At 67.2% G+C, this 57,671-nt stretch carries 46 protein-coding genes and 3 tRNA genes (1 of these 49 running past the window's edge); 23 read left to right on the forward strand and 26 right to left on the reverse strand.

Annotated elements, in window-relative coordinates; all coding sequences use genetic code 11:
* Positions 1-123: 123 nt before the first annotated feature.
* From HWX36_RS25280 to mfd, 4 genes are all read right to left on the reverse strand, one after another.
* Entirely contained in the window at positions 124-555 is a 432-nt protein-coding gene (locus HWX36_RS25280) for a DUF3574 domain-containing protein (protein WP_175955811.1), read from the reverse strand.
* A gap of 145 nt (positions 556-700) precedes the next feature.
* A complete protein-coding gene (locus HWX36_RS25285) occupies positions 701-1,720 on the reverse strand; it encodes a threonine/serine dehydratase (RefSeq protein WP_175955813.1) in 1,020 nt (339 codons plus the stop codon).
* Positions 1,721-1,779: 59 nt separating this feature from the next.
* The gene (argE, locus tag HWX36_RS25290; RefSeq protein WP_175955815.1) at positions 1,780-3,000 is read right to left on the reverse strand and encodes an acetylornithine deacetylase; all 1,221 of its coding nucleotides are present in this window, start codon (positions 2,998-3,000) and stop codon (positions 1,780-1,782) included.
* A 105-nt stretch (positions 3,001-3,105) separates the two neighbouring features.
* Positions 3,106-6,576, reverse strand: coding sequence for a transcription-repair coupling factor (gene mfd, locus HWX36_RS25295; RefSeq protein ID WP_175955817.1), 3,471 nt, complete (start codon positions 6,574-6,576; stop codon positions 3,106-3,108).
* Positions 6,577-6,683: 107 nt separating this feature from the next.
* Between mfd and ispD the strand changes: the two genes are divergently transcribed.
* Together ispD and ispF are read left to right on the forward strand one after the other, a co-directional pair.
* Positions 6,684-7,394 (forward strand): 2-C-methyl-D-erythritol 4-phosphate cytidylyltransferase, encoded by a 711-nt coding sequence (gene ispD / locus HWX36_RS25300; RefSeq protein ID WP_175955819.1) that lies wholly within the window; start codon positions 6,684-6,686, stop codon positions 7,392-7,394.
* A gap of 28 nt (positions 7,395-7,422) precedes the next feature.
* The gene (gene ispF, locus HWX36_RS25305; RefSeq protein WP_175955821.1) at positions 7,423-7,908 is read left to right on the forward strand and encodes a 2-C-methyl-D-erythritol 2,4-cyclodiphosphate synthase; all 486 of its coding nucleotides are present in this window, start codon (positions 7,423-7,425) and stop codon (positions 7,906-7,908) included.
* 146 nt (positions 7,909-8,054) lie between these two features.
* On the opposite strand, the gene HWX36_RS25310 is transcribed toward ispF, so the two are convergent.
* From HWX36_RS25310 to ompR, 4 genes are all read right to left on the reverse strand, one after another.
* Positions 8,055-8,582 carry a carboxymuconolactone decarboxylase family protein gene (locus HWX36_RS25310; RefSeq protein ID WP_011352388.1) on the reverse strand — a complete coding sequence of 176 codons (528 nt, stop codon included), beginning with the start codon at positions 8,580-8,582 and terminating at the stop codon, positions 8,055-8,057.
* A 76-nt stretch (positions 8,583-8,658) separates the two neighbouring features.
* The gene (locus HWX36_RS25315) at positions 8,659-9,207 is read right to left on the reverse strand and encodes a peroxiredoxin (RefSeq protein WP_175955823.1); all 549 of its coding nucleotides are present in this window, start codon (positions 9,205-9,207) and stop codon (positions 8,659-8,661) included.
* A 189-nt stretch (positions 9,208-9,396) separates the two neighbouring features.
* On the reverse strand, positions 9,397-10,758 hold the full coding sequence (locus HWX36_RS25320; RefSeq protein ID WP_175955824.1) for an ATP-binding protein: 1,362 nt from the start codon (positions 10,756-10,758) through the stop codon (positions 9,397-9,399).
* 40 nt (positions 10,759-10,798) lie between these two features.
* The gene (gene ompR / locus HWX36_RS25325) at positions 10,799-11,524 is read right to left on the reverse strand and encodes a two-component system response regulator OmpR (protein ID WP_004199523.1); all 726 of its coding nucleotides are present in this window, start codon (positions 11,522-11,524) and stop codon (positions 10,799-10,801) included.
* Between the two features lie 267 nt (positions 11,525-11,791).
* On the opposite strand from ompR, the gene HWX36_RS25330 reads away from it, so the two are divergent.
* The 3 genes from HWX36_RS25330 (at position 11,792) to HWX36_RS25340 (ending at position 14,993) form a co-directional block, all read left to right on the forward strand.
* Positions 11,792-12,070, forward strand: coding sequence for a hypothetical protein (locus HWX36_RS25330; RefSeq protein WP_059532470.1), 279 nt, complete (start codon positions 11,792-11,794; stop codon positions 12,068-12,070).
* 132 nt (positions 12,071-12,202) lie between these two features.
* Positions 12,203-13,705, forward strand: a complete 1,503-nt coding sequence (locus tag HWX36_RS25335) for a DUF1800 domain-containing protein (protein WP_175955826.1) — start codon at positions 12,203-12,205, stop codon at positions 13,703-13,705.
* A gap of 67 nt (positions 13,706-13,772) precedes the next feature.
* Positions 13,773-14,993, forward strand: coding sequence for a DUF1501 domain-containing protein (locus HWX36_RS25340; protein ID WP_175955828.1), 1,221 nt, complete (start codon positions 13,773-13,775; stop codon positions 14,991-14,993).
* A 10-nt stretch (positions 14,994-15,003) separates the two neighbouring features.
* Here HWX36_RS25340 and hpnD read toward each other — a convergent pair whose 3' ends face one another.
* A complete protein-coding gene (gene hpnD / locus HWX36_RS25345) occupies positions 15,004-15,837 on the reverse strand; it encodes a presqualene diphosphate synthase HpnD (RefSeq protein ID WP_175955829.1) in 834 nt (277 codons plus the stop codon).
* 236 nt (positions 15,838-16,073) lie between these two features.
* On the opposite strand from hpnD, the gene HWX36_RS25350 reads away from it, so the two are divergent.
* Positions 16,074-16,160: transfer RNA gene (locus HWX36_RS25350), tRNA-Leu, on the forward strand.
* Here the strand turns inward: HWX36_RS25350 and HWX36_RS25355 are convergent.
* From HWX36_RS25355 to HWX36_RS25375, 5 genes are all read right to left on the reverse strand, one after another.
* On the reverse strand, positions 16,151-16,594 hold the full coding sequence (locus tag HWX36_RS25355) for a hypothetical protein (RefSeq protein WP_175955830.1): 444 nt from the start codon (positions 16,592-16,594) through the stop codon (positions 16,151-16,153). The genes HWX36_RS25350 and HWX36_RS25355 overlap by 10 nt on opposite strands.
* Before the next feature lie 157 nt (positions 16,595-16,751).
* On the reverse strand, positions 16,752-16,982 hold the full coding sequence (locus tag HWX36_RS25360) for a hypothetical protein (protein WP_175955831.1): 231 nt from the start codon (positions 16,980-16,982) through the stop codon (positions 16,752-16,754).
* Positions 16,983-17,096: 114 nt separating this feature from the next.
* Positions 17,097-18,206 (reverse strand): class II histone deacetylase, encoded by a 1,110-nt coding sequence (locus tag HWX36_RS25365; RefSeq protein WP_175955832.1) that lies wholly within the window; start codon positions 18,204-18,206, stop codon positions 17,097-17,099.
* Between the two features lie 15 nt (positions 18,207-18,221).
* Positions 18,222-19,430, reverse strand: a complete 1,209-nt coding sequence (locus HWX36_RS25370; RefSeq protein ID WP_175955833.1) for an MFS transporter — start codon at positions 19,428-19,430, stop codon at positions 18,222-18,224.
* 21 nt (positions 19,431-19,451) lie between these two features.
* On the reverse strand, positions 19,452-20,498 hold the full coding sequence (locus HWX36_RS25375; protein ID WP_175955834.1) for a porin: 1,047 nt from the start codon (positions 20,496-20,498) through the stop codon (positions 19,452-19,454).
* 302 nt (positions 20,499-20,800) lie between these two features.
* On the opposite strand from HWX36_RS25375, the gene HWX36_RS25380 reads away from it, so the two are divergent.
* Positions 20,801-21,946 carry a helix-turn-helix transcriptional regulator gene (locus HWX36_RS25380; RefSeq protein WP_175955835.1) on the forward strand — a complete coding sequence of 382 codons (1,146 nt, stop codon included), beginning with the start codon at positions 20,801-20,803 and terminating at the stop codon, positions 21,944-21,946.
* Between the two features lie 109 nt (positions 21,947-22,055).
* The gene (locus HWX36_RS25385) at positions 22,056-23,054 is read left to right on the forward strand and encodes a 2-dehydropantoate 2-reductase (RefSeq protein ID WP_175955836.1); all 999 of its coding nucleotides are present in this window, start codon (positions 22,056-22,058) and stop codon (positions 23,052-23,054) included.
* A 170-nt stretch (positions 23,055-23,224) separates the two neighbouring features.
* Here HWX36_RS25385 and HWX36_RS25390 read toward each other — a convergent pair whose 3' ends face one another.
* On the reverse strand, positions 23,225-23,674 hold the full coding sequence (locus HWX36_RS25390) for a MarR family transcriptional regulator (protein ID WP_039367176.1): 450 nt from the start codon (positions 23,672-23,674) through the stop codon (positions 23,225-23,227).
* A 62-nt stretch (positions 23,675-23,736) separates the two neighbouring features.
* Positions 23,737-24,882 (reverse strand): glycerate kinase, encoded by a 1,146-nt coding sequence (locus HWX36_RS25395; RefSeq protein ID WP_175955838.1) that lies wholly within the window; start codon positions 24,880-24,882, stop codon positions 23,737-23,739.
* Between the two features lie 389 nt (positions 24,883-25,271).
* Here HWX36_RS25395 and tig point away from each other — a divergent pair, with 389 nt between their 5' ends.
* The 7 genes from tig (at position 25,272) to HWX36_RS25430 (ending at position 34,116) form a co-directional block, all read left to right on the forward strand.
* Positions 25,272-26,618: a trigger factor gene (gene tig / locus HWX36_RS25400; protein WP_175955840.1), complete on the forward strand. Its 1,347-nt coding sequence runs from the start codon at positions 25,272-25,274 to the stop codon at positions 26,616-26,618.
* Between the two features lie 140 nt (positions 26,619-26,758).
* On the forward strand, positions 26,759-27,412 hold the full coding sequence (gene clpP, locus HWX36_RS25405; protein WP_010092137.1) for an ATP-dependent Clp endopeptidase proteolytic subunit ClpP: 654 nt from the start codon (positions 26,759-26,761) through the stop codon (positions 27,410-27,412).
* Positions 27,413-27,578: 166 nt separating this feature from the next.
* Positions 27,579-28,850 (forward strand): ATP-dependent Clp protease ATP-binding subunit ClpX, encoded by a 1,272-nt coding sequence (clpX, locus tag HWX36_RS25410; protein WP_175955842.1) that lies wholly within the window; start codon positions 27,579-27,581, stop codon positions 28,848-28,850.
* A gap of 198 nt (positions 28,851-29,048) precedes the next feature.
* Positions 29,049-31,472 carry an endopeptidase La gene (lon, locus tag HWX36_RS25415; protein WP_011352361.1) on the forward strand — a complete coding sequence of 808 codons (2,424 nt, stop codon included), beginning with the start codon at positions 29,049-29,051 and terminating at the stop codon, positions 31,470-31,472.
* A 204-nt stretch (positions 31,473-31,676) separates the two neighbouring features.
* Positions 31,677-31,752 (forward strand) — tRNA-Val (locus HWX36_RS25420).
* 23 nt (positions 31,753-31,775) lie between these two features.
* A tRNA-Asp gene (locus HWX36_RS25425) sits at positions 31,776-31,852 on the forward strand.
* A 329-nt stretch (positions 31,853-32,181) separates the two neighbouring features.
* Positions 32,182-34,116: a SurA N-terminal domain-containing protein gene (locus tag HWX36_RS25430; protein ID WP_175955845.1), complete on the forward strand. Its 1,935-nt coding sequence runs from the start codon at positions 32,182-32,184 to the stop codon at positions 34,114-34,116.
* A 70-nt stretch (positions 34,117-34,186) separates the two neighbouring features.
* Here HWX36_RS25430 and HWX36_RS25435 read toward each other — a convergent pair whose 3' ends face one another.
* Positions 34,187-34,861, reverse strand: coding sequence for an arylesterase (locus tag HWX36_RS25435; RefSeq protein WP_175955847.1), 675 nt, complete (start codon positions 34,859-34,861; stop codon positions 34,187-34,189).
* On the opposite strand from HWX36_RS25435, the gene HWX36_RS25440 reads away from it, so the two are divergent.
* Positions 34,860-35,573 carry an ABC transporter ATP-binding protein gene (locus HWX36_RS25440; protein ID WP_175955849.1) on the forward strand — a complete coding sequence of 238 codons (714 nt, stop codon included), beginning with the start codon at positions 34,860-34,862 and terminating at the stop codon, positions 35,571-35,573. The two genes, HWX36_RS25435 and HWX36_RS25440, sit on opposite strands and share 2 nt — an antisense overlap.
* 60 nt (positions 35,574-35,633) lie before the next feature.
* On the opposite strand, the gene pgi is transcribed toward HWX36_RS25440, so the two are convergent.
* From pgi to HWX36_RS25455, 3 genes are all read right to left on the reverse strand, one after another.
* Positions 35,634-37,256, reverse strand: coding sequence for a glucose-6-phosphate isomerase (gene pgi / locus HWX36_RS25445; protein ID WP_175955851.1), 1,623 nt, complete (start codon positions 37,254-37,256; stop codon positions 35,634-35,636).
* A 111-nt stretch (positions 37,257-37,367) separates the two neighbouring features.
* On the reverse strand, positions 37,368-38,912 hold the full coding sequence (locus tag HWX36_RS25450; protein WP_175955852.1) for an NAD(P)H-hydrate dehydratase: 1,545 nt from the start codon (positions 38,910-38,912) through the stop codon (positions 37,368-37,370).
* 51 nt (positions 38,913-38,963) lie between these two features.
* On the reverse strand, positions 38,964-40,265 hold the full coding sequence (locus HWX36_RS25455; RefSeq protein ID WP_175955854.1) for an FAD-dependent oxidoreductase: 1,302 nt from the start codon (positions 40,263-40,265) through the stop codon (positions 38,964-38,966).
* 288 nt (positions 40,266-40,553) lie between these two features.
* Between HWX36_RS25455 and purL the strand changes: the two genes are divergently transcribed.
* Entirely contained in the window at positions 40,554-44,618 is a 4,065-nt protein-coding gene (purL, locus tag HWX36_RS25460) for a phosphoribosylformylglycinamidine synthase (RefSeq protein WP_175955856.1), read from the forward strand.
* Between the two features lie 5 nt (positions 44,619-44,623).
* Positions 44,624-45,169: an N-acetyltransferase gene (locus HWX36_RS25465; protein WP_175955858.1), complete on the forward strand. Its 546-nt coding sequence runs from the start codon at positions 44,624-44,626 to the stop codon at positions 45,167-45,169.
* Between the two features lie 172 nt (positions 45,170-45,341).
* On the opposite strand, the gene HWX36_RS25470 is transcribed toward HWX36_RS25465, so the two are convergent.
* From HWX36_RS25470 to HWX36_RS25490, 5 genes are all read right to left on the reverse strand, one after another.
* Entirely contained in the window at positions 45,342-46,124 is a 783-nt protein-coding gene (locus tag HWX36_RS25470) for a peptidylprolyl isomerase (protein WP_175955860.1), read from the reverse strand.
* A gap of 18 nt (positions 46,125-46,142) precedes the next feature.
* The gene (locus HWX36_RS25475) at positions 46,143-46,451 is read right to left on the reverse strand and encodes a BolA family protein (protein ID WP_175955862.1); all 309 of its coding nucleotides are present in this window, start codon (positions 46,449-46,451) and stop codon (positions 46,143-46,145) included.
* A gap of 1 nt (position 46,452) precedes the next feature.
* A complete protein-coding gene (locus HWX36_RS25480) occupies positions 46,453-46,983 on the reverse strand; it encodes a septation protein A (RefSeq protein ID WP_175955865.1) in 531 nt (176 codons plus the stop codon).
* 145 nt (positions 46,984-47,128) lie between these two features.
* Positions 47,129-47,560 carry a peptide-methionine (R)-S-oxide reductase MsrB gene (msrB, locus tag HWX36_RS25485; RefSeq protein WP_175955867.1) on the reverse strand — a complete coding sequence of 144 codons (432 nt, stop codon included), beginning with the start codon at positions 47,558-47,560 and terminating at the stop codon, positions 47,129-47,131.
* Between the two features lie 44 nt (positions 47,561-47,604).
* The gene (locus HWX36_RS25490) at positions 47,605-49,173 is read right to left on the reverse strand and encodes a protein adenylyltransferase SelO (RefSeq protein ID WP_175955869.1); all 1,569 of its coding nucleotides are present in this window, start codon (positions 49,171-49,173) and stop codon (positions 47,605-47,607) included.
* Between the two features lie 146 nt (positions 49,174-49,319).
* On the opposite strand from HWX36_RS25490, the gene HWX36_RS25495 reads away from it, so the two are divergent.
* The 5 genes from HWX36_RS25495 to HWX36_RS25515 all read left to right on the forward strand — a co-directional run bounded on the left by HWX36_RS25495 (position 49,320) and on the right by HWX36_RS25515 (position 56,800).
* Positions 49,320-50,963: a 3-(methylthio)propionyl-CoA ligase gene (locus tag HWX36_RS25495; RefSeq protein WP_175955871.1), complete on the forward strand. Its 1,644-nt coding sequence runs from the start codon at positions 49,320-49,322 to the stop codon at positions 50,961-50,963.
* Positions 50,964-51,151: 188 nt separating this feature from the next.
* Positions 51,152-53,236 carry a 3-hydroxyacyl-CoA dehydrogenase NAD-binding domain-containing protein gene (locus HWX36_RS25500; RefSeq protein WP_175955873.1) on the forward strand — a complete coding sequence of 695 codons (2,085 nt, stop codon included), beginning with the start codon at positions 51,152-51,154 and terminating at the stop codon, positions 53,234-53,236.
* A 40-nt stretch (positions 53,237-53,276) separates the two neighbouring features.
* On the forward strand, positions 53,277-53,909 hold the full coding sequence (pncA, locus tag HWX36_RS25505; protein WP_175955875.1) for a bifunctional nicotinamidase/pyrazinamidase: 633 nt from the start codon (positions 53,277-53,279) through the stop codon (positions 53,907-53,909).
* Between the two features lie 51 nt (positions 53,910-53,960).
* Positions 53,961-55,139, forward strand: coding sequence for an acetyl-CoA C-acyltransferase (locus tag HWX36_RS25510; RefSeq protein ID WP_175955878.1), 1,179 nt, complete (start codon positions 53,961-53,963; stop codon positions 55,137-55,139).
* A 260-nt stretch (positions 55,140-55,399) separates the two neighbouring features.
* Positions 55,400-56,800 carry a sensor domain-containing diguanylate cyclase gene (locus tag HWX36_RS25515; protein ID WP_175955880.1) on the forward strand — a complete coding sequence of 467 codons (1,401 nt, stop codon included), beginning with the start codon at positions 55,400-55,402 and terminating at the stop codon, positions 56,798-56,800.
* Positions 56,801-56,963: 163 nt separating this feature from the next.
* On the opposite strand, the gene HWX36_RS25520 is transcribed toward HWX36_RS25515, so the two are convergent.
* On the reverse strand, positions 56,964-57,671 hold the 3' end of the coding sequence (locus tag HWX36_RS25520; protein WP_175955882.1) for a hypothetical protein. 1,437 nt of this gene lie beyond the right edge of the window; only the last 708 of its 2,145 coding nucleotides appear in the window; its start codon lies off the right edge, out of view — the gene reads right to left on this strand; its stop codon occupies positions 56,964-56,966.

A 57,671-nucleotide genomic window follows, 5' to 3' on the forward strand; every position in this document is an offset into this window, starting at 1 on the left:
ATAACCTCAACTGCTCGAACCGCCCGGTGCGGACCCGCATGCCGGGTGGTGTGGGAGGGGAACGGTCAGGCTTCTGACCGCCCCTATCCCGATTGTGCGAATTGTCGGTAGGGAGAAGGGGAATCAGAACGACGCGCAGGCCGGTACGAGCGTGATGCCGACCGATTGCTGATGGAATCGCTGTATGTACGCTTGCCGGATCGCGGTGAGCCGTGCACGCGTGTCGGGTGTATCGTCGGCGATGATACGGATCACGAAGCTGTCTTCGCGGGTGATTCCGCCGCCGGCGCGGTCGCGCCACTGGCCGTGCGTGTCCCAGTAGGTGAGGCCGCCGGGGAACCTCGGTGTGACCGTGTCGGCGAGGAATGCCGCGCGTTCGGCATCGGTGACGGGGCCGCGTCCCGCGATGTCTCGCCCGAACAGCAGGTCGGCCAACAGCATAGGGTTCTCGGCCGGCTGCGTGCAGGCGTACGGCGCGCCGACGACGGGCGAGGGCGGTGCCGCGCAACCGGCGAGCAGCGCGATCGCCATTGCGCATACGGCCAGCGACCGCATTTGCCCATTTCGTGACGATCGACCTTCGCGCGTGCAAAACGCTGCGCGCTCAACCACTTGCGTGCTTGTCCGGCGGGTTATCAACAGGGCTGTCAACATAATCTGGGGATAACCCTGGTTTTGTCCACGCGTGCCCGATGTGGGGTCAGTGCTGCAGTTTCGCGTGCGCGAGGTGCATGCCGAGCGTGCCGGGGTCGGTATTGGTGCCTGACAGCAGCACGCCGACGCGCTTTCCTTGAAGCGTTTCGCGCAGCGGGCCGAGCAGTGCGGCCAGTGCGGCCGCGCACGCCGGTTCGACCGACAGTTTCAGTTGCGAGAACAGGAACAGCATCGCGGCACGCAGCGCGTCGTCGGAGACGGTGACGATGCGGTCGACGTGGCGCCGGCACAGCTGGTAGCTGTATTCCTCGGTATGCGGCGCCATCAGCGAATCGGCGATCGTCTGCATCGCGCTCATCTTGATCGTGTGATTCGCCGCGAAGCTGCGGCTCATCGCGTCGGCGCGTTCCGGCTCGACGCCGTACACGTGCACGCGCGGATTCGCGAGCCGCAGCGCGGTCGCCATGCCGGCCGCGAGCCCGCCGCCGCCGATCGGCACGATCACCGCGTCGAGGTCGGGCGTCTGGGTCGCCCATTCGTAACCGAGCGTCGCGGTGCCGAGGATCGTGTGATAGCCGTTGAACGGATGGATGAAGAAGCGGCCTTCCTCGGCCTCGATCCGCCGGACGAGATCGAACGCCTGCGACGCGCTGCCGGCCAGCACGACTTCCGCGCGGTACTGCTTGCACTGCGCGATGCGCGACGGGCTCGCGGTATGGAACATCACGACCTTGGCGCTGCTGCCGAGCCGCATCGCCGCATACGCGACGGCCGCCGCGTGATTGCCGGCCGATACGCAGGTGACGCCGGCGTTCTTGCGCGCCTCGTCGAGTGCGAGCAAGTGCGTGAATGCGCCGCGCGCCTTGAAGCTGCCGCTGACCTGCAGTAACTCGAACTTGAAGTTGACGTGCGTGCCCTCGAGGGACGGCAGGTCGGCGCGTTCGAACACGGGCGTGCGCGCGACCCACGGCGACAGCGCGAAATGCTGCGCGGCGATGTCGTCGAGCGTCGGGATCGGCTCGCCGTCGATCGTCGTATGGGCGTTGCCCTGTTGTTCAGTCGACATGACGTGGCGGGTGGCGGAGTGGGCCGGCCCGCACACGCGGGCCGGCGTGGCGGGGGCAGTCAGTGCGCGTCGACCGACATGCTGCGGATGAATTTGCGCAGGAACTGCTCGCAGCCGGCGAGCTGCGCGAGCTCGACATATTCGTTCGGCTTGTGCGCCTGCTCGATGTTGCCGGGCCCGCACACGACGCTCGGGATGCCCGCGCGCTCGAACAGGCCGGCCTCGGTGCCGTACGCGACCTTGCGCTTGTCCTGGTCGGCCGTCAGCGCGCGTACGAGCTGCGTGATCGCGGCCTGTTCGGTGGCGTCGAGGCCGGGCGCCGCGGCGATCTTCGAGAACTCGATCGCGGCATTCGGATGCTCGCGAAGCATCTGCGGCAGCAGCGTTTCCCGCGCATACGCTTCGATGCGCGTGAAGATCTGCTCGGGATCGAGCGTCGGCAGGTTGCGGAACTCGAAGTCGAACCGGCATTCGGCCGGCACCGTGTTGATCGCGTTGCCGCCCTGGATCGTGCTTGTCTGCGCGGTCGTGAACGGCACGTCGTACAGCGCGTCGAACGGGCCTTCGGCGCGGAAGCGCTCGGCGAGGTCGCGGATATGGCAGATGAGGCGCGCCGCGTACTCGATCGCGTTCAGCCCCTTCGGCGTCAGCGACGAATGCGCCGCGTGGCCGCGCACGCAGCAGCGGTACGCGTTGATGCCCTTGTGCGCGATGATCGGCCGCATGCTGGTCGGCTCGCCGACGATGCAGCCGGACGGTTGCACGCCGCGCTTGACGAGGTCGGCGATCATCAGCGGCGCGCCTGCGCAACCGATTTCCTCGTCGTAGGACAGCGCGAAATGGATCGGCTTCGCGAGCCTGGTCGCCTGCATCTCGGGCAGCAGCGCGAGCGCGGCGCCGATGAAGCCCTTCATGTCGCAGGTGCCGCGGCCATACAGGCGGCCGTCGCGGATTTCCGGCGCGAACGGGTTGCTGTCCCATTGCTGGCCGTCGACCGGTACGACGTCGGTATGCCCCGACAGCACGATGCCGCCGTTCGTCGAGCCGTCGTGCGCGGGCACGGTTGCGAACAGGTTCGCCCAGCCTTCGCGCGGATCGTGCGTGATCGTCGATGCAATGCCTTTTGCCGCGAGCGCGTCGCGCACCGTTTCGATCAGGCCGAGGTTCGGCACGCGGCTCGTCGTGTCCATCGACACCAGTTGCTTGATCCAGGGCAGGCTGACGAGGGACGTGTCGCCTGGGGCGGCGGCGGACGGCGCCGTCGCGTCGAGAGTGGACATGGCAAAACTCCGGCTGATGAATGGGAAAATCATACTCAAAAACGCGTCGGCCCGCCCGCGCCGGGCGCGGTGCGGTGCAGCAATGCCGCACCCGTCAGTATCGCGTCAGCGCACCGCGGCAGCCGCTCCCTGCTTCGGCGCGAGCGCGCGCAGCGTTTCCTTGATCGTCGACACGCGGATCGCGAGGTCGGGCGAGCGCGTCTCGATGCGCAGCTTGTCCTGGCCCGCGAGCTTGATGTGCCGATGCTTCTGCACCATCTCGATGATCCGCATCGGATCGATCGGCGGATTCGGCTCGAACTGCAGCCCGATCGCAACCTCGCTTGCGTCGATCTTCACGATGCCGAGCGGCTTCGCCGCGATCCGCAGCCGGTGGGTCTCGACGAGCGCGTGCGCCTGCGGCGGCAGCTTGCCGAAGCGGTCGATCAGCTCTTCCTGGATGCCGTCGATCGCGTCGCCGTGCTCGCAGTTCGCGAGACGCTTGTACAGCGACAGCCGCTCCTGCACGTCCGCGCAGTAGTCGGCCGGCAGGATCGCCGGCGCGTGCAGGTTGATTTCCGTCGTCGCGGCGAGCGGGGCGGTGAGGTCGGGCTCCTTGCCGTTCTTCAGCGCCTTCACCGCGTCGTTCAGCATGTCCGTATAGAGCTGGAAGCCGATCTCGTGAATTTCCCCCGACTGCTTGTCGCCGAGCACTTCGCCGGTACCGCGGATCTCGAGGTCGTGCATCGCGAGATAGAAGCCCGAGCCGAGTTCCTCCATCTGCTGGATCGCTTCGAGCCGGCGCTGTGCCTGCTTGGTCAGCGCCTGCGGATCGTGGACCAGCAGGTACGCATATGCCTGGTGATGCGAGCGGCCGACGCGGCCGCGCAGCTGGTGGAGCTGTGCGAGGCCGAACTTGTCCGCGCGGTGCATGATGATCGTGTTCGCGCTCGGCACGTCGATGCCGGTCTCGATGATGGTCGTGCACAGCAGCACGTTCGCGCGCTGCGCGACGAAATCGCGCATCACCCGTTCGAGCTCGCGCTCATGCATCTGGCCGTGCGCGATCACGATGCGTGCTTCGGGCACGAGCGCCTCGAGCATCGCCTTGCGGTTCTCGATCGTCTCGACTTCGTTGTGCAGGAAGTACACCTGGCCGCCGCGCTTCAGTTCGCGCAGCATCGCCTCGCGGATCACGCTTTCTTCCTCGCGACGCACGAAGGTCTTGATCGCGAGCCGTTTCTGCGGCGCGGTTGCAATGACCGAGAAATCGCGCAGCCCTTCGAGCGCCATCCCGAGCGTGCGCGGGATCGGCGTCGCGGTGAGCGTCAGCACGTCGACTTCCGCGCGCAGCGCCTTCAGCGCTTCCTTCTGGCGCACGCCGAAGCGGTGTTCCTCGTCGATGATCACGAGGCCGAGGCGCTTGAACTGCACGTCCGACGACAGCAGCTTATGCGTGCCGATCACGATGTCGACGCTGCCTTCGTTGATTTGCGCGATCGCCGCGTTGACCTCCTTCGCGGTCTTGAAGCGCGACAGCTCGGCGATCCGCACCGGCCAGTCCGCGAAGCGGTCGACGAAGGTCTGCGTGTGCTGCTCGGCGAGCAGCGTGGTCGGCGACAGCAGCGCGACCTGCTTGCCGCCCAGCACCGCGATGAACGCCGCGCGCAGCGCGACCTCGGTCTTGCCGAAGCCGACGTCGCCGCACACGAGGCGATCCATCGGCTTGCCGCTCGTCATGTCGCCGATCACGGCCGCGATGGCGGCAGCCTGGTCGGGGGTTTCCTCGAAACCGAAGCTTTCGGCGAACTTCACGTAGTCGCGCGGATCGAGCGAGAACGCGTGGCCTTCGCGGGCCGCGCGGCGCGCGTACAGGTTCAGCAGCTCGGCGGCCGTGTCGCGGATCTGCTGCGCGGCCTTGCGCTTCGCGCGCTCCCACTGGCCGGAGCCGAGCGCGTGCAGCGGCGCGCTGTCGGGATCGGCGCCGCTGTAGCGCGAGATCACGTGCAATTGCGCGACGGGCACGTAGAGCTTGCTGTCGCCCGAGTATTCGAGATGCAGGAATTCGGTCTCGCCTTCGCCGAGATCCATCGACACGAGGCCCATGTAGCGGCCGATGCCGTGCTGCGCGTGGACGACCGGGTCGCCGACCTTCAGTTCCGACAGGTCGCGCACCATTGCGTCGACGTTGCTGGCCTGTTCCTGCCGGCGGCGGCCCGCGCGGCGGCCGAGCGTGCCGTACAGCTCGGTTTCGGTGACGATCGCATAACCTTCGCCCGGCACCGCGAAGCCGCTCGACAGCGGCGCGACGCCGAGCGCGAAGCGTTCGTCGCTCGCGAGCCAGCCCGCGAAGTGGTCGTTCGACGCGGGGCGCAGGCGATGCTCGGCGAGCAGTTGCAGGATCGTCTCGCGGCGGCCGGCCGATTCGACGGTCAGCAGCACGCGCTTGCCTGACGATTCGACGAACGTGCGCAGCGACGCGAGCGGATCGTCGGAATGCCGGTCGACGGTGAGCTCGGGCAGCGCCGTTGCCCACCCGCCGGCCGGTTGCGCGGGCAGCACGACGCGTGCGAACGGTTTCGCGAACGCGAAGAAATCCTCATCGGACAGGAACAGGCGCTGCGGCTCGAGGATCGGCCGCTCGCGATCGTGCGACAGGAACGCGTGGCGCTGCTTCGTATCGGCCGTGAAGCGGCGGATCGAAGCCTCGAGATCGCCCGTGAACACGAGGTGCGCGTCCTGCGGCAGGTAATGGAACAGCGTGGCCGTCTCGTCGAAGAACAGCGGCAGGTAATACTCGATGCCGGCCGACGGCACGCCGTTGCCGATGTCCTTGTAGATCGGCGCACGGCTCGGGTCGCCTTCGAAGGTCTCGCGCCAGCGGCTGCGGAAGGCCGTGCGCGCGGCTTCGTCGAATGGAAACTCGCGGCCGGGCAACAGGCGCACGTCGCGTACCGGGTAGAGGCTGCGCTGCGTGTCGGGGTCGAACGCGCGGATCGAGTCGACCTGGTCGTCGAACAGGTCGATCCGGTACGGCAGCGGCGAACCCATCGGGTACAGGTCGATCAGCGAGCCTCGCACGCAGTATTCGCCGGGCCGCACGACCTGGCTCACGTGCTCGTAGCCGGCCAGCGTGAGCTGCGCCTTCAGCTTCGCCTCGTCGAGCCGTTCGCCCTGCGCGAACGCGAACGTGTACGCGGCCATGAACGACGCGGGCGGCATCCGGTACAACGCGGTGGTCGCGGGCACGAGCAGGATGTCGCAGCGGCCTTCGCCGAGGTCGTGCAGCGTCGCGAGCCGCTCGGACACGAGGTCCTGGTGCGGCGAGAACGTGTCGTACGGCAGCGTTTCCCAGTCCGGCAGCAGGCGCACGCGCGCGTCGGGCGAGAAGTAGCGGATTTCCTGCGAGAGCCGCTGCGCGTCGACCGCGTTTGCGCAGATTACCGCCAGAAGCGGCACGTCCTGGCGGTTGTCGGCAAGATAACGGGCGATGGCGAGCGCGTCGGCGGAACCGTGCGCGCCGTCGAAGGCAAAGCGCTGGCCGGGCTTGACGCGGGCAACGGGCGAGGCGGACGGGGTGGAAGCGTTATCTGGCATAGGGACGGCAGGGGTGGCGTGCACGGGCGCATCGCGGTGCGCCGGTCGAGACGAAAGACCTATTATAAAATCCGCTTCTCGATTTCATCTTTCCGGCGTTTCCTTTCGTGACTCCCCGACTTTTCGCCCTGATTCCCTGTGCCGGCACGGGCAGCCGTTCCGGTTCGGCCGTGCCGAAGCAATATCGCACGCTGGCCGGCCGCGCGCTGCTGCATTACACGCTCGCCGCGTTCGACGCGTGCAGCGAATTCGCGCAGACGCTCGTCGTCCTCGCGCCCGACGATTCCCATTTCGACGCGCGCCGCTTCGCCGGCCTGCGCTTCGCGGTGCGCCGCTGCGGCGGCGGCTCGCGCCAGGCGTCGGTGTTGAACGGGCTGCTCGAGCTGACCGAATTCGGCGCGACCGACCGCGACTGGGTGCTCGTGCACGATGCCGCGCGCCCGGGCATCACGCCGGAGCTGATCCGCACGCTCGTCGCGACGCTGAAGGACGATCCGGTCGGCGGCATCGTCGCGCTGCCGGTGGCCGATACGCTCAAGCGCGTGCCGGCCGGCGGCGACGCGATCGCGCGCACCGAGTCGCGCGACGCACTGTGGCAGGCGCAGACGCCGCAGATGTTCCGCATCGGCATGCTGCGCGAGGCGATCCTGCGCGCGCAGCGCGAAGGGCACGACCTGACCGACGAAGCGAGCGCGATCGAATGGGCCGGCCATACGCCGCGCGTCGTGCAGGGCAGCCTGCGCAACTTCAAGGTTACGTACCCGGAAGATTTCGCGCTTGCGGAAGCGATCCTCGCGCGCCCCGCGAACGCTTCCTGACTTTCACCCCATCTCAATCGGAACACGCATGGATTTCAGAATCGGACAAGGCTACGACGTGCACCAGCTCGTCCCGGGGCGCCCCCTCATCATCGGCGGCGTGACGATTCCGTACGAACGCGGCCTGCTCGGCCACTCGGACGCGGACGTGCTGCTGCACGCGATCACCGACGCGCTGTTCGGCGCGGCGGCGCTCGGCGACATCGGCCGCCATTTCTCCGACACGGACGCGGCGTTCAAGGGCGCCGACAGCCGCGTGCTGCTGCGTGAGTGCGTGGCCCGCGTCAAAGCGGCCGGCTTCGCGATCCAGAACGTCGACAGCACCGTGATCGCGCAGGCGCCGAAGCTCGCGCCGCATATCGACGGCATGCGCGCGAACATCGCGGCCGATCTCGGGCTGCCGCTCGACCGCGTGAACGTGAAGGCGAAGACCAACGAGAAGCTCGGCTATCTCGGCCGCGGCGAGGGCATCGAGGCGCAGGCCGCCGCACTGCTGGTCAGGCAGGGCGGCTGACGCCCGGCGGTTGCGGCGTGCGGTTCGCTCCGCGCGCCGTGCTGCGGAAATGAAAAATGCCACGCTGGTGCGTGGCATTTTCGTTTGGAGCGACGGCCGCTCCGGCATGGCCGCCGGTCGCGCGGCGAGACCGCTCGAGCAGCCGTTTACTCGCCTTCGGCGGCGATCACCTGCGCGGCGGCGTTGATCACCGACGCGATGCGGCCGACGTCGCGCAGCTGCGTGACGGTCATCCCTTGCTCGTTCTTCAGCAGCGCATAGTGCGACTTCACGCAGAAGTGGCACTTGCCGACGATCGATGCGGCGAGCGCGTACATCTCGAACTTGCGCTTGTCGACGCCACCGTGCGTGGCATACGCGCCCATCCGCAGCTCGGCGCGTTGCGTCTTCAGGTCGGCATCGTCGGCCATCTCGACATACGGATACCAGGTGTTGTTCATCCCCATCAGCGCGGCCGCCGTCAGCACGGCGTTCGTTTCTTCGGGCGACAGGACGCCGGCTTCGCGGATCGTCTTGATGAGCACCGTGCTCTTCGCCGCGATTGCCGCCGCCAGCGCGACGCCGACCGCGTCGGTGCCTTCGAGCGACGAGCGCGAGATCGTGCCGTCGAGGTTCAGGCGAATGTCCTTCGCGTAGTCGGGAATACGTGCCTTAATCGAATCGATGAATTCCATTGATATCTCCTATGGGTTGGCCGTTAAAAAAGCCCGCAGGCAGGACGTGCGCCGCGGGCTTCGTGCATCGATGCGCTTACAGCGTTGCGCCGCCGACTGCACGGTTGCACGGGCACAGTTCGTCCGTTTGCAGGCCGTCCAGAATCCGCAGGACTTCTTCCGGGCTGCGGCCGACGTTCAGGTTGTTCACCGAAACGTGCTGGATCGTGTTGTCCGGATCGACGATGAACGTCGCGCGCAGCGCCACGCCGGCTTCCTTGTCGCGCACGCCGAGCTGGTCGATCAGCTCGCCCTTGACGTCGCCGAACGAGTAGTGGTTCAGCTTGTCGAGGTCCTTGTGTTCACGGCGCCATGCGAGCTTGACGAATTCGTTGTCCGAGCTGCCGCCCAGCAGGATGGCATCGCGCTCTTCGAACTGCTTCGTGAGCTTCGCGAACTCGACGATTTCCGTCGGGCACACGAACGTGAAATCCTTCGGATAGAAGTAGATGATCTTCCACTTGCCCGGGAACGATGCTTCGGTGACGGTCTCGAATGCCGACTGCCCGTTTTCTTCGTGATGGTTGAAGCCCGGCTTCGCGGCTACGACGGTGAAAGCTTCGAGTTTATCGCCCACGGTTTTCATGCGGATACTCCTGTATGAGTTGGGAAGAAGACTGAGTCAAGCTACCTCTGTGCTGCAACGATGATGTGACAGCCTGGGTGAAACTGTAACACTATTAGTAAAGTACTTCAATAGATTTTGACTAACGATCTTCATAGTTTTTTTCAACCGGATCGATAGTGTGCAGCGCAAGAAGCGTGCGCGAGCGCGTCACGCAGTCGCACGCGCCTTGCCGGCGCCGGGGAATTCGAGCGTGACTTCGAGGCCTGCTTCGGGGTTGCGGTTGCGCAGGCGCAGCGCGCCGCGGTAGCGGCCGACGAGGCGCAGCACGATCGCCATCCCGAGGCCCGTGCCGTCCGCCTTGGTGCGGGCGGTGTCGACGCGGTAGAACGGCCGCATCACGAGGGGCAGTTGATCCTCGGGGATGCCGGGGCCTTCGTCGCTCACCGACAGTTCGACGCGGGCGTGCGACACGCGTGTCTCGAGCGTGATGTGCGACACGCCGTCCTGCTTGCTCTGGCCGTACTTGCGCGCGTTCTCGACGAGGTTGCCGATCACGCGGCGCATGTCGGTCTCGTCGGCTTCGATCACCGCGCTCGGCGCGAGCCGCGTGCGGATCTCGACGCCATCCTCGCCTGCTACCCGCGCGGCGACTTCCTGCGCGATCGACGACAGGTCGACGGGTTCCGGCTTGCGTTGCGACGGGCGCGCGTAGTCGATGAAGGCCGCGATGATGCGATCCATCTGTTCGATGTCGTCGACCATCGCGTCCTTGGTCGCCTGGTCGGACGGGCTCATCTCGGTTTCGAGCCGCAGCCGCGCGAGCGGCGTGCGCAGGTCGTGCGAGATGCCCGCGAGCATCAGCGCGCGATCGGCCTCGAGCTGCTCGAGGTCGCGCACCATCTGGTTGAAGCTGCGGTTGGTGTCGGCCGCGACGCCCATCCCGCGCTCGGGCAGCAGTTCGGGCCTCTGGCCCGAGCCGATCTGGCGCGCGGCGAGCGCGAGCCGCGAGAACGGCCGGTTCACGAGGCTCGTGATGAACGCGGAGCCGAACAGCGACAACGCGAGCGCGAACAGGCCCCAGCCGGCCCACTGCAAGCCCGTGACGTTGTCGAGCTGGTCGCGGTCGAGCGCGACCCAGTAATCGTCGTCGTCGATCTTGAAGCTGATCCACACACCGGGAATGTCGTTGACCGACTGAGCGATCACGGTATCGTCGCCGAGGCGGCTGCGGATGTCGTGTTCGATCAGGCGGTTCAGCGATTCGTCGGGCTGCAGCTTGAACTTGTCGGTCTTCTCGCGCGGGTAAACGCGCACGCCCTCGTTGCTCTCGAGATCCTGCAGCAGCGCGCGCCGCAGATCGGGATCGGAATAGAGCAGGGCGGTGCGCGTGAGCTTCACGACCGCGACGAGCTGCAGCGCGACGCGCTGCGCACGCGGCTCACGCTCGATCACGCGAAAGCTCTGGAACCACGCGGCGAGACTGACCGAGATCAGCAGCGCGATCAGCAGGAAGGTGCGCCAGAACAGCCCGCCGAATGCGAGCTGCAGGAGGCGCCGGTCGATACGCATGGGACGGGCCGTGGGCGGGCGAAACCGGGAAGGAGAAAGATCAGGCGGCGCCGTCCGGGATGAACACGTAGCCGAGGCCCCAGACGGTCTGGATGAAACGCGGGCTGCCCGGATCCGGTTCGATCAGCTTGCGCAGGCGCGAAATCTGCACGTCGAGGCTGCGGTCGAACACCTCGTATTCACGGCCGCGCGCGAGTTCCATCAGCTTCTCCCGCGACAGCGGCTGGCGCGGATGACGTGCGAACACCTTCAGCACCGAGAATTCGCCGGTGGTGAGCGGAATTTCCTGGCCGGACTTCGTCAGCGTGCGCGTGGCGAGATTCAGCGAGAACTCGCCGAACTCGAACACCTCGGTGGTTTCCGACGGGGCGCCCGGCAGTTCGGCCGGCGCCTGGCGACGCAGCACCGCATGAATGCGCGCAACGAGCTCGCGCGGGTTGAACGGTTTCGGCAGGTAATCGTCGGCGCCCATCTCGAGGCCGACGATGCGATCCACATCCTCGCCCTTCGCGGTGAGCATGATGATCGGCGTGCGGTCGTTGCTGCCGCGCAGGCGGCGGCAGATCGACAGGCCGTCTTCGCCCGGGAGCATCAGGTCGAGCACGAGCAGGTCGAAACGCTCGCGTACCCAGAGCTTGTTCATTGCGGTCGCGTTTTCGGCGACGTAGACATTGAAACCCTGCTCGCCGAGATAGCGGCGCAGCAGATCGCGCAGGCGCGGGTCGTCGTCGACGACGAGAATCTTGGAGGGGTTTTTCGTTTCCATGATCGGCATCTTATCGCGAATGGGAATTGACGCACGGCCGCGTATTTTCGGGCGTTACAGTCGGTTACAAAATTTACCCGTAGTGTCGCGCGGCGTAAAGGCAGGCTATAGAGATTCCTTTACTCGAAGCCGAAATTCGGTAGATACTCCCCTGCACTCCATCTTTCATCTTTGTACACCCGAATTCCGCAGGGTTTTTCAAGTACCAGAGGTAACCGGTTGCCGCGTGACGAAGGGAACAAATCGACCAAGGAAGCGAGGACGGTCATGCGATCTGCCCGGATTGCACTGATGCTGACGATCGCGCTTGCCGGTCCGTATGCGTCGAACTTCGCGTATGCGCAGCGCCCCGAGCAGGGCGCATCGTCGCGCAAGCTGCCGCGCGGCAAGGCGCCGCAGTCTGATCGTGCCGCCGAGATGACGGCCCGTTCCGCCGTGCCTCCCGATCTCGAACAGCGCCGTCGCGACGGGCACATGACGCCCGAGGAGCGCCACCTCTTGCGCCAGCACATCGAGGACGCCGTTCGCGAGCTGTACAAGCGCTGACGCGCCGTCTTTCGCGCTGCGCGACATACTTCGCGCGGAAAAGATTCGTAGCAATTTTCCCGTCAACTTTCGCCTGCCGATTGCCGTTGTACCGGCATCCGCACCGCCGGTGCGCTCCGGGAGTCCATGACGATGAAAGCGAACGCTGCCGCACCGGCGCCGTCGCCCGCCATGCAGTCGCCGCTCGACGCCGACGATGCATTGTTTTTCCTGAGTCGTACCGGCTTCTCTCCCGCGCCCGCCGATGTTGCGCGCGTCGTCGGCATGACGCGCGTGCAGGTCGTGGCCGATACGCTCGGCAACGTTCGCCGCGACCCCGTCACGACGTGGCCCGACTGGATCGCCGAGCTGCCGCCGACGCGCGCGCAGCGCCAGGCGCTGACCCCCGACATGCGGCGCGACGAGCAGCGCGAGCGCAACGTTCGGTACGATGCGTTGCGCGCGGCATGGGTCAACGAGATGATCGTGACGCCGTCGCCGCTCACCGAGCGCATGACGCTGTTCTGGCACGGGCACTTCACGTCGGGGCAGGACAAGGTGCCATACCCGCAGACGATGGCCGCGCAGAACGCGCTGTTTCGCCGCGAGGCGCTCGGCAACTTCGGCACGCTGCTGCACGCGGTCGCGAAGGATCCGGCGATGCTGCAGTATCTCGACGGCGCGAGCAATCGCAAGGGGCGCCCGAACGAGAATTTCGCGCGCGAGGTGATGGAGTTGTTCACGCTCGGCGAAGGGCATTACACGCAATACGACGTGACCGAAGCCGCGCGGGCGATGACGGGCTGGACGGTCGATCCCGATACGCTGCGCTTCGCGGTGCGGCCGGATTGGCACGATGCGGGCGACAAGACGATCCTCGGCGAAACGGGGCCGTTCGACGGCGACGGCTTTCTCGACATCCTGCTGAAGCGGCCGGGCACCGCGCGCTTCATCGCCGCCAAGCTGTGGCGCGAGTTCGTGTCCGATACGCCCGACCCGGGCGCGCTCGATGCTGTAGCCGAACGGTTTCGATCGAGTGGCTATGACATTCGCGCGGCGCTCGCCGCGCTGTGGTCGACCGACGCCTTCTGGGATCCGCGCAACCGCGGCGTGCTCGTCAAGTCGCCGGCGGAATTCGTCGTCGGGTCGGTGCGGCTGTTCGACGTTTCATACGGCGATCCGCAGATGCTCGCGAACACCGTGCGCACGCTCGGGCAGAACCTGTTTTACCCGCCGAACGTGAAGGGCTGGCCGGGCGGCGCGCTATGGATCAACAGCACCACGCTGCTCGCGCGCAAGCAGTTCGTCGAGCAACTGTTCCGCGCGACGGAGACGGCCGGCATGCACCCGCCGGCGCATCCGCTGGTGCCGCCGCCGAATGGCCGCGCGCATGCGATGCCGGTGGTCGAGACGGCGTCGGCAGCCGGCATGCGCGGAGCGCCAGCCAAGCCCGCGCGCGCCGGCCTGCGTTTCGACCTCGAACGCTGGCTTGCACAATATCGCGCACGGCCGCAGGCGATCGCGGGTTTGTCGACCGAGCTTCAGTTGCAGCACGCGGTGCTGCAGCTGTCGCCGGTCGCGGCGATCGACACGGATTCGACCGGCAGCGCGTATCTCGAAGCGCTGCTGATGGATCCGGCCTATCAACTGAAATGATTCGAACGACGATGAAGCGGGGAGCCGGTGTGGCAAAGGTGCCGGACGGCGAACCAAAGGATGCGCGATGAACCGACGTGATTTTCTGACGCTGACGGGCGCCGCTGCCGCGGCCGGCGTGTCGATGTGGCAGGCGCCTGCGATGGCGGCTTCCGTGGCGCAGGCGGGGCGCCAACCGGCGGCCGGCTATGCGAACGTGCTGATCCTCGTCGAGCTGAAGGGCGGCAACGACGGCCTCAACACGGTGGTGCCGTACGCGGACCCGCTGTATTACCAGTTCCGGCGCAGCATCGGCATCAAGCGCGAGCAGGTGCTGCAACTCGACGCGCACACGGGGCTGCATCCGTCGCTTGCGCCGCTGATGCCGCTGTGGCGCGACGGGCAGGTCGCGGTCGTGCAGGGCGTCGGCTATCCGCAGCCGAACCTGTCGCATTTCCGCTCGATCGAGATCTGGGATACCGCGTCGCGGTCGGACCAGTACCTGCACGAAGGCTGGCTCACGCGCACGTTTGCGCAGGCGCCCGTGCCGCCCTGTTTCGCGGCGGACGGCGTCGTGCTCGGCAGCGCCGAGATGGGGCCGCTCTCGAACGGTGCACGTGCGATCGCGCTCGTCAATCCCGCGCAGTTCATTCGTGCGGCCCGGCTTGCCGAGCCGTCGTCGCTGCGTGAACAGAACCCCGCGCTCGCGCACATCATCGACGTCGAGAACGACATCGTGAAGGCGGCCGACCGGCTGCGCCCGCGCGGCGGGATGCGTGAATTCCGGACGGCCTTTCCGGCCGGCGCGTTCGGCACGTCGGTCAAGACCGCGATGCAGGTGCTGGCCGCGTGCGAAGCGCCCGGGCCCGGCGCGCAGGACGGCGTCGCGGTGCTGCGCCTGACGCTCAACGGCTTCGATACGCACCAGAACCAGCCGGGGCAGCAAGCTGCGCTGCTCAAGCAGTTCGCGGAAGGGATGAGCGCGATGCGCGGCGCGTTGATCGAACTCGGCCGCTGGAACCAGACGCTCGTGATGACGTATGCGGAATTCGGGCGGCGCGTGCGGGAGAACCAGAGCAACGGCACCGATCACGGCACGGCCGCGCCGCATTTCGTGATGGGCGGCCGCGTGGCTGGCGGGCTGTATGGTGCGCCGCCGGCGCTCGGGCGGCTCGACGGCAACGGCAACCTGCCGGTCGCGGTCGATTTCCGCCAGCTCTACGCGACCGTGCTCGGGCCGTGGTGGGGGCTCGACGCGACGCGCGTGCTGCAGCAGCGCTTCGACACGCTGCCGTTGTTGAAGGCGTGAGGCGCCCGGGTCAGCGTCGGCGCGCGGTGCGCCATGCGACCCACAGCTTGCGGATCGGCGTCAGCGCGATGCGCTGGTGCAGTACCTGGAAGCCGTCGCGCTCGATTTCGTCGAGCAGTGAGCCGGCCAGGGCGATCTGTGCACGCAGCGTGCGCTGCGCGCGGCGTTCGGATGCGGGGATCGCTGCTTCGGCGGCCATCAGCGCTTCGCGCGCGCGGGCCGTCTGGAATTGCAGCAATTCGGTGAAGGCCGGGCTGTAGCGACGGTTCAGCAGATCGGCCGCGGTCACGTTGTAGCGCTGCAGTTCGTCGATCGGCAGGTAGATGCGGCCGTGGCGCGCATCGTTGCCGAGTTCCTGCACGAATTGCGCGAGCATCAGCGCGCGGCCGGCGTCCGCGGCCCACGGTTGCGGGTCGGCCGGGTTCGCGGCGCTGGCGCGCGCGACCAGCGACGCGAAGGTGCCGCCGACCTGGGCGATATAGCGCTGCAGGTTCGCGAAATCGAGGTAGCGGGCCTGTTCGAGATCCATCCCGTAACCGTTGACGAGCGTGCGCAATGCGTCGGCCTCGGCGGCGATCGCCGGATGATGCTGCGCGAGCGCCTTCGTGACCGGGTGCGACGGCTGCCCGTCGGCCAGCGCCGCGAGTTCCTTGTGCCACCACGCGAGCTTCGTGTGCCCGATGGTCGGGTCGCTGGTTTCCTTGACCGTTTCCTCGAGTTCGCGACGCAGCGCGAACAGCGCGGTCAGGCGCGGCTGCGCGGCGAGCGGCGCCTGGCGCAGCGCGTAGTAGACGCTGGAGCCCGCAGGGGCGGCCTTTTGCTGACAGTAGTCGTCGAAGTTCACGGGCGGAATCGGGTGGGGGCGGGTTCGGGGGACGCGCGGCGGCGCGATGCCGAAACGTCGAGCGCGGCATTCTAGCACCGCTGCACGACGGGTGCCGGCGAGGGCGAGACAACGCCGCGCGGATCGGGTAGAATCTCGCGCTCGCCTGATCGGGCGTGCCGGTTACCGGCCGGCGCGGTGTCCCGGGCGCGTGGAAACGCATCTTGCGTGCCGCGTGGTCAGGCGACGGAAAATCCGCGTGAGTGGCGAAATTGGTAGACGCACCAGGTTTAGGTCCTGACGCCCGCAAGGGTGTGCCGGTTCGAGTCCGGCCTCACGCACCAGAAGTCGAATGCGCCTCTGTCAGGGGCCGTTCATCAAAAGGCGCTGTCGGTCGATTGACCGCAGCGCTTTTCGTTGATGTCGTCGCCTTTCCCGGCACGCGCGCCTGGGCAAGCGGTGCACGAAAATTCGTGCCGCGTGTAATGTCGTGTTCACTTCCCATATAAGAAACGCAATTGCGCCGAGGACCACCGATGAAAATCACCGTACGCACTCCGATTTCCGTACTGGCGCTGATGCTGGTCGCGCCGGCTTTTGCCAATACGCCTGCCGAGAACATTGCATGGAGCGCGAGGCCCGCGCAGACGGTTTCATCGTCGTCGGCGTGCTCCGCGTACTCGGGGCGGGTGATGTCGAGTGGCGAGACGTTCTCCACGGAAAACGTACTGAAAGCCGTCGGCACGTCGCTGGCCGCTACCGCGCTCGGCATCGTCACCGGCGGATATCAGGGCGCAGTCTCCAATCCGTGCCCGCGCCCGGGCCTGTGACCGGCCCTCAAGCGAACCGCGGAGATCTCCGCCTTATCTGAAACAAGCCCGACACCCAGCGCCGCGCGTCGCCCGACCCGCGGCGCTTCGTCATTGCAGGCGGGCTCATTCCCAGAAACTCCGGATCGCGACCGCCACGATCACCGGCACCGAGAACACCAGCGGTATCGCGAAATACTGCGCTTCGCGATCGACCACCCAGCTATAGATCACCCACGCCGCGCCGATCGCGAACGTGATGAGGCCGACCGTCACGGCGGCGATGTTCAGGACCAGCTTCGAGGGCTGGCGGCGCGTCTTGGCATCGTCATTGTTGTCGCGCGGGGACGGTTTCATCGGAAGAGTGCGGCTTCGGGCCGGAACGGGGATAAAAGCACAGGAAACCCCATCCGCACCGATCGCGCAAGAGGGCCGGCGCAGGCCGGCCCTCGTCGCGTCCGCCAGCGCGCGCTACAACCCGAACGACACCGCCAGTTCATCGAGCAGTTCGCGCTGGAACGCGACGAACCGCTCGCCAGGCTGCTGCGCGATCGCGAGGTCGAGCATCGGATCGGCGACGTCGGTGCGAATGCCGGCCAGCTCCTCGACGATCGCGAGCCCGCAGAACGGCACGTACGCTTCCGAATAGCCGCCTTCGTGAACGATCGCGAGCCGCCCGCCGCAATGGCGTTGCGCGGCATCCTTCACCGCGCGCGTCATGAACCGGTAGCTGTCGGTATGCAGCTGCATGCGCGCGAGCGGGTCGACTGCGCTGGCGTCGAGGCCGCTGGCGACCACGATCAGCTCGGGCCGGAAACGCGCCAGCGCCGGCAGCACGATCCGTTCGAACGCGTAGCGATACGCATCGTCGCCGCCGCCCGCGAGCAGCGGCACGTTCAGGTTCGCGCCGACGCCCGCGCCCTGGCCGCGATCGTCCGCGCCGCTGTAGCCGGGCGGGAAGCAGCGGTCCTGGTGCAGCGAGATCGTCAGCGTGTCCGGATCGTCGTAGTAGATCGACTGCGTGCCGTTGCCGTGATGCACGTCCCAGTCGATCACCGCGACCCGCTCGATGCCGTGTTTCGCGCGGGCGGCCTCGACCGCGATCGGGATGTTCGCCAGCAGGCAGAAGCCCATCGGGCGATCGCGCAGGCAGTGGTGGCCGGGCGGCCGCGACAGCGAGAACGCGTTCGCCGCACGTTCGCCGACGACCGTGTCGACAGCCGCGATCGCGAGGCCGGCCGACAGCGCAGCGATCTCGTAGCTACCCTTGCCGAACGGCGCGAGATCGCCGAGGTCGCCGCCGTTCGCATCGCTGAGTGAGCGGAACGCGTCGAGATAGTGCGCGGGATGAATGCGCAGCAGGTCGGCGGTCGAGGCCGGTTCGGCGCCGCGCAGGTCGAGCTGAGCGGCCAGGCCCGAGGCCTGCACCAGCGACAGGAAACGGCGCTTCGAATCGGGCGATTCCGCGTAGCCTGCGCTCGACGGCGGCTGGACCCAGCCGCCGACCGGGAAGAACAGCGCATGCGTGCCGCCGGTATGCCAGAAAGTGCGTTCGTCGGTGAAGAAGGCAGTGCGATTCATGGATTGCGTGACCTGTCACGGTTGGGAGGAAACGGAAGGGCGCGTGCGGCGATCGATGTGGCGCAGCGCGGCGAAAGACACGATCGCGACAGCCGTCGCGGCCGCGAACAGCGCGTGCATCGTGCCGCCGGCGTCGAGCATCAGCCCGGCCAGCAGCGGGCCGGCCGCGAGGCCCGCGCCGATCACGAAATTGAGCGTGGCGACGAGGCGGCCCGATGTGTCGATCTGCGCGACGGTCGCGAGGATGAACGGCAGCACGAACGTCCACGCGAACTTGAATGCGAAGATCGCCGCGCTGTAGCCGCCGGCGTGTCGCATCACCGCGAGCGCGACGAGCGAGGCGGCCAGCAGCGCGTAACCGGCCGCGAGCATCGCGCGCCGGGCGAGCCGGCCGCCTGCGCACGACGCGAGCGCCGCGCCGGCAATGCCCATCACGCTCGCGATCGCGAGGACGTTGCCGGTCGACTGCGGATCGAGTCCGGCTTCGTTCGCGGCACGGCTTGCGAACGTCCACACGCTGCCGATCGCGAGATAGAACGTCAGTACCGCGCCGATCGCGAGCACGACGAAACCTTGCGGCGTATGTGCCGCCGCGCCGCGCGCGTTTTGCGCAGGCGCGGTTCGCGCGCCGAGCGATGACGGAAAGCCGCGCGACAGCGGCGCCGCGAGCAGCGCGAGCGCGGCGAGCGCGACATACAGTGCGCGCAGCCCGAACGCCGCGAACACGTGCGGCAGCACGAACAGGCCGATCGCACCCGCGATCAACTGGCCGACGTCCCACAGGCCGTACACACGATCGCTGTTCTCGCTCGTCGCGGCGCTCGTCATGCAAAGCACCATCAGTGAGCCACCGCCGAGCGAGGTGACGGCGCGCAGCGCGAGCAGCGCGACGAAGCCCGGCATCCACAGCGCGGTCAGCAGGTTGCCCGCGCCGAACAGCGCGATGGCGAACGCGGCGACGCGGCGCGCGTCGACCCGGCCGAGCCACAGGTACGACGGCACGGTCGCGAGGCTGAACGCGCCGAGTTCGACGAAGAAGTAGGTGCCGATCTGCGACGCGGACAACCCGAGCTGCGTCGCGAGCTGGCCGGCGACGGCGGGCGCCACGAGCAGCAGCAGCGGCGTGATGGCCGCGAACGCGACGAGCGCGACGAGCGTCGAGCGCGCGAAGGTCGGCGCGCCGCTGTCGGGCGGGAGTGTGGCATCCGTAGAAAGGGTTTTCATGGCGGGATCTCGTGGGGGGAATCAGAACAGGTGATACATGCCGACCATCGCGCCGAACTGCGATGCGCCGGCGAGCGGCGTCGGGTCGTATTCGTAGACGGTCTGCGAACTCTGGCCGCGGTTGCGCGCGTAGCCGAGGTTCACATAGGCGACGGTGCGTTTCGACAGCGCGTACGTGGTGCTCGCGATGAACAGCGTCGGGTGGCCGATCGCCGGCGTGCGCGAGTCGGTGTGGTAGACACCCGCGTTCAGGCCAATCTCGCTCGACATCTGATAGCGCGCACCGCCCCAGACGATCGTGCGCGCCGCGTCGAGGTCGCCGGTCAGGCGTTCGACGCCCGCATAGACGGTGAGCGGCAGTGTGGCGAACGCATAGCGCGCGGCGAGCGTGCCGAGTTCGCGGCGGCGCGCCGACGTGTCGCCGGCCGCGGAAACGTCGCCGTGCGCCTGATGCAGCACCGCGCTGACCGACAGGCCGTTGCTCGTGTACTGGCCGCCGAGTTCGAGCACGCGTCCGGCACGCGTATTGCCGGCGACGCCGGACGTCGCGGCAAGCGCCTCCACGTCGAAGCCGGCGAACGTCGGTGACTGGTACTTGACCGAGTTGTCGATGAAGTTCGCGTTGATCGGCACGATGACGCCCTGGCCGCTGTACGACGCGTACCAGAGCGGGTCATAGAACAGCGTCTTGTCGAACAGCACGCTGAACTGCCGCCCGAGCGTGACGGTGCCGACCGGCCCCGCGATGCCGACGTACGCGCCGCGGAAGAACGCATAGCCGGGCACGGTTGCGGTGCCGTCGTTGAGGTTGAGGCCCTGTTCGAGCTTGAACAGCGCTCGCCAGCCGCCACCGAGATCCTCGTTGCCTTTCAGCCCGATCTGCGAAGGCAGGACGCCGTAGTTCTGCAACTGCACGGCCGAGTGCCGTCCGTCGGCATGCGTCAGGTATTGCACGCCGGCATCGAGCGCGCCATACAGCGTGAGACTCGACTGCGCATGCGCGGCAGCGCTGCACGCGGCAAGCGTCGCGACGGCCGCGGCCGTGCGGATGAAGCGGGTTTTCGTCACGTGGGGTTCTCCATACCGTCCTGCATCGGTTTGTCGTTGGTGTTGTCGCGACGCAGTGTCCGCAGCGGGAAAACCTTCGAACAGTCGTACAGATGAACGGTGTGGAAAACCCGTGGTGCACGGCATGCCCGCGGCGGGCGGCCGTGGCGCGGCGTGCTGCGGAGCAGCAACGTGCCATGCACCGTTCAAATGGATGGGGTTGACGCCCGTTCCGACGCCGTGGCCCGTCAAAAAAGCCGGTCGCTATAATCGACCGGTGTCGTTGCGCACGTCAGCAGCCCGATCGGGCAGGGGAGCGGAAGGTGAGGATCACGACGGATTTCGGGCAGGATCTCGATGCGCTGCGCGACGTGCCGGCAGCCATCGTGCTCGACGACTTCGCCTGGCCGCCACTGCCGCCCCGGCGCGCCGATTTCGACGGCGTTACGCGCGCCGACGCATCGCAGCGCGAACTCGGGCTGATGCTGCTCGACCTGTACGCGGTTGCCGCCCGGTCCGGCATCGGCGAATTCGAATACCGCTTCTTTTCGCTGCTGCAGGCGCTCATTTCATTCGACGCCGCATGGACAGGCGTCGCGACCCATGCGCCGACCGGCCCGGTGATGCACAACAGCTTCCTGTACCGTCTGCCGCACGCGTTCTTCAGCGACTGGAAGCGCGTGCGCGATTGCGACCCGCTTGCGCACCGCACGCTGCGCGGCGCGCACGGCCACGCGGTGCGTTTGTCGGTCGTCGAACCGGGGCTCGATGCCCGGTTTCGCGACTGGTGCGTGAAGTACGGGCTCGCGCAGCTGATGTGCGTGTGCACGCTCGATCGTCGGTTCGGCCTGACGACGTTCATGTCGATCTATCGCCAAGGCCTGAATCGCCCGTTCAGCGACGACGATGCGCGCCGTTTCGAGGAAGTGATTCCGCATCTCGCGGCGGCGCTGACGATCAATCGCGCCGCGCAGCTCACGCGCGAGCGCGGCGATACGGTCGCGCCGGCGGCGCGCGCACTGTGCGACAACTTCGGCGTGCTCCACCATGCCGATCACGGTTTCGACGACGTGCTGCGTACCGAATGGCCGGCGTGGGCCGGTGCGCGCGTGCCGGAGCCGCTCGTCGCGCACCTGCGGCGCCAGTCGGGCCAGCCGTTCGTCGGCGAGGCGCTGCGAATCCAGTGCGTGCCGGTTGCGGGGCTGTTCCAGATCGAGGCGCGGCCGCGCTCGCTGCTCGACCGGCTGAGCCCGCGCGAACTCGCGGCGATCCGCTATTACGGCGCAGGGCGCTCGCACAAGGAAGTCGCGCAACAGATGGCGATTTCGCCGACGACCGTGCGCCACTACCTGCGCTGCGCGTACCGCAAGCTCGGCATGCACGACAAGAGCCAGATTGCCGGCGTGCTCGGCACGACGGGCGGCACGGCCGACGACGAGCCGGTGGAAGCCGGTAACGAGCCGCGCTGAATCGCGCCGAGTCGCACGGCCGCCGCGCATTGCAAGCGCTCGCGTGAATGGTTGTGCCCGCAACCATTGAGCGTTATGCTCGTCAGCTCCCAGCAGACGGAATTCCATCATGAACGACACGAATTCAGGGCCGGTGCGCGCGGCGGTGGTCGGGGTCGGCGCGATCGGCGGGTTGCTCGCGGCCGCGTTGTCGCGGGCCGGCATGACCGTGAGCGCGTATGCGCGCGGCGCGACGCTCGACGCGTTGAACACGCACGGCGTGCGCTTGATCGACGAGGCGGGCGTGACATCGTCGGTGCCGATGCGAGCGAGCGACGATGCGGCCGCGCTCGGCGTGCAGGACTACGTGGTGATCGCGCTGAAGGCGCAGGCGCTGCCGGCGCTGGCCGCGCGCATTGCGCCGCTGGTTGGGCCGGACACCGTGATCGTCGCGGCAATGAACGGGCTGCCGTGGTGGTTCACGCACGGGCTCGAAGGGGCGCTTGACGGTGTGCCGCTCGATGCGGTCGATCCGGCCGGCGCGGTGTCGGCGGCGTTGCCGCCCGCGCAGGCGATCGGTTGCGTCGTGCACCTGTCGTCGAGTACCGACGCGCCGGGCATCGTGCGCCGCGGGCGCGGCAACCGGCTGATCGTGGGAGCGCCCGATGCGCGGCTCGACGCGGCTGCCGCCCGGGTTGCCGCGGCGCTCGCGGCGGGTGGCTTCGACGTCGAGTCGACGCCCGCGATCCGGACCGAGATCTGGACGAAGCTGTGGGGCAACATGAACATGAATCCGCTGAGCGCGCTGACGGGGTCGACGGCCGAGCAGTTGCTCGACGATCCGTTCACGCAGGATCTCGCGTTGCGGATGATGGAGGAGGCGGCCGCGATCGGCGCGAAGCTCGGCCTGTCGACGGGGATGAGCGGGCCCGAGCGGATCGCGGTCACGCGCAAGCTCGGCGCGTTCAAGACGTCGATGCTGCAGGATTTCGAAGCGGGGCGCACGCTCGAGATCGGGCCGATCCTCGGCGTGTTTCCCGAACTCGGGCGCAAGGTCGGCGTGCCGACCCCGTATTGCGACGCGGTGCTCGGGCTGCTCCGGCAGCGCGCGACGAACAGCGGGTTGTAGTACGGGCGGGGCCGCGGCATGCGCGACGCCGGTGACGCGAAGCGCGGCGATCCGCTTGCCGTGCGCAGCGCATGACGCAAAGCGGGCCGCCCGCGTCGCTGGTGAGGCGACCGGGGCGGCTCGTCGAATTCATCGGATCAATGCTATGGGCGCGTTGCCCGTGTTGCCGCTCAGTCGTCCCGCTCGGTCGCGTGCGCGACGACCTTGTCGAGCAGCCGCTCGAACGTCTGGCGTTCGCTGTCGGACAAGCACGCGAGCAATCCGTCGTTCCACTTGCGTACGATCGGCATGATCTTGCGATGCAGCGCGCGGCCGTCGGCGGTCAGTGCGATCAGCACGATCCGGCCATCTTCCTCGCTGGCACTGCGTTCGAGCAGCCCCTGGCGCAGCAGCGCCTCGGCGGCCCGGCTCGCCTGGCTCTTGTCGAGATTGGTGTGGCGCGCGAGATCCATGATCGAGAACGGGCCGAAGGCGCCTACGGCGGCGATCACGCGCGCCTCGGGCAGCGAGATGTCGAGCTTGTGCCGGTACACCTCGCCGATCCCGCGGTCGGATCGCTTCGTGAGCGCGTGGAGGCGATAGGTCAGAAACTGATCGAGCCCGGCTTGACGGCCTTTCATGTCGAATCCTGAAGAAAAAGGGCGGGCCCGATTGTTCCTGTATCGCGCGCTCGGGTCAACGGTCAGTGTGCGCCGTACTTCAGGCGTGTCAATTGCTCCGCTTCGTTCGCGAGCAGACTGGCCGCGTCGCGGATCGCGACGTCGAGCGTGATCGGCCCGGGAGCCGGCGAGAAGCAGCCGGAAAAATGTTCGGACAGGCGGGGCAGCGCGGCCGGGTCGACCGCGCCGGACAGCAGCGACGCGGGCACGCCGGCGGCCTGCGCGTGGCGGCACGCGATGAACGGCGCCTTCCCGTGCAGCGTCTGCACGTCGGAGCGGCCTTCGCCGGTGATCAGCCAGTCTGCGCCCGCGAGCGCCGCGTCGAGCCCGACCTGACGCGCGACCACTTCGGCGCCGGCTTCGAACCGCGCGCCGAGCATGTGCAGCGCGAAACCGAGGCCACCAGCGGCACCGGCGCCCGGCAGGTCACGGCTGCGATGGTCGAGCGCGGCTTCGAGCAGGTCGGCGAAGCGGCCGAGGGCCGCGTCAAGGTTCGCAACCTGCTCGGGCGTCACGCCCTTTTGCGGGCCGAACACGGCGGTCGCGCCGTGCGCGCCCGTCAGCGGGTTGTCGACGTCGGACATGCCGATGAATTCGGTTTCCTTCAGGCGCGGGTCGAGCCCCGACGCGTCGATGCGTGCGATGTCGGCGAGCCGCGACGGAACCGGCTCGACCGGCTGGCCGCCGGCGTCAAAGCATTGGAGGCCGAGGCCCGCGAGCAGCCCGGCGCCCGCGTCGTTGGTGCTGCTGCCGCCAAGCGCGACGAAGAAGCGGCGCACGCCTTCGTCGAGCAGCGTGCGGATCGCTTCGCCCATCCCGCGCGTGCTGCGCGCGTCGACGGGCACGCTCATGCCGACCGGATCCGTAATGCCGACGATTTCGGCCGTCTCGACGATCGCGGTGCGCGCGTCGATCACGCCGACCGCCGCGTCGCGTGCCGAGAGCGATGCGCCTGCCACCCGCAGCGCGCGCCGCGTGCCGCCGCCTGCCAGCATCGCGTCGAGCGTGCCTTCGCCGCCATCGGCCATCGGGCAGCGGCGCACGACAGCGTCGGGCCGGGCGCGGCGAATGCCGGTGGCGATCGCGTCCGCGACCTGTTCGGCGGAAAGCGAACCTTTGAACGAATCGGGCGCGATGACGACGACGGGCGCGGACGGGTGATGCGGCATGGTGTCTCCGGACGGCGTGATTGGTGTGAAGAATAATTGGGGCCGCGACGGCGGCGTACCCTCAATTGGAGCTTACAGGATGGCGGGCCCGTGGTGGATACGGCGTTCGGCATAGCGGCGATCCGCGTGCATTGCCGTGCAAAGGGCTGTTGACGCGGCACGGACGCATGCGCGCCGCGCCGATCTGGCGGTGTGATGAAAATTGTTTGCTAGAATAGTCGATTCTTCCGGCCAAAGCCGTGCTCCGAGCCGCTTGCGCTAGCCATCCGGCGCGTGCAGGGATGGCGTGGCGCTCCGGCGCGGCGAGTGGATGTGACGCACATCACGCCGCAGGCAGGCACGGCAAGGAAAACCCGATTTGCTCGAATAATTTTAGGACGATTGAAGCCATGGCTAACGTTGTTGAGAACCTCGGCAAGCTTGAACGCCGTGTGACGATTTCCCTGCCGAAAGACACCGTGCAGAAGGAAATCGACGCCCGTATCCAGAAACTCGCGAAGAACGTGCGCATGCCGGGTTTCCGCCCGGGCAAGGTGCCGCTGAAGATGGTCGCGCAACAGTACGCGGGTCAGGTCGAAGCGGAAGTGCTGAGCGACAAGATCGGCCAGGAATTCTTCACGATCAGCCGCGCGGAAAACCTGCGCGTCGCTGGCCAGCCGAGCTTCGAGCCGAAGCAGGAGCAGGCTGAAGATGCATACGCGTTCGACGCGACGTTCGAGGTCTACCCGGAAGTGAAGATCGGCGATCTGGCGACGGCTGAAGTCGAGCGCTCGACGACGTCGATCGGCGACGCTGAAATCGACCGCACGCTGGACATCCTGCGCAAGCAGCGCGTGCACTTCCACGCACGTGGCGAAGCCGGCGAGCACGGCGACGGCGGCGCGGACACCGCAGCGAAGAACGGCGACCGCGTGACGGTCGACTTCGTCGGCAAGATCGACGGCGTCGCGTTCCAGGGCGGCACGGCCGAAGATTTCCCGTTCGTGCTCGGCGAAGGCCGCATGCTGCCGGAATTCGAAACGGCGGCGCTGGGCCTGAAGGCTGGCGAATCGCGCACGTTCGACCTCGCGTTCCCGGAGGACTACCACGGCAAGGACGTCGCGGGCAAGACGGCGCAATTCACGGTCACGATGAAGAAGATCGAGTGGCCGCACCTGCCGGAAATCGACGCCGAATTCGCGAAGTCGCTCGGCATCGAAGACGGCGACCTGACGAAGATGCGCGCTGAGATCAAGGAAAACCTCGAGCGTGAAGCGAAGCGTCGCACGCAGTCGATCGTCAAGAACCAGGTGATGGACGCGCTGCTGAAGATCTCCGAACTCGACGTGCCGAAGGCACTGATCGAGCAGGATCAGCAACGTCTCGTCGAAATGGCTCGCCAGGATCTCGCGCAGCGCGGCGTGCCGAACGCGAAGGACGCACCGATCCCGGCCGAGATGTTCGCCGAACAGGCCGAGCGTCGCGTGAAGCTGGGTCTCGTGCTGGCCGAGCTCGTGAAGTCGAACGGCCTCGAAGCGAAGCCGGAACAGATCCGTGCGGAAGTCGACGAGTTCGCGAAGAGCTACGAAGACCCGAAGGAAGTGGTCCGCTGGTATTATTCCAACCAGCAGCGCCTCGCCGAGATGGAAGCGTTCGTCGTTGAGAGCAACGTCGTCGATTTCGTGCTGGGCAAGGCAAAGGTGACGGACAAGGAAGTGAGCTTCGAGGCACTCGCGAGCGCATCGGCGCAAGCGTAAGTGTCGCTCTAGCGGCGTGCCGGCTGTCGGAGCGACGGCCTGCACGCCGTTTTCACGTCAAGCGCACGGTTGCCATTAATATGGCGATTGAGCGGGCGGCTTCCCTCCGTTCAATTTTCCATTCGAACAAGGTTCATTGAATGATCACTCGCGCTGAATTGCTGGACATGCTTGCTTCGAACGCGCCGCAGGGTTTCGAGGCGCAAGCGCTGGGGCTGGTGCCGATCGTCGTCGAAACGAGCGGCCGCGGCGAGCGTTCGTACGATATCTACTCGCGTCTCCTGAAGGAGCGCCTGGTGTTCATGGTCGGCGAAGTAAACGACCAGACCGCGAACCTCGTGGTCGCGCAGTTGCTGTTCCTCGAGAGCGAGAATCCCGACAAGGACATCAGCCTGTACATCAACAGCCCGGGCGGGTCGGTGTCGGCCGGGATGGCGATCTACGACACGATGCAGTTCATCAAGCCGGACGTGTCGACGCTGTGCATGGGCCTCGCGGCCAGCATGGGCGCGTTCCTGCTGGCGTCGGGCGCGAAGGGCAAGCGCTTCGCGCTGCCGAACTCGCGCGTGATGATCCACCAGCCGCTCGGCGGCGCACGCGGCCAGGCATCCGACATCGAGATCCAGGCGCGCGAAATCCTCTACCTGAAGGAGCGGCTGAACCAGTTGCTCGCGCAGCACACGGGCCAGGACGTCGAGCGCATCGCGCGCGATACCGACCGTGATAACTTCATGTCGAGCGAGGACGCGAAGGCGTACGGGCTGATCGATCAGGTGCTGCTGAAGCGCCCGTAAACACTTAAGTGGGGTGCCGCCCCGATTCGCGCGGCGCCCCTGCTATGTTCCGCACGCCCTGAGCCTCTGCGGCAAGCGCATCCGGCCGGCTCCGGTCGCGCCCTAGGCGCGGCGTTCGGAGCATTCGGCGTATCATGTCATTTACCTGTCCGGAGGCTCTACATTCATGGCGGACAAAAAAGGTTCGAACAGCGAGAAGCTGTTGTATTGCTCGTTTTGCGGGAAGAGCCAGCATGAGGTGAAAAAACTCATCGCGGGCCCGTCGGTGTTCATCTGCGATGAATGTATCGACCTCTGCAACGAAATCATTCGCGACGAGGCGGCTGCCGCCGGCGTCGAGGCCAGCCTGTCGCGGTCGGATCTGCCGAGCCCACAGGAAATTCGCGACATCCTCGATCAGTACGTGATCGGCCAGGAGCGCGCGAAGAAGATCCTCGCGGTGGCCGTGTACAACCACTACAAGCGCCTGAAGCATCTCGACAAGAAGGACGACGTCGAGCTGTCGAAGAGCAACATCCTGCTGATCGGCCCGACGGGCTCCGGCAAGACGCTGCTCGCACAGACGCTCGCGCGGTTGCTCAACGTGCCGTTCGTGATCGCCGATGCGACGACGCTGACCGAAGCCGGCTACGTCGGCGAGGACGTCGAGAACATCATTCAGAAGCTGTTGCAGAACTGCAACTACGAGGTCGACAAGGCCCAGCGCGGGATCGTCTACATCGACGAAATCGACAAGATCAGCCGCAAGTCGGACAACCCGTCGATCACGCGCGACGTGTCGGGCGAGGGCGTCCAGCAGGCACTGCTGAAGCTCGTCGAGGGCACGATGGCGTCGGTGCCGCCGCAGGGCGGCCGCAAGCACCCGAACCAGGATTTCATCCAGGTCGACACGACCAACATCCTGTTCATCTGCGGTGGCGCATTCGACGGCCTCGAAAAGGTGATCACCGATCGCACCGAGAAAACCGGCATCGGCTTTGGCGCGACGGTCAAGAGCAAGCAGGAGCGCGACGCGGGCGAAGTGCTGCGCGAAACGGAACCGGAAGACCTGATCAAATTCGGTCTGATCCCCGAATTGATCGGCCGCCTGCCGGTGGTCGCGACGCTCGGCAAGCTCGATGAAACCGCGCTGATGAAGATCCTGGTCGAGCCGAAGAACGCGCTCGTCAAGCAGTATCACAAGCTGTTCGCGATGGAGCGCGTCGAGCTGGAGATCCGGCCGGGCGCACTGCAGGCAGTCGCCCGCAAGGCGATCCGCCGCAAGACCGGCGCGCGCGGTTTGCGTTCGATCATCGAACAGGCATTGCTCGACGTGATGTACGAACTGCCGACAATGAAAGGGGTCAGCAAAGTCATCATCGACGAGAACGTCATCGATGGCGACGGCAAGCCTTTGCTGATCTACGAGGACACGCCGAAGGTGGCGGGTTCGAACTGACCGGCTTGCCGACGATGTTCTGCGAAAAAGGGCCGTTCATGAGACCGTGGGCGGCTTTTTTTCGTTTATCTTGTGGGTAACTCTGACTCGACACGCGGTGGTTACTTTTTTACCGAATATTTCCCGCACTTGAAGGCTTGCAATTCGTTGTGGCGGCCTCAATTACCGAACAATTGATTCCACTCATGGGGAAATGAAATGTCAGGCACCCAACTTCTTCCGCCGGAACGCATCACGCTCCCGCTGCTGCCGCTGCGGGATGTCGTCGTTTTCCCGCACATGGTGATTCCGCTCTTCGTGGGCCGGCCGAAGTCGATCAAGGCCCTCGAAGCAGCGATGGAAGGCGGCAAGCACATCATGCTCGTCGCCCAGAAAACCGCGGCCAAGGACGAACCGACCGAAAAGGACATGTACGAGGTCGGTTGTATCGCCAACATCCTGCAGATGCTGAAGCTGCCGGACGGCACCGTGAAGGTGCTCGTCGAAGGCCTGCAGCGCGCGAAGGCGTTGTCGATCGAAGAGCAGGAAACGCAATTCTCCTGCGAAGTGATGCCGCTCGAGCCCGATCACGCCGACAGCGCTGAAACGGAAGCGCTGCGCCGTGCGATCGTGTCGCAGTTCGACCAGTACGTGAAGCTGAACAAGAAGATCCCGCCGGAGATCCTCACGTCGCTGTCGGGCATCGATGAAGCAGGCCGCCTCGCCGACATGATCGCCGAGCGCCTGCCGCTGAAGCTCGACCAGAAGCAGCACATCCTCGAGATGTTCCCGGTCATCGAGCGCCTCGAGCACCTGCTCGCGCAGCTCGAAGCCGAGATCGACATCCTGCAGGTCGAAAAGCGCATCCGCGGGCGCGTGAAGCGCCAGATGGAAAAGAGCCAGCGCGAGTACTACCTGAACGAACAGGTCAAGGCGATCCAGAAGGAACTGGGCGAAGGCGAAGAGGGTGCCGATCTCGAGGAACTCGAGAAGCGCATCAACGCCGCGCGCATGCCGAAGGAAGCGAAGAAGAAGGCCGACGCCGAGCTGAAGAAGCTGAAGCTGATGTCGCCGATGTCGGCGGAAGCCACCGTCGTGCGCAACTACATCGACACGCTGATCGGCCTGCCGTGGCGCAAGAAGAGCAAGGTCAACAACGACCTGTCGAACGCCGAGCAGGTGCTCGACGAGGATCACTTCGGCCTCGAGAAGGTGAAGGAACGGATCCTCGAGTATCTCGCAGTGCAACAACGCGTCGACAAGGTCAAGGCGCCGATCCTGTGTCTCGTCGGGCCCCCGGGCGTCGGCAAGACCTCGCTCGGCCAGTCGATCGCCCGTGCGACGAACCGCAAGTTCGTCCGGATGGCGCTCGGCGGCGTGCGTGACGAAGCCGAGATCCGTGGCCACCGCCGTACGTACATCGGGTCGATGCCGGGCAAGATCCTGCAGAGCCTCACGAAGGTCGGCGTGCGCAATCCGCTCTTCCTGCTCGACGAAGTCGACAAGATGGGTATGGATTTCCGCGGCGATCCGTCGTCGGCGCTGCTCGAAGTGCTCGATCCGGAACAGAACCACACGTTCGCCGACCACTACATCGAAGTCGACTTCGACCTGTCGGACGTGATGTTCGTCGCGACGTCGAACTCGCTGAACATCCCGCCGCCGCTGCTCGACCGGATGGAAGTGATCCGTCTGTCGGGTTACACGGAAGACGAGAAGGTCAGCATCGCGCAGCGTTACCTGCTGCCGAAGCAGAAGAAGAACAACGGCCTGAAGGAAGGCGAGATCGAGGTCACCGAGCAGGCGATCCGCGACATCATCCGCTACTACACGCGCGAAGCCGGTGTGCGTTCGCTCGAGCGGGAAGTGTCGAAGATCTGCCGCAAGGTCGTGAAGATGCTGCTGCTGAAGAAGGCATCGGGCGCGATCAAGGTCGACGGCGAAAACCTCGATACGTTCCTCGGCGTACGCAAGTACGACTTCGGCCTTGCCGCGAAGGAAAACCAGGTCGGTCAGGTGACGGGCCTCGCGTGGACGGAAGTCGGTGGCGATCTGCTGACGATCGAAGCCGCGGTGATGCCGGGCAAGGGCAACGTGATCCGTACGGGTTCGCTCGGCGACGTGATGAAGGAGTCGGTCGAGGCGGCACGTTCGGTCGTGCGCTCGCGTTCGCGTCGTCTGGGCATCAAGGACGAAGCGTTCGAGAAGCAGGACATCCACATCCACGTGCCGGAAGGCGCGACGCCGAAGGACGGTCCGTCCGCCGGCGGTGCGATGACGACCGCGCTGGTATCGGTGCTGACGGGTATCCCCGTGCGTGCCGATGTCGCGATGACGGGCGAAATCACGCTGCGTGGTGAAGTCCTGCCGATCGGCGGCCTGAAGGAGAAGCTGCTTGCAGCGCATCGCGGCGGCATCAAGCTCGTGCTGATCCCGGAAGAGAACGTGAAGGATCTCGCCGAGATTCCGGACAACGTGAAGAACGCGATCGAGATCGTGCCGGTCCGCTGGATCGACAAGGTGCTGGAACTTGCGCTCGAGCGTTCGCCGACCCCGCTGCCGCCGGAAGAAGAGGCGAAGGCGGCGGCACCGGTCGCCGATGCAGCGAAGGATGCCGGCTCGACGGAATTCGTCAAGCACTAAGCATTGGGGCGCCGTCCTTTCTGACGGTTGTTCACGAAACCCGCGGCGTGGCCGCGGGTTTTTTTATGCGTAGCCGAATCGTGTGCGCGAACGCTTAAAAAATTCGCGTCAGGGCTTTGCAAAATGATCGGGGATGAATTAAACTTGCGGGCTCGCTGGTTGTTGATGCCGAAATGCAGATCGCAGCCAGAACGAATCGGAAACGGGTGCTTAGCTCAGCTGGTAGAGCGGCGCCCTTACAAGGCGTAGGTCGGGGGTTCGAACCCCTCAGCACCCACCAGTTTCCCGATTCAGCCAGACCAAGGAGCGGTAGTTCAGTCGGTTAGAATACCGGCCTGTCACGCCGGGGGTCGCGGGTTCGAGTCCCGTCCGCTCCGCCAGAAAATGAAGAAGCCCGCCTTGTGCGGGCTTTTTCATTTGCGTTTCCGGTTGCGTCCGCTCGCGGGCGCGTGACTGCGGGGCGGAGGAAGCCGCCTGCGCGGCTTCCGGCGGGACTCGAAGGGATGCGCGTGTACGCGCATCCGCGGCCTGCAGGATGTAGGCGAGTCCCGTCCGCTCCGCCAGAAAATGAAGAAGCCCGCCTTGCGCGGGCTTTTTCGTTTTGCGCGCCCGGTTGTCGCGTGGCACTCGCCACCAACACGTCTGCTTTTCTCCCGTTCCACCCCGTATGTTGTAATATCGGACGTTTTGTCCAATTTTCCCGTCACGCATGCTCGATTTCTTCCGTAATCACCAGCGCCTGATGATGGCGCTCCTGCTCCTGATCGTGTTGCCGGGGCTGGGTTTCGTCGGGATCCAAGGCTTCCGCGGCTTCTTCGACGATAGCGCGAACGTCGCGGCAGTCAACGGGCACAAGATCACGCGGGTCGAATTCGACGGCGCGTTCCGCCAGCAGATCGACCAGGCGCGTCAGGCGCTCGGCGGGCAGTTCGACATCAAGATGTTCGATACGCCCGAGCACCGCAAGCAGGTACTCGACGGCCTGATCCAGCAACGCGTGCTGGCCGACGAGACCCAACGCCTGCACCTGACCGCATCCGACAACGCCGTGCGCGACGCGCTGATGAGCGACCCGATGATCGCGTCGCTGAAGAAGCCCGACGGTTCGATCGACGTCGAACGCTATGCGCAGTTACTCGCGTTCCAGGGAATGACGCCCGAGCAGTATCAGGAGCGCGTGCGCTACAGCCTCTCGTTGCAGCAGATCCCGGCCAGCATCGTGTCGAGCGCGTTCACGCCGAAGAGCCTCGCGCAACGCCTGTCCGACCTCGCCGCGCAGCAGCGCGAAGTGCAGGCGCTCGTGCTGAAGACGAGCGACTTCGCAGCGAAGGTCCAGCCGACCGATGCGCAGCTCGCCGCGTATTATGACGCGCACAAGCAGAGCTTCGCGACGCCGGAGACCGCGACGATCCAGTACCTCGTTTATTCGCCGGCCGCAGCGTCCGCGAGCGCGCAGCCGACCGATGCGGACGTCAAGAAGTTCTACGACGACAATCCGACGCACTTCCGCACCGAAGCGCAGGTGCGCGTGAGCCACATCTTCATCGCCGCGGCGAGCAGCGCCAGCGCAGCCGACAAGGCTGCCGCGAAGGCGAAGGCCGAGCAGTTGCTGGCCGACGTGAAGGCGCATCCGGACCAGTTCGCGCAGATCGCGCAGAAGAGCTCGCAGGACGCACCGTCGGCCGCGAAGGGCGGCGACCTCGGCTTCATCACGCGCGGCTCGACGGCGGGCGGCAAGGCGTTCGACGACGCCGCGTTCGCGCTTAAGCAGGGCGACGTGAGCGGTGTCGTGGAGTCGGATCTGGGCTTCCACATCCTGAAGGCAACGGAAGTGAAGCCGGCGGCCGTCAAGCCGTTCGCGGACGTGAAGGACCAGATCGCGGCCGACCTGAAGCAGCAGTATGCGTCGAAGGCATTCACGGACAACGCGGAAGGCTTCACGTCCACCGTCTACGAAAAGGCGAAGACGCTGCAGCCGGCCGCGGACAAGTACAAGCTGACGATCCAGACGGCCACCGTCACGCCGACGCCGAATCCGCAACTGCCGCCGACGAGCCCGCTGAACAATCCGAAGTTCCTGGCCGCCGTGTTCGCCAGCGACTCGGTGAAGAGCCGGAACAACACGCAGGCGATCGACGTCGGCAACAACACGCTGATCTCGGCGCGCGTGACCGACTACAAGCCGGCCGCCGTGCCCGCGCTCGATGCGATCAAGGACGTCGTGCGCCAGAAGGTCGTCGCCGAGCAGGCCGCGGAACTCGCGAAGAAGGACGGTGCGGTGAAGCTCGCCGAACTGCAGAAGTCGAAGTCGACCGACGGGTTCTCGGCCGCGCAGAAGGTGTCGCGCACGCAGTCGCAGGGCCTGACGCCGGCTGCACTGAGCGCCGTGTACAAGGTCGACGCGAAGACGCTGCCGGCTTACGTCGGTGTCGATCTCGGTGCGGATGGCTATGCGATCTACCGCGTGAACGCGGTGATCTCGGGTTCGGCGGTCGATCCGCAGCAACTGGCCGCCGCGCAGCAGCAGATGGCGCAGGTCGAGGCGCAGAGCGAAGGTGAAGCGTATCTCGCCGCGCTGCGCGATCGTTCGAAGGTGAAGCTGTATGGCTCGACGGCCAGCCAGTCGCAGGACGGCGACAACTGAGCGTCGTTTCGCACGCAACAAAAAAGAGCCCCGCTTCGTGCGGGGCTTTTTGTTTTCCGGCGGGGCGGCGTCAGCCGCGCGGTTTGCCGAGCAGCGGTTTCAGCGCCGGCCAGACGTTGTCGAGCAGAATGCCCTGCGCCTGCCGCGCGGGATGCATCTGGTCGGCCTGGAACATCTCGGGCTTGTTCTCGATACCGGCCAGCAGGAACGGTACGAGCGGCACGCCGAGATCTTTCGACAGCCGCGTGTAGACCGCGTGGAACTTCCGCGTGTAGTCGGGGCCGTAGTTGGGTGGCACATACATGCCGACCAGTACGACCTTGGCCTGTGCCTGCCGCGCGCCGGTGATGATGTCGCGCAGGTTCTGCTCGGTCGTCGCGAGCGGCACGCCGCGCAGCGCGTCGTTCGAACCGAGTTCGACGACGACGACCGACGGCTTGAGCCGCTGCAGCACCGCGGGCAGCCGTGCGCGGCCGCCGCTCGTGGTGTCGCCGCTGACGCTGGCGTTCGCGACGCTATAATCGATTCGCTCGGTCGTGAGCCGTTGCCGCAGCAACGCCACCCAGCCGGTGTCGCGCGGCAGCCCGTATTCGGCCGACAGGCTGTCGCCGAGCACGACGATCACGGGCTGTCCCGATGTCGCGGCCGGTGTCGTCGCGGCGCGTGCCGGCACGGTGGCGGCCAGCAGGGTGCCCAGCAGCGCGGCGATCGCCGCGCATCCTTTCCAGCGAAATGTCGTGTCCATGTTCAAGATTACCGATCCGATCATCGAAGTCCATGACGTGTGCAAGCGGGTCGCCGATGCAACGGGCGAGCTGACGATCCTCGACGGCATCACGTTCGCCGTGACGCCGGGCAGCAGCCTCGCGATCGTCGGCGCGTCGGGGTCGGGTAAATCGACGCTGCTCGGCCTGCTTGCAGGGTTGGACAGCGCGACGAGCGGCACGGTTCGCCTGCTCGGTCGCCCGCTCGACCAGCTCGACGAGGATGCGCGCGCGGCACTGCGCAACGGCGCTGTCGGGTTCGTGTTCCAGTCGTTCCAGTTGATGCCGCATCTGACGGCGCTCGAGAACGTGATGCTGCCGCTCGAGCTGCAGGGGGGCATCAGCGCGCGTGAAGCAGCCGATCGTGCCCGCGCGTTGCTCGAGCAGGTCGGTCTCGGCGAACGCACCGCGCATTATCCGAAGCTGTTGTCCGGGGGCGAGCAGCAACGTGTCGCGCTTGCGCGCGCATTCGTCACGCGTCCGGCAATCCTGTTCGCCGACGAGCCGACCGGCAGCCTCGATGCGGCCACCGGCCATGCGGTGATCGACCTGATGTTCGAACTGAACCGCACGCATGGCGCCACGCTCGTGCTCGTCACGCACGATGTCGAACTCGCACGCCGCTGCGCGACGACCGTGATGCTCGACGCCGGACGCATCGTCGCACCGCAAGCCGCGCAGCGCGGCGCCTGAATTTTTCGGCCGGCCGTGCAGGCAGGGCTGCACGGCCGGCGCCGGCATGACGCCAATACCTCAGCGCTTCAGCGCCGCACGGGCACGCTCGATCAGCGCGGTGGTCGACGAGTCGTGCTTCGCTGGATCGAGCGACTCGGCCGACAAGTCGGCTTCCACCACCTTGCCGAGAATCTTGCCGAGCTCGACGCCCCACTGGTCGAACGGATTGATGTCCCACACCGTTGCCTGCACCAGCACCTTGTGTTCGTACAGCGCGATCAGCGCGCCGAGCGTGCGCGGCGTCAGCGCATCGACCAGCAGCGTCGTCGTCGGGCGGTTGCCCGGGAACGTCAGGTGCGGCGCGAGCGCTTCCTTGCCCGGTCCTGCGACCTTGCGGGCTTCGTCGAGCGTGCGGCCGAGCATCAGGGCCTCGCTCTGCGCAAAGCAGTTCGCCAGCAGCTTCGGATGATGGCTCGCGAGCGGATGCTCGGGCGTCAGCACCGCGATGAAGTCGATCGGCACGATCGTCGGCCCCTGATGCAGCATCTGGAAGAACGCATGCTGGCCGTTGGTGCCCGGCTCGCCCCATGTGACGGCCGATGTCGGGTAGTCGACGAAGGTGCCGTCCAGGCGCGCGGATTTGCCGTTGCTCTCCATCTCGAGCTGTTGCAGGTATGACGGCAGGTAGTGCAGCGCTTCCGAATACGGCGCGACGAGATAGCTCTGCGAACCGAAGAAATTCCGGTACCAGATGCCGATCAGGCCGAGCAGCACGGGCAGGTTGCGCTCGAGCGGCGCTTCGCGGAAATGACGGTCCATGTCGTTCGCGCCGGCCAGCAACTCGTCGAACTGCTCGGGGCCGATCGCGATCATGATCGACAGGCCGACTGCCGACCACAGCGAATAGCGGCCGCCGACCCAGTCCCACATTTCGAATACGTTGTCCGCGGCGATGCCGAACTTCACGACTTCGGCCGGATTTGCCGACACGCCGACGAAGTGCTTCGCGAGCGCGTCCTCGGGGCAGCCGCGCGCGACGAACCAGTCGCGCAGCGAGCGTGCGTTCGTCATCGTTTCGAGCGTCGTGAAGGTCTTCGACACGATGATCGCGAGCGTTTCCTCGGGATCGACCTGTTCGAGCACGCGCGCCAGATCGGCACCGTCGACGTTCGACACGAAGTGCGTGGAGATTTCAGGCGTCGCGACGTGGTGCAGCGCATGCACGACCATCTTCGGCCCGAGATCGGAGCCGCCGATGCCGATGTTGATCACGTGGCGGATGCGCTTGCCGGTGTAGCCCGTCCACGTGCCGCTGCGCACGGCGCGCGCGAAGGTCGCCATCTTCGCGCGCTCGGCGCTGATCTGTGCGTGGAACGGCGCCTGCGGATCGGTCGCGCGCAGCGCGGTGTGCAGCGCGGCGCGGCCTTCGGTCGGGTTGACGATCTCACCCGCGAACATCGCGTCACGGCGTGCTTCGACGCCCGCGTCGCGCGCGAGCTGTACGAGCAGGCGCAGCGTATCGTCGTTGATGCGGTTCTTCGAGAAATCGGCAGCGAGGCCGCCGCCCGCGAGCGTGAAGCGTTCGGCACGCGTCGGCGTGCGGTCGTTTTCCGGCGTGAACCAGTCGCGCAGGCGAGCGTGGCGGATTTGCTCGAAGTGGGATTGAAGGGCAGTCCAGGCGGGGAGCGAATTCAGCGTCATGGCGGTTCGAGTGAAGCGTGAATCGGGAGGAGTGCCGCGCCGGCTCATCGGGATCGGAAGGCCGGCGGACGAGAGGGCCCGCCGTGCGGCGGGGCAGTCAGTATAGCGGCCTTATGTGCCGGCGCGCGCCGGCGCGTAAAAAAGGCGATTGATCAGCGTGCGCACCATCGGCGCGAGTTCGCCGGCCGTGAGTCCGGCCGGGCCCGTGCCGTGTGCGGTCAGCGTGTCGGCCGCGAGGCCGTGCAGGTAGACGCCCGCGAGCGCGGCGTCGTACGGTGCGACGCGCTGCGCGAGCAAGGCGCCGATCAGGCCGCCGAGCACATCGCCGGTGCCGCCCGTGGCGAGCGCGGCGTTGCCGGTCGGATTGATCGTCACGCGGCCGTCGGGCGCCGCAATCACCGTGCCCGAGCCTTTCAGCACGACGTTCGCCGCATAACGCGCCGCGAGCGCTTGCGCGGCCGCCACGCGGTCGCGCTGGATCGTCGCCGTGTCGCTGCCGAGCAGCCGGGCGGCTTCGAGCGGATGCGGCGTCAGCACGCACGGATTGCCGCGCGTACCGCGCGTGGCGACGGCTGTTGCGAGATCGGCATGTGTCGCGACGAGGTTCAGCGCATCGGCATCGAGCAGCGTCGCGGCATCGTGTGCGAGCACGTCGCGCACGAGCGTCGCCGCAGCCTCGCGCGTGCCGAGCCCGCAGCCGGCCGCGATTGCGGTCATCGCGCCGAGATCGAGGCCGTCGGCCGGATGCAGCATCAGTTCGGGGAACGGCGGGTCGTACGGCGGCGCGCCGGCGCCGAGAAAGCCGACGTGCACCTTGCCGGCGCCGGCGAACAGCGCGGCGCGGGCGGCCAGGATCGGCGCGCCGCACATGCCCGTATCGCCGCCGAGCACCGCGAGACTGCCGAAGGTGCCCTTGTGGGACGCGAATGCGCGCGCGGGCAGGGCGGTGGCGAATCGGGCGGGCGCGTTCAGCACGATGGCCGGCGCGGTGGGCGGCGCGACGTCGAGCGATGCGACGTCGATCTCGCCGGCGAGATCGCGGCCTTCGCCGGTGTAGAGGCCGGGCTTCGCGGCGATGAAGGTGAGCGTATGGGTGGCGGCGACAGCGACGCCTGCGCCGACGATCTGGCCTGTATCGCTGTCGAGCCCGCTCGGCACATCGAGCGCGAGCACGTGGCCGCCGCTGCGCGCATGCGCGGCGATGCGCGCGGCCTGCTCGGCGAACGCGCCGTCGAGCGCGCGGCCGAGACCGATGCCGAACAGCCCGTCGACGACCCACGCATAGCCGTCCAGCGAAGCGGGTGGTGTGGCCGACAGCGGCACGCCGGCCGCGCGCGCGAGGCCGAGCGCCCATTGTGCGTCGTCCGGTTTCACCGGCATCGGCATCCACGCTTGCGTCGCGACGCCGAGCTGCTGGAGGTGGGCGGCGGCAACGAGCGCGTCGCCGCCGTTGTTGCCCGGGCCGACCGCGAACCACACGGGACGGTCATCGCCGGCCGCGCGCTCCGACAGCCAGTGTGCGGCGGCGGCGCCGGCGCGGCCCATCAGCGTATGTGGCGGCAGCGCCGCCGCGGCGTCGGCTTCGGCCGTGCGCAGGTCGGCGACGCGCAGCAGAGCGATCGGATCGGAATCGGGAAGCGGGCGGGTAACGGTCATCGCGGGTCGTGGCGGCTGGCAAGGAGGCCGCCGGGGCCGGGCCCGCGGCGGTCAGGTCGTGAAGCGCGCGGCGCGCAGCGCGGCGAGCGTGTCGGCGGGCCAGTGCTGCACGTCGCCGCCCAGATAGTCGGTCACCACTTTAGCAGACCCGCACGCGAGCCCCCAGCCGGCCGGGCCGTGCCCGAAATTGACGAACACGCGCGGATGCGGGGTCGGACCGACGACGGGCAGGCCGTCCGGCGACAGCAACTGCGTGCCTTGCCACGACAACGCGGCCGAGATCCGCGCGGCGCCGGGCACCCAATCGTGGACGGCCTGGCCGAGCAGCGCGAGCGCGGCCTCGGACAGCGGCTCGGCGAGCGGCTTCGCGGTGTCGGGCAGGCTCTGCAGCACGGCGCCGCCGCCGACGCGCAGCCGCTGGTGGCTGCGCGTGATCGAGATCCGCTTGATCGAATCGATGACGTTCAGGTGCGGTACGTGTTCTTCGTAGGCGACCGGCGCGGTGAGCGTATGGACGCGCACCGGGTGCAGCGGCAGGCGCCAGCCGAGCCGGTCGAGCAGCGGCAGGCTGCCCGCGCCGGCGGCGACCACGATCGCATCGGCGGAAATCACGTCGACCTCGTGTGCGTTCGACCCGCGCCGGTCGCCGGGAGGGACGAGCTCGACTGCGGCGCGGCCGCTATCGACGCGGATCGCGGCGACTTCCGACCCGAAGCGGAACTGCACGCCATGCTCGTCGAGCGCCTGCTTGACCAGTTTCGCGAACAGTGGGCAATTGCCGGTGCGTTCGGTCTCGAGCAGCACGCCGCCGGCGAAGCCGGGCTCGGCCGGCACCGACGGCTCGAGCACCGCGCATTCGCCGGCTGAGAGCAGGCGGTACGGCTGGTCGAGCGTGGGCAGCAGGTCGAGCGCGGGCTGCATCGCATCCCAGTCGCGCGGGTCGCGCACCACGTGCAGGATGCCGGGCTTCTGCTCGAATTCGAGTTCGAGGCGCGTCTCGATGTCGGCGAGCGCGTCGCGCGACGCATCGATCAGCGGGCGCAGCCGCGCGTACTGGGCGGCGAACGCGTCGGGCTCGCGTAGCATGCCGAGCTGCTTGACGAAGCGGCGCACGCCGCCGTTGAAGCCCGGCTTGTAGACGATGCCGCTGTCGCGCGGCTGACGCTGGCGCATGAAGGTCGGGCCGAACCAGACGTCGAGCGGGCTCGGCAGCAGCGCGCCGCCGTCGCCGTAGGTCGCACCCTGCGCGACGGTCGCGTGGCGTTCGACCACGCATACGCGATGGCCGGCCGCGCGTAACTGGTAGGCGGTGGCGACGCCGCTGATCCCGCCGCCGATGACGATGACATCCATGGATTGCTTCGATGACGGGTGGCGCGCGGGCGCCGCCCGGTGATTCGCTGAGGGCCCCGGCCCGGTGAACCCGGAATAATAGCGCCAAAATCGCGGGAGCCGGCGCCGGGCGAGCACGAACCGTGCAGCCGCGCCACGGCCGCCGGCTGCCGCGCCCGCGCGGCACCGTTGCGGTGCATGCGGGCTACCGATTGGCCGGTCTGGGGCGACCGACTTCCGGGTATAATTACGGCCTTCCTTTCGCCCCACGTCGCCACCTCGCGCGACTCATCGACGTCAGTCCAGCCCATGGCTCACTTCTCGTGTTTTCCCGGCGCTTCGGCCCTCTCCGATTTCCGTCAAACCCGTCTGCTCGACACGCTCAGGCAAATCGACGCCAACATTGTCGCGGTGCGCGCGCAGTTCCTGCACTTCGTCAATGCGGCCGAGCCGCTGTCGGCCGACGACAGCGCGCGCATCGACGCGCTGATGCACTACGGCGCGCCGTTCGAGCCGGCGGCCGAGAAGGGCGCGGCCGAGACCTTCGTCGTGCTGCCGCGCTTCGGCACGGTCTCGCCGTGGGCGAGCAAGGCAACCGACATCGCGCAGCACTGCGGCCTCACGCACGTGCGCCGCATCGAGCGCGGCGTCGAGTTCACGGTCACGCTGAAGTCGGGCCTGCTCGGCGGCAAGAAGGCGCTGTCGGACGACGCGCGCGCGGCCGTCGCGGCCGCGCTGCATGACCGGATGACCGAGAGCGTGGTCGCGGCACGCGACGACGCGAAGCACCTGTTCGACGAACTGCCGGCCAAGCCGCTCACGCGCGTCGACGTGCTGGGCGTCGGCCGCGGCGCGCTCGAACGCGCGAATGTCGAGCTGGGCCTCGCGCTCGCCGACGACGAGATCGACTACCTGGTCGACGCATTCCGCAAGCTCGAACGCAACCCGACCGACGTGGAACTGATGATGTTCGCGCAGGCGAACAGCGAGCATTGCCGCCACAAGATCTTCAACGCGCAGTGGACGATCGACGGCGAAGCGCAGGACATGTCGCTGTTCGCGATGATCCGCAACACCGAGAAGCTGAGCCCGCAGGGCACGATCGTCGCGTATTCGGACAACTCGTCGATCATGGTCGGCGCCGAAGCGGAGCGCTGGTTCCCGCGCAACACGGGCGCAGCCGGCGAGCCGGGCGCGCGTTATGGCCGCCACACCGAGCTCACGCACACGCTGATGAAGGTCGAGACGCACAACCACCCGACGGCGATCTCGCCGTTCCCGGGTGCGGCGACCGGCGCGGGCGGCGAGATCCGCGACGAAGGCGCGACGGGCCGCGGTGCGCGCCCGAAGGCCGGCCTCACGGGTTTCACCGTGTCGAACCTCGATCTGCCCGACGCACGCCAGCCGTGGGAGAACGCGCGCGACGCGGCGCAGCCGGTCGGCGAGCGCAACCCGAACGAGGTGCACGGCCCGTACGGCCGCCCGGACCGCATCGCGTCGCCGCTGCAGATCATGATCGACGGCCCGATCGGCGGCGCCGCGTTCAACAACGAATTCGGCCGCCCGAACCTCGGCGGCTATTTCCGCGTGTACGAGCAGAATGTCGGCGGCCAGGTGCGCGGCTATCACAAGCCGATCATGATCGCGGGCGGCCTCGGCAACATCGCGGATCAGCATACGCACAAGCACGACGTGCCGGCCGGCTCGCTGCTGATCCAGATCGGCGGCCCCGGCATGCGGATCGGCATGGGCGGCGGCGCCGCGAGCTCGATGGCGACCGGCGCGAACACGGCCGAACTCGACTTCGACTCGGTGCAGCGCGGCAACCCCGAAATCGAGCGTCGCGCCCAGGAAGTGATCAACGGCTGCTGGCAGCTCGGCGCGGAAAACCCGATCCTGAGCATCCACGACGTCGGCGCGGGCGGCCTGTCGAACGCGTTCCCCGAGATCGTCGACGGGGCGGGCAAGGGCGCGCGCTTCGAGCTGCGCAAGGTCGCGCTCGAGGAATCGGGCCTGTCGCCGCGCGAAATCTGGTCGAACGAAGCGCAAGAGCGCTACGTGCTGGCGATCGCGCCGGCCGATCTGGCGCGCTTCGAGGCGATCTGCGCACGTGAGCGCTGCCCGTTCGCGGTGGTCGGTGTCGCGACCGACGAGCGCCAGTTGAAGCTCGTCGACGACGAAGCGACGGGCGCCGACGAATACCCGGTCGACATGCCGATGGAAGTGCTGCTCGGCAAGCCGCCGCGCATGCATCGCGACGTCACGCGCGTCGCGACCGAGCGCGCACCGGTCGACATGACGGGCATCGCGCTGTCGGCAGTCGCCGTCGACGTGCTGAAGCACCCGACGGTCGGCAGCAAGTCGTTCCTGATCACGATCGGCGACCGCTCGGTCGGCGGCACGTCGGTGCGCGACCAGATGGTCGGCCCGTGGCAGGTGCCGGTGGCCGACTGCGCGATCACCGCGCTCGACTACGCAGGCTTCAAGGGCGAGGCGATGACGATGGCCGAGCGCACGCCGCTCGCGGTGATCGACGCGCCGGCATCGGGCCGCATGGCGGTCGGCGAAGCGATCACGAACATCGCGAGTGCGCCGATCGCGTCGCTCGACAAGCTGAAGCTGTCGGCGAACTGGATGGCTGCATGCGGCACGGCCGGCGAGGACGCCGCGCTGTTCGACACGGTCAAGGCGATCGGCATGGAGCTGTGTCCGGCGCTCGGGATCGGCATCCCGGTCGGCAAGGATTCGCTGTCGATGAAGACGAAGTGGGACGAGCAGGGCGTCGCGAAGGAAGTGGTGTCGCCGGTGTCGCTGATCATCTCCGCGTTCGCGCCGGTCGAGGACGTGCGCCGTCACCTGACGCCGCAACTGCGCCGTATCGCCGACGCGGGCGACAGCGTGCTGATCGCGATCGATCTCGGCCGCGGCAAGAACCGGATGGGCGGCAGCATCTTCGCGCAGGTCACGCAGCAGGTCGGCGACACGACGCCGGACGTCGACGATGCGGAAGACCTGAAGCGCTTCTTCAACGCAATCCAGTCGCTCAATGCGCAAGACAAGCTGCTTGCGTACCACGACCGCTCGGACGGCGGCCTGTGGGCGACGGTGTGCGAAATGGCGTTCGCGGGCCACGCGGGCGTGTCGCTGAACGTCGACATGCTGACGCTCGACCCGAATCACGAATCCGACTACGGCGATGCGAAGGACTGGGCGAAGCAGACGAGTGGCCGTCGCGAAGATCGCACGCTGCGCGCGCTGTTCTCCGAGGAACTCGGCGCCGTCGTGCAGGTGCGAGCGACCGACCGTGACGCGGTGCTCGGCGCGCTGCGCGAGTTCGGCCTGTCGGCGTGCTCGCACGTGATCGGCTCGGTCAACGATCGCGACGTGATCGAGGTGTACCGCGACGCGAAGAAGATCTTCGACGCCCCGCGCACCGAGCTCCATCGCGCATGGAGCGAAGTGAGCTGGCGTATCGCACGCCTGCGCGACAACCCCGCGTGCGCGGATGCCGAATACGACGCGCTGCTCGACGCGGCCGATCCCGGCATCTCGCCGGTGCTGAGCTTCGATCCGGCCGACGACATCGCCGCGCCGTTCATCGCGACGGGCGCACGGCCGCGCGTCGCGATCCTGCGCGAGCAGGGCGTGAACTCGCATCTGGAAACGGCCTACGCGTTCGATCGCGCGGGCTTCGATGCACACGACGTGCACATGAGCGACCTGCTTGCCGGCCGTGCAACGCTCGCCGATTTCGCAGGTGCGGTCGCATGTGGCGGCTTCTCGTACGGCGACGTGCTGGGCGCGGGCGAAGGCTGGGCGAAGACGGTCCGCTTCAACGCGAACCTTGCCGACATGTTCTCGGCGTTCTTCGCGCGTCCCGACACGTTCGCGCTCGGCATCTGCAACGGCTGCCAGATGCTGTCGAGCCTCGCGTCGATGATCCCGGGCGCGGAAGCGTGGCCGAAGTTCACGCGCAACAAGTCCGAGCAGTTCGAGGCGCGCTTCTCGTTCGTCGAAGTGCAGAAGTCGCCGTCGATCTTCTTCGCGGGAATGGAAGGGTCGCGGATTCCGGTCGCGGTCGCGCACGGCGAGGGCTACGCGGATTTCTCGCAGCAGGGCGACATCGATCGCGTCGCGGTCGCGATGCGTTACATCGACCACCGCGGCGAAGCGACCGAGGGGTATCCGTTCAACCCGAACGGCTCGCCGGCCGGCATCACGTCGGTCACGACGGCCGACGGCCGCTTCTCGGTGCTGATGCCGCACATGGAGCGTGTGCATCGTACGGTCGCGATGAGCTGGCACCCGGAAAGCTGGGGTGAAGCGAGCCCGTGGATGCGTGTGTTCCGTAACGCGCGCCGCTGGATCGGCTGATCGGGATGATGTTCGACCCGAACGCGCCGGTCGAGGTCGTCACGCTGCGCGACGAGCGCGCGAGCGACGGCGACGCGATCGGCCGCGTGATCGTCGCCGCGTTCGCGGGCGAGCCGGAAGGCGGGCAGTTCGAGCGGCGGATCGTCGACACGCTGCGTGCGTACGGTGCGTTGAGCGTCTCGCTCGTCGCGGAGCGCGACGGCCGCCTGATCGGGCACGTCGCGTTCTCGCCGGTGTCGATCGGCGGTGAACCGTCGGGCAGCCAGCGCTGGTATGGGTTGGCACCGCTCGCGGTGCTGCCCGACTGCCAACGACAGAGCATCGGTGCAGGGCTGGTGCGCACGGGGCTCGACGCGTTGCGCCGGCTTGGCGCGCGCGGTTGCGTCCTGCTCGGCGACCCCGCGTACTACGCGCGGTTCGGCTTTGCGCCATCCGGCGACATCGTGTTCCCGGGCGTGCCGCCCGAGTATGTCCTCGCGCTGTCGCTCGACGATTCGGCGCCGCGGCCGTCGGGTGACGTTCGCTATCACGACGTGTTCCATCCCGCGTAGCCTGCGCTTGCGGTGCGTGTGAATCCGGCACGGAACAGGCCGCTCTTTGGAGCGGCCTGTTTCTTTTTGCCGGGCGGCAAGCGCATCGTGACGCGCCCGCAGGCAGTGCGCGGGCAATGAAAAAGCCGCTCCGAAGAGCGGCTTTTCGATGCATGGGCGACGAGCGTCGGCGTTACTGGATCTTTGCCTGCTGGCGCAGACCTTCCTCGAACGCCTGCAGCTTCTGCTGCACGAGCTGCTGCGCGATCTGCGCCTTCACCTGGTCGAACGGCGGCGGCGCGATGTCGCGGATGTCGTCGACGCGGATGATGTGCCAGCCGAACTGCGTCTTCACCGGCGTGTCGGTCATCTGGCCTTTCTGCAGCTTCTGCGCAGCCGCTGCGAATTCCGGCACGTATGCCTTCGGGTCGGACCAGTCGAGGTCGCCGCCGTTCTTGCCCGAGCCCGGATCCTTCGAGTACTGCTTCGCGAGATCCTCGAACTTCGCGCCGGCCTTGATCTTCGCGATCAGGTCCTTCGCCTGCTGCTCGTTGTCGACGAGGATGTGGTGCAGGTGATATTCGCGGTTGCCGCCGGTGCCCTTGACGAGGTCGTCGTAGCGGGCCTTCACTTCGGCGTCGGTCGGCTGGTTCTTCTTGAGGAAGCTCTCGATCATCGAACGCAGCACGACGGTCTGCTGCGCGACGGCGATTTGCGCCTTCACGTCCGGACGGTTCGGGATGCCTTCGCGGATGGCTTCCTGCATCAGGATTTCGCGGTTCACGAGTTCCTGACGGACGGCCTGCTGCAGTTGCGGGCTGTCGGTCTGGCCTTGCTGGACGAGCTGAGCAACCATCGCGTCGGCGCGCGACTTCGGAATCGGCGTGCCGTTGACGACGGCGATGTTCTGGGCAAAGGCCGGCGCCGCTGCAAAGGCAGCCGCCGCGACCCACAGGAGGGGGGATTTCAGGATCATCGGGAATTCCTAATGAGACTAGATTGAAGATTCGTCGAATTCTTCGGGCGTGTAAGCCACGATCGCGAGCGCGTGAATGCCGCGCTGCATCGCATCAGCGAGCGCATCATACACCAGCCGGTGCCGCGCGACGCGCGGCTTGCCCGCGAACGCGGCCGACACGATCGTGACCGTGAAGTGGCCGCCGGCGGCCGCGCCGGCGTGGCCCGCGTGCTGCGCGCTGTCGTCGCGCACGGTGAGCGACAGCGGAGCGAGCGCTGCGGTGAGGCGCGCTTCGATCAGCGCGATGCGTTCGTCGGGCGACGCGTGGAGAAAGGCGTCCGTCATGTCACTCGTCCTTCAGGTATTTCGTGAGCCACAGGCTCTGCAGGATGATGAATACGACCATCGCGCCCGTCGTGCCGAACAGCTTGAAGTTCACCCATTGCGATTCGGTGAAGTTGTGCACCACGTACAGGTTCGCGACACCGAGCACCGCGAAGAACAGCGCCCAGGCGACGTTCAGCTTGTCCCACACGGGGTGCGGCAGCGTGAGCTGCTTGCCCATCATCTTCTCGATCAGGTTATTGCCGAACACATAGCGCGCGGCGAGCAGCCCGATCGCAAACAGCCAGTACAGCACAGTCGGTTTCCATTGAATGAATTTCTCGTCATGCAGGACGAGGGTGGCGCCACCGAAAACGACGATCACGCCGAGGCTGACCCACAGCATCGTGTCGACCTTCCGGTGCCGGAAGGCAACCCATGCGACCTGGGCCAGCGTCGCGACGATCGCGACGGCGGTGGCGGTAAAGATGCCCCAGACCTTGAAGGCGGCAAAAAACAGGATGATCGGAAACAGATCGAACAGGAATTTCATGGCGCTCGCAGCTGCGTGAAAGGTCGCTTGCGCGGCCTTTCACCGTTGTAGGGACCCGCCAGGCGCCACCGTCGCGGATCGGGGCGGTCTACCCGGAGGCTGGCCGCCCGGGCGAGGGTCGCCTCGCCGATCCGTCCGGCGCCGCTCATTCGTTTTCGGGTCGGGACTCGAAGTTTAACGCAGCTGAATTGATGCAGTACCGCAAACCGGTCTTGTCGCGCGGGCCGTCTTCGAAGACGTGGCCGAGATGCGCGCCGCAGTGGTTGCAGCGCACCTCGACGCGCACCATCCCGTGCGAATAGTCGACCTTTTCGTCGATCACCTCGGCGTTGAGCGGTTTGAAGTAGCTGGGCCAGCCGCAGCCCGAGTGGAATTTGGCGCCGGATTCGAACAGCGGCGTGCTGCAGACGACGCATTTGTAGATACCGTCGTCTTCCGTGTCGGTGTACTCGCCGGTAAACGCACGCTCGGTCGCCGCATGCTGCGTGACTTCGTACTGCATCGGCGTGAGCCGGCGGCGCAGCTCGGCGTCGTCCTTCTCGTACGGGAAGGTCTTGTCGTCGGAATCGTGGGACATGTGGGGTTCTCCTGATCGGTCGGTCGATACGCGCGGGTTGGGGCTCAGGACGAGCAGCTGACTTCGAGAGACCCGGCCCAGTCGGGCGGCAACGCCGCGTACGCTTCATGCTCCGGTTGTTCGTCGAACGGCCGGCGCAGGATCTGCGCGAGTCGTTCGACTTCCGAGAAATCCTTTTCCTTCGCGCGCCGGATCGCGACTTCGGCCAGATGGTTGCGCAGGACGTATTTCGGGTTCGCGCGGTTCATCGCGGCTGCACGTGCCGCGTCGTCGCGCGTTTCCTCGGACAGCCGCGCGCGGTAGAGGTTCGCCCACGCATCGAACGCGTCGCGGTCGATGAACAGGTCGCGCACGGGCGCGTCGCGGCTCGCGTCGTGCTTCGAGAGCTGCGCGAGCCGGCGGAACGTCAGCGTGAAATCCGCGTGGCTCGCATGCATCGTCTCGAGCAGCTTGTTGGCGAGCTCGGCATCGTTCTCGCGCTCGAGCTCGAGGCCGAGCTTCGCGCGCATCGCGCGTTCGAGCGCGGGGCCGAAGCGTTCCGGAAACTTCGCGAGCACGGCCTGCGCGTCGTCCACCGCGCGCTCGGCGCGTGCGTCGTCATCCGCAATGCCGTGCTGCAGCCCGATCAGCGGCAGCAGTGCCTGCGCGAGGCAATAGCAGTTCCAGTGCGCAATGCGCGGCTGCATCCGGTACGCGTAGCGGCCGCCGTTATCGGAGTGATTGCAGATGTGGTTCGCGTCGAACGCGTCGACGAAGCCGAACGGGCCGTAGTCGATCGTCACGCCGAGGATCGACATGTTGTCGGTGTTCATCACGCCGTGGCAGAAGCCGACGGCCTGCCATTGCGCGACGAGATCGGCCGTGCGCAGCGTCGCGGCTTCGAGCAGCGCGAGGTACGGATCGTCGGCGCGGCGGCAATCCGGGTAGAAGCGGTCGATCACGTGATCGGCGAGCTGGCGCAGCAGGTCGGGGCGATCGTTCGAGAAGAAGTGCTCGAAGTGGCCGAAGCGCACGAAGCTTTCCGACACGCGCGTGACGACGGCCGATGTCTCGATCTCCTCGCGCACCACCGGCTGGTCGGAACCGATCACCGTCAGCGCGCGCGTGGTCGGGATGCCGAGGTGATGCATCGCCTCCGAGCACAGGAATTCGCGGATCGACGAGCGCAGCACCGCGCGGCCGTCGCCCATCCGCGAGTACGGTGTACGGCCGCTGCCTTTCAGTTGCAGCTCGTAGCGGCGGCCGTCGGTGCCGGTGCGCTCGCCGATCGTCAGCGCGCGGCCGTCGCCGAGCTGCCCGGCCCACACGCCGAACTGATGGCCGGAATACACCGAAGCGTACGGCATCGCGGTTGCGGGCCAGTCGCGCGTCGGGTTGCCGGCGAACAGTTCGGCGAAGCCAGGCTGCGCGGCGATCGACGCCGGCAGGTCGAGCAGTTGCGCGACCTCGTCGGAAAAGCCGACGACGTACGGCGCGGCAAGCGGCGCGGCCGGCAGCCGCGTATGAAACGCGTCGCCGAGCCGGACGAACGCGCCTTCGGCGGGTGCGCCGAGCGTGGCGGCGAGGTCGGGAAGGGTGTCAGCCGCATCGGCTGCGCTTCGGGAAAACGACATGTTGAGCGCCTCTGGGTAAGCCGATATTGTAAGGCGGCGCCGCCCCGCCCGCATGGTGGCCCGCGCACCGTGCGCCACGCCCGTCCGGGGCCGCCGACGGGCGCGCTGCAGAGGCACCGATTCGCATCCACACGGAGAACAAGACGATGGGCAAGCCGTTGCTGGGCCAGATGATGGACATGCCGTTGCTGGTTTCCTCGCTGATTTCTCATGCCGCGCGGCACGCCGGCGACACGGAGATCGTGTCGAAGCGCGTGGAAGGCGATCTGCATCGCTACACGTACCGCGATTGCGAGCGCCGCGCGAAGCAACTGGCGCAGGCGCTCGCGCGGCTCGGCGTCGAAACCGGCGATCGCGTCGGCACGCTGGCGTGGAACGGCTACCGGCATCTGGAAGCGTATTACGGGATTGGCGGCATGGGGGCCGTGTGCCACACGATCAACCCGCGCCTGTTCCCCGAGCAGATCGCGTACATCGTCAATCACGCGGAAGACCGCTACGTTTTCTTCGATATCAATTTCGCACCGCTCGTCGAGGCCATCGCACCGCAATGCCCGCACGTGAAGGGTTGGGTCGCGATGACGGACGCCGCGCACCTGCCGTCCGGCACGACGCCGTTCCTCTGTTACGAAACGCTCGTCGAAGCGGAGGATGGCCGCTACGAGTGGCCGCGCCTCGACGAACAGCAGGCGTCGGGGCTCTGCTACACGTCGGGCACGACCGGCAACCCGAAGGGCGTGCTGTATTCGAACCGCTCGACCGTGCTGCACGCGTACGGCGCCGCGCTGCCCGACGCGATGAACCTGTCCGCGATGGACGCCGTGCTGCCCGTCGTGCCGATGTTCCACGTCAACGCATGGGGCCTGCCATACGCTGTGCCGCTCACGGGCGGCAAGCTCGTGCTGCCCGGCAAGGATCTCGACGGGAAATCGCTTTACGAGCTGATGGAAGCCGAGCGCGTGACCTTTTCCGCGGGCGTGCCGACCGTGTGGCTCGGCCTGCTCAACTACATGCGCAAGGCCGGCGTGCGCTTCTCGACGCTGAACCGCACGGTGATCGGCGGCTCCGCGTGCCCGCCCGCGATGCTGCGCACCTTCGAGGACGAATACGGCGTGCGCGTGATCCACGCATGGGGGATGACCGAGCTGTCGCCGCTCGGCACGCTCGCGAAGCTCAACTGGGCGCAGTCGCAGCGGCCGCTCGACGCGCAGCGCAAGCTGCTCGAAAAGCAGGGGCGCGTGATCTGCGGCGTCGACATGCGCATCGTCGGCGAGGACGGCCACGAACTGCCGTGGGACGGCGTCGCATTCGGCGAGCTCCAGGTGCGCGGCCCGTGGGTGATCGACCACTACTTTCGCGGCGATACGTCGCCGCTGTCGGACGGCTGGTTCCCGACCGGCGACGTCGCGACGATCGACCCCGACGGCTTCCTGCAGATCACCGACCGCAGCAAGGACGTGATCAAGTCGGGCGGCGAGTGGATCAGCTCGATCGACATCGAGAACGTCGCGATTGCGCACCCGGGCGTGGCCGAGGCGGCCTGCATCGCCTGTGCGCACCCGAAATGGACCGAGCGCCCGCTGCTCGTCGTGGTGCCGCGTGAAGGGGCGAACCTGAGCCGCGACGCGCTGCTCGCGTTCTACGAAGGCAAGGTCGCGAAATGGTGGATTCCCGACGACGTCGTATTCGTCGAATCGCTGCCGCACACCGCGACCGGCAAGCTGCAGAAGCTGAAGCTGCGCGAGACGTTCCGCGATTACGTGTTGCCGACGGCGGTCTGCGAGCCGTAACGCCCGGCGCGATCCGGAAGCGGCTCGTGACGCGGTCGCCCGATCCGTCCCCGGATCGGGGACAAAATTCAAATTGAACGACCGTGCTTTTTCGTTGTATGCTGCCTCCGTTCATCCGGACATGCGGCTGTTCGACCGCGCACAATGAAGCGCAGCCACCCCGGCGCGCGATGCATGGAGGCAGGCAGATGGCAGTGGATTACTCGACTCGCGACGGCGTGGCCGTCCTTACGCTCAACAATCCGCCCGTCAACGGGCTGGGTCTGTCGACCCGTCAGGGTGTCATGGACGCGCTCGATCGCGCCGCGCAGGATCCGTCGGTCACGGCCATCGTGCTGACCGGCGCGGGACGCGCCTTCTCGGGCGGCGCCGACATCACCGAATTCAATACGCCGAAGGCGTTGCAGGAGCCGACGCTGCACACCGTGATTCACGCGGTGGAGGCGAGCGCGAAGCCCGTCGTCGCGGCGCTGCACAGCGTCGTGATGGGCGGCGGCCTCGAGCTCGCGCTCGGCGCGCACTACCGCGTCGCGGCGCCCGGCGCGCAGGTCGCGCTGCCCGAAGTGAAGCTCGGCCTGCTGCCGGGCGCGGGCGGCACGCAGCGCCTGCCGCGCGCGGTGGGGCTCGAAACCGCGCTGAACATGATCGTGTCGGGCGCGCCCGTGCCGTCGGAGCAGCTCGCGAAGAGCGGGCTGTTCGACGAAATGGCCGACGGCGACCTGCTCGACACGGCCGTCGCGTTCGCCCGCAAGGTCGGTGCGCAGAAGGGGCCGCATCCGCGCGTGCGCGATCGCAAGATCGTCCACGCGAACGCAGCGGGCTTCATCCAGTTCGCGCGCAATTCGGCCCGGGCCGCCGCGCCGAATTTCCCCGCGCCGCACAAGTGCATCGACGCGATCGAGGCCGGCGTGCTGCACGGCTTCGACAAGGGCAGCGTCGCCGAGCGCGAGGGTTTCGTCGCGTTGATGATGACGCCGGAAAGCCGCGCGCTGCGGCATGCGTTCTTCGGCGAGCGCGCGGCGAGCAAGATTCCCGACGTGCCGGCCGATACGCCGTTGCGCGAGATCCGCCGCGTCGGCGTGATCGGCGCGGGCACGATGGGCGGCGGGATCGCGATGAACTTCGTCAATGCAGGCCTGCCCGTCACGCTGCTCGAGACGAAACAGGACGCGCTCGAGCGCGGCGTCGCGACGATCCGCAAGAACTACGACGCGCAGGTGAAGAAGGGCAAGCTCACGCAGGAGAAGCTCGACGCGCGCATGGCGCTGATCACGCCGACGTTGTCCTACGACGACCTGAAGGACGCCGACCTGATCGTCGAAGCCGTGTTCGAGGAACTCGGCGTGAAGGAGCAGGTGTTCAAGAAGCTCGACGAAGTCGCGAAGGCGGGCGCGATCCTCGCGTCGAACACGTCGACGCTCGACGTCGACAAGATCGCGGCGTTCACGAAGCGTCCGCAGGACGTGGTCGGCATGCACTTCTTCAGCCCGGCGAACGTGATGAAGCTGCTCGAGGTCGTGCGCGGCGCGCAGACCGCGAAGGACGTGCTCGCCACCGTGATGGCGGTGGCGAAGAAGATCCGCAAGACGGCGGTCGTGTCGGGCGTGTGCGACGGCTTCATCGGCAACCGGATGATCGAGCAGTACATTCGTCAGGCGCTGTTCATGCTCGAGGAAGGCGCGCTGCCCGCGCAGGTCGACCGGGCGATCGAGAAATTCGGTTTCGCGATGGGCCCGTTCCGGATGAGCGACCTCGCCGGCAACGACATCGGCTGGGCGATCCGCAAGCGCCGCTACGTCGAGCAGCCCGATCTCCAGTACTCGAAGATCGCCGACCGCCTCTGCGAGCAGGGCCGCTTCGGCCAGAAGACGGGGGCCGGCTGGTACGACTACGTGCCGGGCGATCGCAAGGCAAAGCCGTCGTCGCTCGTCGACGAGATGGTCGTTGCGTATTCGAAGGAGCGCGGCGTCGAGCGGCGCAAGATCGGCGACGACGAGATCGTCGAGCGGCTCGTGTTCGCGCTCGTCAACGAAGGCGCGAAGATCCTCGAAGAGAAGATCGCGTCGAAGGCGTCCGACATCGACATGGTCTACCTGACCGGCTATGGTTTCCCGCTGTGGCGTGGCGGCCCGATGCTGTACGCGGACATGGTTGGCCTCTACAACGTCGAGCGCGCGATTCGCCGCTACGCGGCTGCGCCGAACGGCGACGCCTGGCAGCTCGCGCCGTCGATCGCGGCGCTCGCGAAGGCCGGCCGCGGGTTCAACGGCTGACGCGCCGGATCGCGGCGCGACGAACACCCGGAGAAATGCAATGAAACGCACCGACGACGTCCTGCTCGTGATCGACGTGCAATACGACTTCATGCCGGGCGGCGCGCTCGCGGTGCCCGACGGCGACGCGGTCGTGCCGGTGATCAACGCGCTCGCGCAACGCTTCGACCAGGTCGTGCTGACGCAGGACTGGCACCCGCGCGAGCACGTGTCGTTCGCGGCGAACCATCCGGGCCGCGAACCGTTCTCCACGCTCGCGCTGCCGTACGGCGAACAGGTGCTGTGGCCCGTGCACTGCGTGCAGGACACCGACGGCGCGGCGCTGCATCGCGACCTCGACATCCCGCATGCGCGGCTCGTGATCCGCAAGGGCGGCGACGCGCAGGTCGACAGCTATTCCGCGTTCGTCGAAGCCGACCGCACGACACGCACCGGGCTCGCGGGCTATCTGCGCGAGCTCGGCGCGAAACGCGTGTGGTGCTGCGGGCTCGCGACCGACTACTGCGTCGCGTGGTCGGCGCTCGATGCGCGCGCGGCGGGTTTCGAAGCCGCGGTGATCAACGATGCGTGCCGCGCGATCGACCTGAACGGGTCGCTCGCCCGCGCATGGCAGCAGATGCAGGCAGCGGGCGTCGCGCATGTGACGTCCGCGGGCGCGCGCCCGGCGGCGTAGCGCATTCCCCCATCCGATTCAGGACATGAAGCAGGACCGAAGGAGACTCGCATGACCGAAGCCGTAATCGTATCGACCGCCCGCACGCCGTTGGCGAAATCCTGGCGCGGCGCTTTCAACATGACGCACGGCGCGACGCTCGGCGGCCACGTGGTCGCGGCCGCGCTCGAACGCGCGAAGCTCGACCCCGCACGCGTCGAGGACGTGATCATGGGTTGCGCGAACCCCGAAGGCGCGACCGGCGCGAACATCGCGCGGCAGATCGCACTGCGCGCGGGGCTGCCCGTGACGGTGCCGGGGATGACGGTGAACCGCTTCTGCTCGTCCGGGCTGCAGACCATCGCGCTGGCCGCGCAGCGGATCATCGCGGGCGAAGGCGAAGTGTATGTGGCGGGCGGCGTCGAATCGATCTCGTGCGTGCAGAACGAGATGAATCATCACATGATCCAGGAAGGCTGGCTCGCCCAGCACAAGCCGGAGATCTACTGGAACATGCTGCAGACGGCCGAGAACGTCGCGAAGCGCTACGGCATCTCGAAGGAGCGGCAGGACGAGTACGGCGTGCAGTCGCAATTGCGGGCGGCGGCCGCGCAGGAAGCCGGGCGTTTTCGCGACGAGATCGTGCCGATCACCGTGCTCGCGGGCATCGCCGACAAGGCGACGGGCCGTTTGTTCACGAAGGAAGTGACGGTGTCGGCCGACGAAGGGATTCGCCCCGACACGACGCTCGAAGGCGTGTCGAAGATCCGCTCGGCCGTGCCGGGTGGCGTGATCACCGCCGGCAACGCGAGCCAGTTCTCGGACGGTGCGTCGGCCTGCGTCGTGATGAGCGCCGACGCCGCGCAGCGCGAAGGGCTGCAGCCGCTCGGCGTATTCCGCGGTTTCGCGGTGGCGGGTTGCGAGCCGGACGAGATGGGCATCGGCCCCGTGTTCGCGGTACCCAAGCTGCTGAAGCAGGCGGGGCTGAAGGTCGCCGATATCGGCCTGTGGGAATTGAACGAAGCGTTCGCCGTGCAGGTGCTGTACTGCCGCGACACGCTCGGGATTCCTGAGGATCGCTTGAACGTGAACGGCGGCGCGATCGCGGTCGGCCATCCGTACGGCGTATCGGGCGCACGCCTGACGGGCCATGCGCTGATCGAGGGCAAGCGGCGCGGCGTGAAGTACGTGGTCGTCACGATGTGCATCGGCGGCGGGCAGGGCGCAGCCGGGCTGTTCGAAATCCTCTGATCTTTGACGCCGGGCGGCCGCGGTTTCGCTTCGGCGAGGCCGGCGGCCGCGACGCGAATCGGCGCGACTGATCCGCTATTCGAAACAATCGGGAAGCAAAAGGCATGCGTCGGCAATGCCGTTTCCCCTTACTTGTCAAACGAATTGCCCCACCTATACTTGCTCTGACATTTGCCTTTCGGCACGATGGGCCGGATCGTGCGTCGTGCGATCCGTGCCGCGAAGGTTAAAACCAACGCCGCAGACCGACCGGGGACCGAATGAGTACGACCTATGCAGCCGGGGAACCGCCGCGCGTCGTCAGCGCGGCCGCGAGGCTCTACGCGAAATGCCTGCTGGTCGGATTCGCGTTGCTGCCCGCCTATCTGATCGCCTATCTGTGGTTCTTCAGCGACCCGCGCGTCGTGTTCGAGAACCACGCGTTCCATGAAATCGCGATCGCCGCCGCGACCCTCGAAGGCGCGTTCGTCACCTACGTGACGTGGGTGTGCTACCGGTCATCCGGCGAGCCGCTGCTGCGCTGGCTGACACTTGGCTTTCTCGGCTTCGCGATGATCTATGCGCTGCATGGCGCGTTCACCGGGATGGCGCATCACAACATCTGGCTGTTCCTGCTGTACGGGCCCGCGTCGCGGCTCGTGATGTCGATCCTGCTGCTCACGGGCCTGCTGTCGTATTCGCGTCCGCCCGATCGCATCGAGAAGCGCACGAGCATGCGCACGTGGCTGCCGTGGATCGTGTTCTTCGTGATCGTCAACGTGGCCGTGGCGTACATTGCGTATTCGCCGGTCGCGGGCGCGCCGGGTACGCGGCTGTCGATGGAAGGCGGCGCGCTCGTGTTCTCGCTGCTGAACGTCGCCGTGCTGCTCGCGCGGCGGATCCGCTCGCCGCTGATGGTGATCTACGGCGTGTCGATCATGGCGTTTGCGCTGTCGTCGCTCGCGTTCATTCTCGGCAAGCCGTGGAATCACATGTGGTGGCTCGCGCACGCGATTTTCGCGGGCGGCTTCTTCCTGCTCAGCTACGGCGTCGTGCAGGCGCTGCAGACGACGCGCTCGTTCTCGGCGATCTACAGCCAGGAAGACCTGATGAGCCGGCTGTCGGAATCGATGGCGCGTACCGAGAGCGCGCTGCAGGAACTGCGACGCACGAACCAGAAGCTCGAATACATCGCCGCGACCGATCCGATGACGGGCGCGTCGAACCGCAGGCAGTTCATCGCGCAGGTCGAGCGCGAGATGGTGCGGGCCGAGCGTGACGGCACACCGTTCTGCCTGCTCGCGCTCGATCTCGACAATTTCAAGAACATCAACGATGCATACGGGCACCAGATCGGCGACGAGGTGCTGCGTGGCGTCGTGCGCCAGTGTCTCGATGCGATCCGGCCGGCGGGCGGGCTCGCGCGGGTCGGCGGCGAGGAGTTCATGGCGCTGCTGCCGGACATGCCGCTCGAAGGCGCGCGGATGACCGCCGAGCGCGTGCGCTCGTCGATCGCGAGTTCGCCGTTCGGGCTCGATTTCAAGCGCGTGCAGGTGACGGTCAGCGTCGGCGTCGCGCAATACGGGGCCGACGGCAGCACGGTCGATGCGTTGCTGCGCGTGGTCGACGAACGCCTGTACCAGGCGAAACGGGAAGGGCGGAACCGGGTCGTTTCGCGGTGACATGGGTTTGCGCGGCACGCGGGCACGGGTGATCGGGCGCGCGACGTTCGGCAACGCGGTCGTGCGGAAGAGGCGTCGATCACTTCAATGCCTGCCGAAGCCCCGGTGGCGGTAACGCCCCCGGGGCTTTTGCATGCCCGGTCGGCATGCGTCCGGCGCTGCGTTACCGCGATGCCAGGGCCGCGGCGCGCTTCTTCGGCTGAGCATCCTGCATCCGCTGCGACGCCTGCCACCAGTACTTGCCCGCGCGCTGCTGCGGATCACGGATCGCGAGATACGTCGTACTCCAGAGCTGTGCCGCGTTCGCCTCGGTGGCGTCCGCGCTGCGCGTGCCGAATGCATCGGTCTGGTACTTGCCGTTCACGTAGGACCACGTCCACATCTCCGACGTGCGCATGTCGCGTCCGTTCGAGATCACCTGCCAGATCGTCTGCCGCGCCTGCGTGAGCAGCGTGCGTGTCGCGGCTGACAGGTCCTGGCGCGCGAGCTGGCGATCGAGCCCGGCCACCCACATTGCCTGCTGCCACGACCAGATCACCGTGCCGTGATACGCGGAACTGGTGAACTTCGGCCACAGCGTCTGGCTTGCATACGCAGGATTCGCGATCAGCATCCCGGCATCGGTCACGAGCCCGGTCGGGAACGGCCGCGTGACGTCGGCGACGATCCGCTGAAGCTCGTCGTCCGGCGGCGTGCCGAACAGCAGCGCGAAGCCGCCGTCCGAATTCATCACCGGGATCGGATTGCCCTGCTGATCGAGCGACAGCGCGTAGAACGCCAGCGGCATGCCCGGTGCGGCGCCGGCCGGCACGCCGGCGGACGGTGCATAGGCCGAGACGTCGGCGGTCGCCTGCGCGGCCGGCACACTGAC

This window comes from Burkholderia sp. BCC0405 (assembly GCF_902833075.1).
Lineage (GTDB): Bacteria > Pseudomonadota > Gammaproteobacteria > Burkholderiales > Burkholderiaceae > Burkholderia.

Coding starts and splice junctions, on each gene's coding strand:
- HWX36_RS25280 (WP_175955811.1), bottom strand. CDS start 555: ATGCGGTCGCTGGCCGTATGCGCAATGGCGATCGCGCTGCTCGCCGGT.
- HWX36_RS25285 (WP_175955813.1), bottom strand. CDS start 1,720: ATGTCGACTGAACAACAGGGCAACGCCCATACGACGATCGACGGCGAG.
- argE (WP_175955815.1), bottom strand. CDS start 3,000: ATGTCCACTCTCGACGCGACGGCGCCGTCCGCCGCCGCCCCAGGCGAC.
- mfd (WP_175955817.1), bottom strand. CDS start 6,576: ATGCCAGATAACGCTTCCACCCCGTCCGCCTCGCCCGTTGCCCGCGTC.
- ispF (WP_175955821.1), top strand. CDS start 7,423: ATGGATTTCAGAATCGGACAAGGCTACGACGTGCACCAGCTCGTCCCG.
- HWX36_RS25310 (WP_011352388.1), bottom strand. CDS start 8,582: ATGGAATTCATCGATTCGATTAAGGCACGTATTCCCGACTACGCGAAG.
- HWX36_RS25315 (WP_175955823.1), bottom strand. CDS start 9,207: ATGAAAACCGTGGGCGATAAACTCGAAGCTTTCACCGTCGTAGCCGCG.
- HWX36_RS25320 (WP_175955824.1), bottom strand. CDS start 10,758: ATGCGTATCGACCGGCGCCTCCTGCAGCTCGCATTCGGCGGGCTGTTC.
- ompR (WP_004199523.1), bottom strand. CDS start 11,524: ATGGAAACGAAAAACCCCTCCAAGATTCTCGTCGTCGACGACGACCCG.
- HWX36_RS25330 (WP_059532470.1), top strand. CDS start 11,792: ATGCGATCTGCCCGGATTGCACTGATGCTGACGATCGCGCTTGCCGGT.
- HWX36_RS25335 (WP_175955826.1), top strand. CDS start 12,203: ATGAAAGCGAACGCTGCCGCACCGGCGCCGTCGCCCGCCATGCAGTCG.
- HWX36_RS25340 (WP_175955828.1), top strand. CDS start 13,773: ATGAACCGACGTGATTTTCTGACGCTGACGGGCGCCGCTGCCGCGGCC.
- HWX36_RS25360 (WP_175955831.1), bottom strand. CDS start 16,982: ATGAAACCGTCCCCGCGCGACAACAATGACGATGCCAAGACGCGCCGC.
- HWX36_RS25365 (WP_175955832.1), bottom strand. CDS start 18,206: ATGAATCGCACTGCCTTCTTCACCGACGAACGCACTTTCTGGCATACC.
- HWX36_RS25370 (WP_175955833.1), bottom strand. CDS start 19,430: ATGAAAACCCTTTCTACGGATGCCACACTCCCGCCCGACAGCGGCGCG.
- HWX36_RS25385 (WP_175955836.1), top strand. CDS start 22,056: ATGAACGACACGAATTCAGGGCCGGTGCGCGCGGCGGTGGTCGGGGTC.
- HWX36_RS25390 (WP_039367176.1), bottom strand. CDS start 23,674: ATGAAAGGCCGTCAAGCCGGGCTCGATCAGTTTCTGACCTATCGCCTC.
- HWX36_RS25395 (WP_175955838.1), bottom strand. CDS start 24,882: ATGCCGCATCACCCGTCCGCGCCCGTCGTCGTCATCGCGCCCGATTCG.
- tig (WP_175955840.1), top strand. CDS start 25,272: ATGGCTAACGTTGTTGAGAACCTCGGCAAGCTTGAACGCCGTGTGACG.
- clpP (WP_010092137.1), top strand. CDS start 26,759: ATGATCACTCGCGCTGAATTGCTGGACATGCTTGCTTCGAACGCGCCG.
- clpX (WP_175955842.1), top strand. CDS start 27,579: ATGGCGGACAAAAAAGGTTCGAACAGCGAGAAGCTGTTGTATTGCTCG.
- lon (WP_011352361.1), top strand. CDS start 29,049: ATGTCAGGCACCCAACTTCTTCCGCCGGAACGCATCACGCTCCCGCTG.
- HWX36_RS25430 (WP_175955845.1), top strand. CDS start 32,182: ATGCTCGATTTCTTCCGTAATCACCAGCGCCTGATGATGGCGCTCCTG.
- HWX36_RS25440 (WP_175955849.1), top strand. CDS start 34,860: ATGTTCAAGATTACCGATCCGATCATCGAAGTCCATGACGTGTGCAAG.
- HWX36_RS25435 (WP_175955847.1), bottom strand. CDS start 34,861: ATGGACACGACATTTCGCTGGAAAGGATGCGCGGCGATCGCCGCGCTG.
- pgi (WP_175955851.1), bottom strand. CDS start 37,256: ATGACGCTGAATTCGCTCCCCGCCTGGACTGCCCTTCAATCCCACTTC.
- HWX36_RS25450 (WP_175955852.1), bottom strand. CDS start 38,912: ATGACCGTTACCCGCCCGCTTCCCGATTCCGATCCGATCGCTCTGCTG.
- HWX36_RS25455 (WP_175955854.1), bottom strand. CDS start 40,265: ATGGATGTCATCGTCATCGGCGGCGGGATCAGCGGCGTCGCCACCGCC.
- purL (WP_175955856.1), top strand. CDS start 40,554: ATGGCTCACTTCTCGTGTTTTCCCGGCGCTTCGGCCCTCTCCGATTTC.
- HWX36_RS25465 (WP_175955858.1), top strand. CDS start 44,624: ATGATGTTCGACCCGAACGCGCCGGTCGAGGTCGTCACGCTGCGCGAC.
- HWX36_RS25470 (WP_175955860.1), bottom strand. CDS start 46,124: ATGATCCTGAAATCCCCCCTCCTGTGGGTCGCGGCGGCTGCCTTTGCA.
- HWX36_RS25475 (WP_175955862.1), bottom strand. CDS start 46,451: ATGACGGACGCCTTTCTCCACGCGTCGCCCGACGAACGCATCGCGCTG.
- HWX36_RS25480 (WP_175955865.1), bottom strand. CDS start 46,983: ATGAAATTCCTGTTCGATCTGTTTCCGATCATCCTGTTTTTTGCCGCC.
- msrB (WP_175955867.1), bottom strand. CDS start 47,560: ATGTCCCACGATTCCGACGACAAGACCTTCCCGTACGAGAAGGACGAC.
- HWX36_RS25490 (WP_175955869.1), bottom strand. CDS start 49,173: ATGTCGTTTTCCCGAAGCGCAGCCGATGCGGCTGACACCCTTCCCGAC.
- HWX36_RS25495 (WP_175955871.1), top strand. CDS start 49,320: ATGGGCAAGCCGTTGCTGGGCCAGATGATGGACATGCCGTTGCTGGTT.
- HWX36_RS25500 (WP_175955873.1), top strand. CDS start 51,152: ATGGCAGTGGATTACTCGACTCGCGACGGCGTGGCCGTCCTTACGCTC.
- pncA (WP_175955875.1), top strand. CDS start 53,277: ATGAAACGCACCGACGACGTCCTGCTCGTGATCGACGTGCAATACGAC.
- HWX36_RS25510 (WP_175955878.1), top strand. CDS start 53,961: ATGACCGAAGCCGTAATCGTATCGACCGCCCGCACGCCGTTGGCGAAA.
- HWX36_RS25515 (WP_175955880.1), top strand. CDS start 55,400: ATGAGTACGACCTATGCAGCCGGGGAACCGCCGCGCGTCGTCAGCGCG.